Source organism: Vibrio sp. OPT41, from assembly GCF_015163595.1.
GTDB classification, from domain to species: Bacteria; Pseudomonadota; Gammaproteobacteria; order Enterobacterales; family Vibrionaceae; genus Vibrio; species Vibrio alginolyticus.
On sequence record NZ_JADDYH010000072.1, the window covers coordinates 15153 to 56951 of the forward strand.

General features: G+C 43.2%; 34 protein-coding genes. 7 read left to right on the top strand and 27 right to left on the bottom strand.

What is annotated here, in order from left to right; all coding sequences use genetic code 11:
• The 12 genes from IQP38_RS22810 to IQP38_RS22910 all read right to left on the bottom strand — a co-directional run.
• The coding region (locus IQP38_RS22810) for a hypothetical protein (RefSeq protein ID WP_228010170.1) at positions 1-326 on the bottom strand (326 nt) is incomplete at its 3' end.
• 144 nt (positions 327-470) lie between these two features.
• Complete coding sequence (locus tag IQP38_RS22820) at positions 471-986, bottom strand: hypothetical protein (RefSeq protein WP_193838060.1); 516 nt, start codon at positions 984-986, stop codon at positions 471-473.
• A gap of 136 nt (positions 987-1122) precedes the next feature.
• Complete coding sequence (locus IQP38_RS22830) at positions 1123-1401, bottom strand: hypothetical protein (protein ID WP_020840791.1); 279 nt, start codon at positions 1399-1401, stop codon at positions 1123-1125.
• Positions 1402-1916: 515 nt separating this feature from the next.
• A complete protein-coding gene (locus tag IQP38_RS22835) occupies positions 1917-2459 on the bottom strand; it encodes a hypothetical protein (RefSeq protein ID WP_193838061.1) in 543 nt (180 codons plus the stop codon).
• Positions 2460-2644: 185 nt separating this feature from the next.
• Positions 2645-2947 (bottom strand): hypothetical protein, encoded by a 303-nt coding sequence (locus tag IQP38_RS22840; RefSeq protein ID WP_193838062.1) that lies wholly within the window; start codon positions 2945-2947, stop codon positions 2645-2647.
• Positions 2948-3105: 158 nt separating this feature from the next.
• The gene (locus IQP38_RS22850) at positions 3106-3681 is read right to left on the bottom strand and encodes an MltR family transcriptional regulator (RefSeq protein ID WP_025818885.1); all 576 of its coding nucleotides are present in this window, start codon (positions 3679-3681) and stop codon (positions 3106-3108) included.
• Between the two features lie 145 nt (positions 3682-3826).
• Positions 3827-4177 carry a hypothetical protein gene (locus IQP38_RS22860; protein ID WP_017821402.1) on the bottom strand — a complete coding sequence of 117 codons (351 nt, stop codon included), beginning with the start codon at positions 4175-4177 and terminating at the stop codon, positions 3827-3829.
• Positions 4178-4332: 155 nt separating this feature from the next.
• Positions 4333-5433, bottom strand: coding sequence for a hypothetical protein (locus IQP38_RS22870; protein ID WP_193838063.1), 1101 nt, complete (start codon positions 5431-5433; stop codon positions 4333-4335).
• Positions 5434-5631: 198 nt separating this feature from the next.
• Complete coding sequence (locus IQP38_RS22880; RefSeq protein WP_140150236.1) at positions 5632-5931, bottom strand: hypothetical protein; 300 nt, start codon at positions 5929-5931, stop codon at positions 5632-5634.
• A gap of 143 nt (positions 5932-6074) precedes the next feature.
• Complete coding sequence (locus IQP38_RS22885; RefSeq protein ID WP_115386123.1) at positions 6075-6410, bottom strand: energy transducer TonB; 336 nt, start codon at positions 6408-6410, stop codon at positions 6075-6077.
• Positions 6411-7013: 603 nt separating this feature from the next.
• Positions 7014-7421 carry an OsmC family protein gene (locus tag IQP38_RS22895; protein WP_193838064.1) on the bottom strand — a complete coding sequence of 136 codons (408 nt, stop codon included), beginning with the start codon at positions 7419-7421 and terminating at the stop codon, positions 7014-7016.
• A 716-nt stretch (positions 7422-8137) separates the two neighbouring features.
• Complete coding sequence (locus tag IQP38_RS22910) at positions 8138-8518, bottom strand: nuclear transport factor 2 family protein (RefSeq protein ID WP_193838066.1); 381 nt, start codon at positions 8516-8518, stop codon at positions 8138-8140.
• 234 nt (positions 8519-8752) lie between these two features.
• On the opposite strand from IQP38_RS22910, the gene IQP38_RS22915 reads away from it, so the two are divergent.
• Positions 8753-9715: an integron integrase gene (locus tag IQP38_RS22915; RefSeq protein ID WP_017636093.1), complete on the top strand. Its 963-nt coding sequence runs from the start codon at positions 8753-8755 to the stop codon at positions 9713-9715.
• Between the two features lie 43 nt (positions 9716-9758).
• On the opposite strand, the gene IQP38_RS22920 is transcribed toward IQP38_RS22915, so the two are convergent.
• The 8 genes from IQP38_RS22920 to IQP38_RS22955 form a co-directional block, all read right to left on the bottom strand.
• On the bottom strand, positions 9759-10232 hold the full coding sequence (locus IQP38_RS22920; RefSeq protein ID WP_017636094.1) for a DUF2947 domain-containing protein: 474 nt from the start codon (positions 10230-10232) through the stop codon (positions 9759-9761).
• A gap of 13 nt (positions 10233-10245) precedes the next feature.
• Positions 10246-10833 (bottom strand): HD domain-containing protein, encoded by a 588-nt coding sequence (locus tag IQP38_RS22925; RefSeq protein ID WP_005376917.1) that lies wholly within the window; start codon positions 10831-10833, stop codon positions 10246-10248.
• A gap of 1 nt (position 10834) precedes the next feature.
• Complete coding sequence (rimJ, locus tag IQP38_RS22930) at positions 10835-11419, bottom strand: ribosomal protein S5-alanine N-acetyltransferase (protein WP_005376916.1); 585 nt, start codon at positions 11417-11419, stop codon at positions 10835-10837.
• Positions 11420-11455: 36 nt separating this feature from the next.
• A complete protein-coding gene (gene tyrR, locus IQP38_RS22935) occupies positions 11456-13000 on the bottom strand; it encodes a transcriptional regulator TyrR (protein ID WP_017636095.1) in 1545 nt (514 codons plus the stop codon).
• A 100-nt stretch (positions 13001-13100) separates the two neighbouring features.
• Positions 13101-14141 (bottom strand): YcjF family protein, encoded by a 1041-nt coding sequence (locus IQP38_RS22940; RefSeq protein WP_193838067.1) that lies wholly within the window; start codon positions 14139-14141, stop codon positions 13101-13103.
• Positions 14138-15514 carry a YcjX family protein gene (locus IQP38_RS22945; RefSeq protein WP_017636097.1) on the bottom strand — a complete coding sequence of 459 codons (1377 nt, stop codon included), beginning with the start codon at positions 15512-15514 and terminating at the stop codon, positions 14138-14140. Before IQP38_RS22945 ends, IQP38_RS22940 begins: the two co-directional genes overlap by 4 nt.
• A gap of 256 nt (positions 15515-15770) precedes the next feature.
• Positions 15771-15956: a hypothetical protein gene (locus IQP38_RS22950; protein ID WP_005376906.1), complete on the bottom strand. Its 186-nt coding sequence runs from the start codon at positions 15954-15956 to the stop codon at positions 15771-15773.
• Between the two features lie 174 nt (positions 15957-16130).
• Entirely contained in the window at positions 16131-17648 is a 1518-nt protein-coding gene (locus IQP38_RS22955) for a fumarate hydratase (protein ID WP_005376905.1), read from the bottom strand.
• A 270-nt stretch (positions 17649-17918) separates the two neighbouring features.
• Between IQP38_RS22955 and pabB the strand changes: the two genes are divergently transcribed.
• Positions 17919-19283, top strand: coding sequence for an aminodeoxychorismate synthase component I (pabB, locus tag IQP38_RS22960; RefSeq protein WP_193838068.1), 1365 nt, complete (start codon positions 17919-17921; stop codon positions 19281-19283).
• Positions 19284-19648: 365 nt separating this feature from the next.
• Here pabB and IQP38_RS22965 read toward each other — a convergent pair whose 3' ends face one another.
• Positions 19649-21349 (bottom strand): ATP-binding protein, encoded by a 1701-nt coding sequence (locus tag IQP38_RS22965; RefSeq protein WP_005376903.1) that lies wholly within the window; start codon positions 21347-21349, stop codon positions 19649-19651.
• Between the two features lie 7 nt (positions 21350-21356).
• Positions 21357-21896 carry a heme NO-binding domain-containing protein gene (locus IQP38_RS22970; protein ID WP_005388282.1) on the bottom strand — a complete coding sequence of 180 codons (540 nt, stop codon included), beginning with the start codon at positions 21894-21896 and terminating at the stop codon, positions 21357-21359.
• A 231-nt stretch (positions 21897-22127) separates the two neighbouring features.
• Between IQP38_RS22970 and IQP38_RS22975 the strand changes: the two genes are divergently transcribed.
• The 5 genes from IQP38_RS22975 (at position 22128) to IQP38_RS22995 (ending at position 28274) form a co-directional block, all read left to right on the top strand.
• Positions 22128-22727, top strand: coding sequence for a CoA pyrophosphatase (locus IQP38_RS22975; RefSeq protein WP_005376901.1), 600 nt, complete (start codon positions 22128-22130; stop codon positions 22725-22727).
• Between the two features lie 345 nt (positions 22728-23072).
• Positions 23073-24326 (top strand): aromatic amino acid transport family protein, encoded by a 1254-nt coding sequence (locus IQP38_RS22980; RefSeq protein WP_005388284.1) that lies wholly within the window; start codon positions 23073-23075, stop codon positions 24324-24326.
• A 97-nt stretch (positions 24327-24423) separates the two neighbouring features.
• On the top strand, positions 24424-25785 hold the full coding sequence (locus IQP38_RS22985; protein WP_005376899.1) for an L-serine ammonia-lyase: 1362 nt from the start codon (positions 24424-24426) through the stop codon (positions 25783-25785).
• A 211-nt stretch (positions 25786-25996) separates the two neighbouring features.
• Complete coding sequence (locus IQP38_RS22990) at positions 25997-27712, top strand: EAL domain-containing protein (protein ID WP_193838069.1); 1716 nt, start codon at positions 25997-25999, stop codon at positions 27710-27712.
• 94 nt (positions 27713-27806) lie between these two features.
• Positions 27807-28274: a GNAT family N-acetyltransferase gene (locus IQP38_RS22995; protein WP_017636099.1), complete on the top strand. Its 468-nt coding sequence runs from the start codon at positions 27807-27809 to the stop codon at positions 28272-28274.
• Between the two features lie 89 nt (positions 28275-28363).
• Here the strand turns inward: IQP38_RS22995 and queD are convergent, their stop codons facing one another.
• The 5 genes from queD to IQP38_RS23020 form a co-directional block, all read right to left on the bottom strand.
• Positions 28364-28798, bottom strand: coding sequence for a 6-carboxytetrahydropterin synthase QueD (gene queD / locus IQP38_RS23000; RefSeq protein ID WP_228010172.1), 435 nt, complete (start codon positions 28796-28798; stop codon positions 28364-28366).
• Positions 28799-29074: 276 nt separating this feature from the next.
• Entirely contained in the window at positions 29075-29236 is a 162-nt protein-coding gene (locus tag IQP38_RS23005) for a hypothetical protein (protein ID WP_153993878.1), read from the bottom strand.
• Positions 29237-29513: 277 nt separating this feature from the next.
• Positions 29514-30065: a hypothetical protein gene (locus IQP38_RS23010; protein WP_115386134.1), complete on the bottom strand. Its 552-nt coding sequence runs from the start codon at positions 30063-30065 to the stop codon at positions 29514-29516.
• 42 nt (positions 30066-30107) lie between these two features.
• Positions 30108-40565 (bottom strand): PLxRFG domain-containing protein, encoded by a 10458-nt coding sequence (locus IQP38_RS23015; protein WP_193838070.1) that lies wholly within the window; start codon positions 40563-40565, stop codon positions 30108-30110.
• 91 nt (positions 40566-40656) lie between these two features.
• Positions 40657-41799, bottom strand: a 1143-nt coding sequence (locus IQP38_RS23020; protein WP_193838071.1) for a hypothetical protein, incomplete at its 5' end; no start/stop codon positions are given.

Below are 41799 nucleotides of genomic sequence, written 5' to 3' on the forward strand. Positions count from 1 at the left end.
CATAACGAAAATAAGCCTCTCACAGCTTTATCTAACTTTGCATCTTCATCGTGCTGTAAAAAATATGCTAGTTCTGCTGTAGGTATTGATCCAGCAAAACTCTTAAATTTGAGCTTTATCATCATCAGGCCCATTGAGACTGGAAGACTCAATACTAATAAAATGATTCCCACCGAAATCCAGACATTCTCAGGGGATTCATTACCTAAAACTACTGCTGCTCCGATCAACACTAAAAGCATTCCCAGAAAGCCCTTAAAAGATGACAACAATGAGTCTCTTGTTTTTATATACAGCCAGAATAGCGGCTTATCGAATTTTCTCATTTTTTCCTCAAACAGCTAACGCCCTGTTAAGGTGTGAGCAACGCAATACCGAAGCTCCCGCATACCACCTTAAACACTAAAACCAACGCATAATAAAAATGCCACGCGTTGCGAATCACTCTTAAACAGTTTGTTAGAGCACACTTACACGATATTGTCCGTATAGTTCTTTACGTAATCGACTACATTCAACGTTGCTTTCCAACGCTTTTTTCCCAAAGAACCATAATAATATATGTATGGATTGAAATACCGTTGAGTCATGCCCTGCACTTCAACTTCGACATCATATCTAATGGTATCAGCATGAATGATTTTATTGCAGGCTTCTCTCAAGTTAGGATCAACAGTGTTTTCTGGCTCATTGAGGTTCGGAATTAAGATTCCGCTTTTCGTATTATATTGATGAAGGTCTTTGTGCTTATCATCTATCACACGCGCTATTACAGCAGAACTTAATAGTATTCTAGTTGCTTCAACTTCAAAAAATGGATCGAGTGTGTACATAGCATGGTTCAGCTCACCATCTGCGTTACATAGTTTCGATAATGTTTTGCTAGCTAAAAACTGATTGAGCAACCTGTAGAGGTCTAGTTTTGTCACCTCTAAATCAGGACTATAACTATTGTCAAAATATCTTGGATTTTCCCATTCAGCCATTTATTGCCTCCGTGTGTTCTAACGCCCTGTTAAGGGGTGAGCAACGCAATACCAAATCCGCCGCATAACACCTTAAACACTAAAACCAACGCATAGTAAAAATGCCACGCGTTGCGAATCCCTCTTGAACAGTTTGTTAGGCGACATTTCTACGTTTAACTTCTTTCTCATACGAAGATTCGTTGTATAGCCAAATAGCCCAAAATGCGAAAAACATCCCGATCGTGTAAATTGAGTAATTAAGAGCATTATCCGATAAGAAAATCGTAATGCTTGCCGCATCAGAAGATGGATAAAGGAAAATAACATTAAAAATCATGTACAAAATGGCTGTGACGAAAGTTGTTCTGAAAAGCCAATTTAAACATCCTTTCTTTCGAGATTTTTGCCAATTATCAAATGCTTTACCATTCATTAATCCACTCCTTTTCTATTAACTGAAGCTAGATTCACGCCAAGATACTATCACTACTCTACCGTTTATCTCATGTCGCCTAACGCCGCATTAAGGTGTGAGCAACGCTACCACTGAACCTAACCATAACACCTTAAACACAAAACCCAACGATAGAATGAAAAATGCCAAGCGTTGGGAATCACTCTTAAATGCTTTGTTATGTAACCATTATCACATGACTATGACAAGATCATTGATCGCTTACCCTGATTCATGCAAACTTCGTTTTGAAGTTAAAACTTCACTCATAAAGGAGACATTCTATGAAGGCTCTAATGAGTTATGCGTCGTTGGGTGACCGGTGCAACTAAAACACTAGCTTGTGGAGCAGGCAAGGATTCTGCGGAAGCAGGTACTTCTCTTTTGAAGACACCACAATTTCAACAACAGAATGGATGCTGCATAAAACCCAAGAGTTGAAATTTGGAGATCTATCTCCAGTCCCCTCCTCGAGAGGGGACACCCTTACTATTTTAAATTTTATTCAACTGTTTAAACGCTCTCCAAGCTACAGAAATAATGCTTAATGACATTGCCGTTCTAAAACAAAATACGAACGTTGATGGAAGAAAGTTGCTATTATGCTCGATTTTTGACAAGTCTAGTCCATATATTTCAGCAAAATCAAAAAAAGCAGCACGTACAAAGTTATCAACTCCATAGGCTAACCAAATTAAAGGATTACTGTTATTTGCAGTCATGAAGCCTTCCCCATAACTACACCAACCTAAATAAGAAGTTAGAGAAAAGGAAAAGAATAAAAGCAGAGGAAGCGAAATGACATGAAACTCCCCCGCTTCACCTTTTTTCAGTTCTTCATCGAAGTCTTCATGCAAAAAGCTAGGAATAAAAGCGTAACTGAGCAATAGAACAGTCAAGACAACTGTTATACCAAGTAATGTATAGAAGGCATAAATTGCCACTCCAGTTATTGAACCTAGCAGGTAAACCAACAGGTAAATAAGAAACAAGCCTACAATTATATAAGCTGATTCTTTGAAAAACACTTTATTCATATTTAACAATCATAGAACTTAAAGCTCTAATTTATCAGAATTTTTCGTCAAACTCTCGCTGGTTACATAACGCCGCGTTAAGTAGTGAGCAACGCAGACCACCGACCTAAAACATTGTGCCGTAAACACTAAAGCCGATTAAAACCAAAAATGCCACGCGTTGCGAATCTGCCTTAAACGCTTTGTTATACGTTTATATTTCTGATGATCTTATTGCAAGCACTAACAACATCGGAACGATAAAACTTCATCGTTTCAACTAGCTCTTTATCAGCTTTTACGAGAAACTCCTCTGAGCAATTCAAACGAACATGATTAAGTGGTAAATGGTCCGTCTCCGATGCTATGAGACCAAATACGTGGTAATCAGTGTTCCAGCATTGCCCATACATTTCGTTTCCAATACGCGATAATGCAATTATGTTTTCTATATAATTATCATCTGTTTCGAGTAGGTTCTTTACTAGTTTAATCGCTTCTTCAGACATTTTCTTGCCTCCGATCTTCCCAAAACGTATAACGCCCTGTTAAGGGGTGAGCAACGCAATACCAAAGCCACCGCATACCACCTTAACCACTAAAACCAACGCATAGTGAAAATGCCATGCGTTGCGAATCCCTCTTGAACAGTTTGTTATGGCGCAACTCACAGCGACTTGCTGACTAACCCAACAAAACCTGCATTCTCTGGTGGCGGAGTGTCATTGGTGTTGTACCAAGTTGAGTCTGGAACCCATTGCTTTGGCACTCTTTGTTCTTTAGCAACCCACTCAGGACGATAAAACAACCTTAGAACGATGCATACAATCGCGTTAATAAGCCGAAACCTTGCTGTTTGCCGCTCCTTCGGCATACCATCAGGTAAAGGAGATTTGAGGCTAGTACACAAACCTTTTATTTTCTCATCGTCAAAGGTGAGTCCATGTCGAAGATGGGCAAACTGATTACGTATTTTGCGAATAATTTGAATCTCTTGATACTCAAATTGGTCTATTAATCCAAGCGAAAGGCATAATTCAACGCGAGAAGATAAGTCCCCAATGGGTGCATTAGCACCAAAGAGCAGATTTTTGGTCGACTTACCCCCAACGAAAAATGACTCCAGTGTTTTTGACAGCTTTTCATCAATGAGAGCAGCACCAACCAAAGGTAACCCTCGATCAGTCTCACTTTGGAGTTCGGTTACAAACTCACCCAAATCTACAGCATGTTCTACTAACATATTTCTCCTTGAGCCATAACGCCTTGTTAAGGTGTGAGGCACGCAATACCGAAGGTTCCGCATAACACCTTAACCACTAAAACCAACGCATGGTAAAAATGCCACGCGTGCCGAATCACTCTTGAACAATTTGTTATGCTCGTACTCAAAGAAATTGGAGAATTAAGCAAGTGATAAACGCTGGAAGCCCTGCAATAAAGAAAACCAAACCTGTCTGGAAGTTCATTCTATGCTGCTCTCGTTGGTCTTCTTCGAAATCATGACCTTCTACCATTTTGTAAACTTTATCTGTTCTAGAATCATCCATATGCGCTGTTTTACTATATACGCCACCTTCCCACATAAGCTTTGCTAAAACCCAGTTCACGATAACAACGAAGAACAGAAAGTCGACTGGCTGAGTAGTAGCAAAGAAGGGGACAAACTGAGCTAAGAGAATAACAATCAATGCTGCAACAAGATTGATTAGCACCACTTTCTTCAGTAAATTGAGCAAAATTCCCTCCTAGAGCATAACGCCCTGTTAAGGTGTGAGCAACGCAATACAAGAGCTGCCGCAAACCACCTTAAACACCAAACGCAACGCATAGTAAAAATGCCACGCGTTGCGAATCACTCTTAAACAGATTGTTAACTAGCGCTTTTTTATGCTCATTTTTTGCCAGTTGCTTCTTCGACCTGTAGTAGAAATGATAAACCTTGTGCTTTGGTATAAGAAAAATCATCAATAGTATCAAGAATTGAGTTCGTATCTTCTCCCATTTTTTGAGCTATCGATAAAATATTTTCAGGAGTTGGCATAGCCCACGCTTTTGCTATGTATGGCACCCAATGTAAAAACTTTCCAAATACATTATTCATCAGTTTAGAGTTACTTCTTTCAATTGCTTGCTTTAACTCATAAAGTTGAGGTTCTATTTGACTTTCAACTATAAACTTTGCCTCTCCTTTGAGATCGTCAATTTTCGCGTCTGACTCAAGAGCTCCTCTTAAATCACCAGTAAGTTTTTGCAATGACATACGGAAAGGCAACAAGTTATCTTTCAGTTTACTTCTTATCTCTAAAATTTCATCAGGGGTCGCTTGGCGGCAGTCTGGTATCATGATTTTTACACATTCTTCAGCCAAGACACTTGTTAACAACTTAACATTTTTATGATTTTCAGATAAAAACGGAACTGATATATCAGCTTTGTCGCTAACTAGTATGAAGTCCTTATCCTGAGCTAAGTTTAATGCCGTAGGGACTGTTCTCCATAGGGTTTCACTTTTAACTTCTGGATATTCTTGCTGAAATTTTTCATATTCCAGCAATGTTGGATTATTGCCTGATAAAAGACTTACAAGATCCTGTATAGGAAGTCCACCATTCCACAGTTGCTCGGTCATACTTGACCATAAGTTAGCTATCATATTGGGGTGAAAATAAATAGACTCACCAATTAGACTTTTATATTTATGTATAAATTGATAAAACTGAATTACTTGCCTCGCATCAGCATTAACATCGCCTGCAGCATTTGAAGTTACTTCATCCCCGTGAATGTAAAACTCCCTTTGACTACCATCCTGTGTCATAGAAGTAACAGTCGTATAATCTGGTATATTTTTAAAATATTCGGTGGGATTTTTCGAGTCATCAGCAAAGGTTACAAGATGTAATTCATCATAGATAAATAAGTATGTCATCAACGACTTTTGGCTGAAAATATAGCTATCTGGATAGTATATAGCTGAGTACTTTTTTGTCATAAAACTTCCCAAAATTAAGCTTGCCGTCCAAAATTTATCAAAACATTATACGGTAGTCATTGTGCTAGTTAACGCCCTGTTAAGGGGTGAGCAACGCAATACAAAAGCCGCCGCATACCACCTTAAACACTAAAACCAACGCATAGTAAAAATGCCACGCGTTGCGAATCCCTCTTGAACAGTTTGTTAGAGCGCAACTCACAGGTTGAACAGAACTTTCAAAAGAGAATTAACCAAGGAAGAAATTCCTAGAAATAGCACTACTGGCAAGCCTATCGCTATTATCAGTTTAAACTCGACAAATTGACCTACAACGGCATCACCATACCTACCACCCAGAAACTTTCTCGATTCGTTACCTACTGTCGATTTGACTTCATCTGTAACTGTCTTGCGATCTTCACCAATGAATTCTTTAAACAGCATAAAGCCGAAAGGAGCGATAATAATGCCGGCGATAAGATATGAAATGTATTCAACTATATCGGTCATGTTCATACTTTTTTCTCCTGCGCTCTAACGCCCTGCTAAGGGGTGAGCAACGCAATACCGATGTTGCAGCACACCACCTTAATCACTTAAACCAACGCATAGCAAAAATGCCACGCGTTGCGAATCCCTCTTAAGCAGTTTGTTATGTGTCAAATTTTAAACTCGAACTTAGCTTTTTTAGGGCCAGTTTCCCCTTTTTCGGAAGGCGCATACTTCCGTTTTGATAATATTCGCACAGCTTCAGCATCGAATACTCCTTTAGGTACAGAATCAGTAACCATTATGTCAATCACATCACCCTGACTATTAATATTAAACGTGAGTACAACAGTACCGACTAATTTGTTTTTCCTTGAACCTTTATGATTACTAGGCGATACACTGTCCCGAGCTTTGTGTTCTCGATAATTTGGGGAACTAGCACTTTCAATTAAACCAGCGCAGCCAGACAATAATGCCGCTATAAATAATATTAAAATCTTCATACTTAATCTTTGACAACATAACGCTCTGTTAAGGGGTGAGCAACGCGATACAAAAGCCGCCGCATACCACCTTAAACATTAAACTCAACGCATAGTAAAAATGCCACGCGTTGCGAATCCCTCTTGAACAGTTTGTTAACTGAGCGCCTTTCAGTTTTCGCCGATCTTACAGCCACTTTACCCAAAGCTGGTTTTCCTAACTAATGATTAGTAAAGCTAACTCAAATATGTATTTAACCAAAAGATTACCGTTTATCTTTAGTTTGAAATGCGTCTCACAACACCATACTTCGGCGATGTAAGTTCGCCGAACTAATCGCGAATGCCTTATATTATTAGAAGGCTTTGTGCCGCCTTTCACATCAGTAAACTTAAGTACCAAATTGAAATTAGTCGCATTAGCTCAATTAAGGAAACCGACCGAACACGCTAAACCTCTGAACCTAGAAACCGTATCAATGTGCTTTCGTATTTTCTGCGCCAGTTAACGCCGCGTTAAGGGGTGCCGGCACGCAATACAAAAGCTTCTGCAAAGCACCTTAAACACTAAACTCAACGCATGTTAAAAATGCCACGCGTGCCAAATCCCTCTTAAACGCTTTGTTAAGTGCAATTTTTACCCACTTCGGCTAAACAAGTGATATCGATCGTAGGGCTCAACATAAGACAGACATGACAATGCTTTTCCACCGCTTCTTTAGCTGCTCGCAAAATGTCAGATTCCTTAAAACCACTGCCATTTACTGTAAAGTGTAAGTTTGCCGATTTATATAAACGAGGTTCTGATTCCGTTAGGGCAAAAGTAACCGTATTTTCTAGACCTTGAACTTCAAAACCTTGATCTTGTAGTAACAAGACGACATCCGTAGCACTACATGAACCTAAAGCCGACAATAGAACTTCCGTTGGACAAGGGGCTTTCTCTCTTGTAGCGTCAACATTAAACGTAAAACCGCCTTCAGTTGACACTTTAAAGCGACAATCACCATCCCATTTTATATTAATGCTCATACTTCCCTACTTTTTTGATGTGACTCTCGCTGATTGCACTTAACGCCTTGCTAAGGTGTGAGTAACGCAATACAAAAGCTACCGCACAGCGCCTTAATCACATAAGCCACCGCAAAGTAAAAATGCCACGCGTTACGAATCACTCTTAAGCAATTTGTTAGTACATGCGCTACTTCTATTTATGCGCTCCAAGATATTGAAAACTAGCATGATATGAAAGGCTTTGAACACTGAAGTGAGACGCGCAGCTACAAAACTTTACCGCCATTAAGAGACGAAATTGAGCTAGAAGAAAAACGCACTGAACTCCCCTACTTTTACTTGCTTCAAATTAGAAAAGGATTCGATCCTCGCACTTTGATGGCAACACCCAACGAACGACAAGATTAACCAGGAAGTACAACGAAAACGAAGAAGCGCCAAAGAAATAGGCTAAGAGTTAGAGACCGTAAACGGTGAAATCAAAGCAAACACTCCGCATATAGTGCCACCGGAAAGAACGTGAAAGACACAAACTGAAAGGTGTAAAGACAAGCACCAAAACAGATAAACACCAAAACTTATGACCTTTGATGTCAAACCCGTACTAACGCCCAATTAAGGTGTGAGGCACGCAATACGGTGCTTCCGCATACCACCTTAACCATTAAAACCAACGCATAGTAAAAATGCCACGCGTGCCGAATCACTCTTAAATTGTTTGTTAGGTGCGTAGCTTAATCTTGCACTAATCTGACCCATTTTGCCCGCCATGCCTGTGCTTCCATTGGGTCTGGACAGAACTCTTTTTGCTTACTTATCAAGCCATTTTCAACGGTATGAAAAGTTATAGCTCGTGCTTTTTGGACGCTATCTGTAATTGATACATCAGTGACAACTGTTTCACCATCGCAAACTACAGAGTGAATTGTAAACTCCCAAATACCATTCGCTGGGTAATAAAAATTGATAGCCGTAAAGTTGTCTCGGCCAATAATGAGTTCACCAGACTGCGGCCAGAAACCCTCAAAACCAGGGCTAAGCCACTCGCTTGCTTTAGCAAAGTCGTTTGTTTTCATCGCATCCCGAAAAGCTAGGACGACTTCCTTTGAGTTCATGATTTTCTCCAAGCACCTAACGCTTTCTATACGGCGATTTGCCGTTTTTCTGGCAGGCTACCGCCTTCTTTCTTATCAAAAGCGCTATCAATCGTAGCACTTATATGCATGAAACAAATAGAAAAACAGTATGAATATGTGTGGTGGCGCGCGCAATTAGGCGGCGCACAGCACGCTAATTTCAAAAATGGTGATACATTAACGGAGCTGTATAAATAAACAGGTTAATTTATCATGAAAAGTCAGTTTTTACTTAGTGTAAAAGAGCACATGCTTACTCGTCATTATGCGAATAAAACTATCGAAAGTTATCTATTTTGGATAAAACGTTTTATCACTTTTCACCAGCTCGCCCACCCATCAACACTAGCAGAAGATGATGTCATTCAATTTCTGAGTTACTTAGCGGTAGAAGAAAAAGTTGCGGTAAAAACGCAAGCTTTGGCGCTGAACTCAATATCATTTTTATATCGTGATTATTTTAAAACCCCACTATCACTTGATATGAGATTTCAGAAATCCTTGACCGAAAAGAAACTTCCCGTTGTGTTAACCAGGGAGGAGATCCGAAGATTCGTTCAGCATATCGACCCGAGGTATAGACTCCATATTCAGCTACTTTACGGCTCCGGGCTTCGAGTTATGGAATGTTTACGCTTAAGAGTTCAAGACATCGATTATGATTATGGTGCAGTTCGCGTTTGGCAAGGAAAAGGAGGTAAAAATCGTACAGTCACATTAGCCAAAGAACTACATGAACCACTCAAAGCTCAAGTTAATTTAGCAAGAAACTACTACTTTAAAGATAGGCACATGCCTGGTTATGCGGGCGTATATATCTCTGAAGGTTTACGACGTAAATACCCAAAAGCGGAGCTAGATTTTAACTGGCACTTTTTGTTTCCATCAACAAAGTTAAGCGCAGATCGAGACACTGGTGAACTCCGGAGGCATCATATCAATGAAAGCGCAATACAAAGAGCGGTAAAGCGCGCGGCAAGCGACGCAAGCATTGAGAAAACTGTAACTTGCCACACACTAAGACACAGTTTTGCCACGCATTTATTGGAATCTGGCGCAGACATTAGAACTGTTCAGGAACAATTAGGGCATACTGATGTAAAAACCACGCAAATCTATACTCACGTTATCGAGCGCGGGGCTGGTGGTGTGTTGAGTCCATTATCCAGCCTTTAGAAAAACAAAGCCACCTCGAAAGGTGGCTTTGTTTTATAACTCTTTATTGACGAACACCGAGTTTCACATTGCCTTTTGAATCAAACCAAAGTGCTTGCGAACGGCGACGTCCTATTAGTATCGGACCATCGTCATAAAAGAGAAAGTTCTTCCAGTGCTTTTTAAAAATAGACCATTTCGTTTCGATGACATTGTACTTCTCGTAGCAAAAGTAAACGGTTACATCGTCTTGCCAATCGATATGTGCCTCAGCTTCCGCTGGCATGTCAGGATCATCCGACTCCCACGCAGCCATCCAATCCACAGTTTCAGACCAATTCGCCTCATTCATTGGCCAGTCTTGGGAACTAAGTCTATCCATATCAGGGCTTTGAGCACTGATATTTTCTTTCCAAAATTGTGCTGAGCGGGCTTGGCTCATCGGCTTAATAAAAGCCAAATCTTCTTCTGGCACAGGCATCGACTGATGCGTAAAAATCCATTTTCTTTGGTATTCGTCCAAAGGCAAATAAGACATTCAGTCTCCTTTATTACGATTTCAGCCAACCTTTCTCTGTGGCTTCTTCAATCAACTCTTTCGCTTTGTCCCATAAGGTAACAGAGCCAAATTCAATTCGTTTATTAATGGTAAGTGCTTGTTCGCGTGAGACACCATGTTCCTTCCAACTCTGACCATTATTATGGTAGTTCAAGAGCATTGGAATTAACCGATCGAGTGCTTTTGCATACTTAGCATCATCGGTCTGCGCGGCTTCAAATTCATGCCAAAGCGCCAATAGCTCTTGCTCCTGATCGCTGGGTAACATACCAAACAAGCGCTCTGCGGCTCTGATTTCTTTTTCTGCTTGCTCTTGAGACGCAGCAGTATCATAAACAAAGGTATCGCCCGCGTCGATCTCTACTACGTCATGTATCAATAACATTTTCATCACTCGGCAAATATCAACAGGTGCATTCGCATGCTCTTCCATCAATATTGCCATCAGTGCGACATGCCAACTATGCTCACCACTATTTTCGAGGCGCCCTTCAGCACTTTTAACTCGAGTTCGGCGCAAAATGCTTTTGAGTTTATCGAGCTCGATTACAAGTGCTAACTGCTTTTCCAATCGTTCCATACTATCGTCCTTCTGGCTGCCAATTCGGATTAATAAGCGACGTTAGGACGTGGTCTTGCCACTCACCATTAATCAAAAGGTAATCTTTTGCATACCCTTCTCGGTTGAACCCTACATGCTCTAGCACAGCTTCACTACGTTTATTGTGAGGCATGTAGCCAGCTTGAATACGATGCAGTTTCTGAACGTTAAACATGTAGTCGCAAGCCATGGTTAATCCACGACGCATATAACCATGCCCTTGCGCTTTTTCAGCGAGAGAATATCCGACGTTACAAGAATAAAAAGGAAAACGACTCAAACTACTAAAGGATATCGTACCTAGCATTTCACCCGAAGAGGCTCTGACTAAAAGGCAATAATACCCCAATCCCATTCGATGCAGCTCATTGAGCTTGATAAGCTTTTGCAACCAACCGTTCACTGAGAAAAAAGCCTCTTCACGTTTCGGTTCAAACGGTTTCAGGTATTCTCGGTTGGCTTGAAAATATTCGGCAATCATATCTGCGTCACCGATTTCAGCGGTACGAAGAAGCAAGTCACCGTCCAACTTATGAACGGCGATAGATGAGCTGTTATCTTCCATTACAAATGATTAATTCCGTCTTTTCGTTCAATTCGATTAATTCTTACGGATACCGTAATCACGCAGTTTATTAGCGATTGAGGTATGCGATACATTCAAGCGCTTAGCAAGCTTGCGGCTTGATGGGAATGACTGATACAAACGTTCCAGAACTTGAGATTCATAATCACGCATGATCTCATCCAAAGAACCGTCGATGTTAAGCGTTGCACTACCAGCGCCGACTGACTGAGGCTGAGGTAAATTGAAGTGATCCGCGTTTAGTATATCACCATCCATTTCCGTGAGCGCTCGAAGAACCATGTTATCCAGCTGGCGCATGTTTCCTGGCCACTGATAATTTGCAAGGGCATCAACTAGACCATCATCAAACTCTGGCTTATCAATCCCAAGCTGTTGAGCATGTTTCGCCACAAACAACTCAAGCAATGGTACAACGTCGTTTGAGCGCTTACGTAACGGAGGAATGCTGAGCGTAAGTACGTTGAGACGATAATACAAATCTTCACGGAACATTCCTGCTTCAGAAAGCTCGGCAAGGTTATGTTTTGTTGAAGCGATGATACGAACATCGACATGCATCTCATCTTCTGCACCGACACGACGGAAATTACCATCCTGTAGAAAACGTAACAGCTTGATTTGAAGGTGCGAACTCATTTCACCGATTTCATCAAGAAATACCGTGCCGCCATTTGCTTGCTCAAAGATGCCTTTGTGGCCTTGTTCATGATTGAATGAACCCGGCGCATGACCAAAAAGTTCGGTTTCTGCTACATCGTCAGGCATAGAAGCACAACTCAAAACTAGGAATGGTTTGCTCGCACGGCTAGAACGGCTGTGGCAAGCTTTAGCAAGCATTTCTTTACCAGTCCCCGTTTCGCCCTCAATCAACAATGGTTGGTCAAGCACAGACAGCTTCTTAGCTTGGTTCATTAGTGCTTTATGACGGTTCGATATACCAACAAAGTGCTCAAAACCCAGAGGATTATGCAGCGGTAGTGCTTCTTCAATTCTGGCAACTTGCTGACTAGAGCGAATCGTCATTAGAGTACTCGCTAGAGTCGAGTTTTGCGCTTCGTCTCGGATATAAACGGGCATCAACTCTAGAACATAGTCCAAGCCATCAATCACAAGGTTTTCCCGCGTTCGACCATTAACACCTTCAGACCAACGAGAGAAACGAACACTTGGTAACAAAGCACCGATTTGAGTACCAATCACTTCTTGCTTGTGAAGGCCAAGCAATGAAAGTGCAGACATGTTTGCCATGTCTACGGCACCTTTAAGATCAATGGCAAAAACCGGATCGGGCAAGTTATCAACTAACGAGAGCAGCTCCGTATTGTGGCGCTCCATCGGCATAAACTGGATTTTACGTACGTCTTTCACCCCCGGAATACGGCGGATTTCAGCCATCAGCTCACTAAACGTATCAAAATCAATATCCGGGCAATTCAAATAGATAATACCGCTAATATCGATTTCGATACCACGCAAGTCGATGCTTTTAGACGCTAAAATATCGAGCAGTTCTCGGGTCAAGCCGAGTCGATCTTCACATAAGACTTCAAGACGCACTTAAAATATCCCAATTCACAACTGTCAGGAAAAGTTGACAGTAGTTTCTATCATGCTTGGAATGGCGTCAAGCAATCCTATCCATCAAAGTTGATATTCGTTACGGTTTCATCGTAATTGATGCAACTTTCGCCGCCACTGCCTTGCGTATGGTGCCCAACTTAACCTGACGGTCAGGATACCAGGGTAGTGGACGCAATAAGGTCATCGCTTTCAAGCCCAAACGTGCCGTTAGAATACCAACACCTAGTCCCTGCCCTGCACGAGCAGAAACTTTGCCAGCAAGATCCATCGACATCAAATCCATACTGGCATCAATAGCGAGCTCACTGGCTCCAGCCGCCGCCATATTGACAAATACCGCTCTTAGTAACTTGATGCGAGAGGCATAACCTAGCTCTACCCCATATACTTTGGAGAGGTTGTCGATCATTTTGAAATTTCGCCACGCCACCAGCAACATATCAGCGGCAGCCAGAGGGCTCACGGCGACTAGGGCCGCACACTCGGTTGCGTGCTGTGATACGATTTTCGTTGCCAACTTGTCTTGTTGGATCACCACCATCGAGTCATACATATCAAGAATTTCAGCGTCACTATGAGCAGGGTTAATACTGTTCTGCCAACGATCAAAGCCCGGATTCTCTGCCATCACACCACTTTGTTCTGCTACGGTTTCGCAAAAGGCTTTCCCTTTCCCAACGCTCTCACTATTAACAAGTGCTTCTGCTTCTTCTTGAACACTAAAATGATTTCGTAGTTTTCGCAGTTTCCAAAGCTCTTTACCCATAGCTCCTAAACCAAGCGAAGCGATCGCAGCAATAAACCCCGTCCAGCTTAAGGCCAGCCAATCAGAAGCCTGAATTGCGGTTATAACCGAGTCCACCGCTTGCCAGCCAACCAAACCAGCAAAAGTTGCAAATGCGCCAGTCGCGAGCCATTTTCTGCCCGATTTTGGACGAATGACATGCTCGAGTTGCAATTCCTGTTCGGTCTCTTGGTGCGCTTCTTTAACTTCAACAGGTACAAATGTTTCTTTTTCGCCGAATGTTTGCTGCGCCGTCAACTCCGGTTGATTCGATTGCTGATCTTTTTCCATTACTTTTTCAGAGAAAACTTGTTTTTGCTTCAACTCACTCATTTCAATTTATCTCCAATCAGGTAATCCAGTGCTTTGTCTAAGCGTATGTGCTTCACTGGCTCATCATTCGGTGAGGAAATCGGACGAAACGACGTAAAATCAAACCCGTTGTTTTGCCAATAAGCTGCATTTGGTAGCTTTTTCGGCACCTCTCCGGGAAACATAGTCATCGGCTCACCACCCAATGTTGTTCCTTGTAACGCCGGGATGGTCTTATCTCCAGAGGAAATAAACCCCGTCGTGGTTGCTTGGATGGAAGCGATACTCATGCAGCTCATCTCAATATTCTCGTAGGCTGCCGTTTGCCATGCTGGATGCACCATTTGTTGGAGCAGAGACACCAAATTTGGGTGCTGATCGGGCGTGATATGATCCGCTTTTGTAGCAGCAAACAACACTTTGTCGATTTTTGGTGAGAACAAACGACGCAAAAAGCTACTACGACCATAGCGGAAGCTATGCATGATCTGTTCTAGCGCTTGGCGCATGTCGTAAAACGCTTCATCACCGGCATTGAGAGGCTGCAAACAATCCACCAGTACAATCTGGCGATCGAAGGTCGCAAAATGATGCTTATAAAACGCTTTCACTACTTTCTGTTGGTATTCCTGAAAACGGGCTTCTAGCATCGCTAAGTTACTGCCCTTGGGCGCTTTGCTTTCCGAATCAGCACGACACGGAAAAAACTGTAGCACCGGCGCGCCTGCTAGCTCACCAGGTAATACAAAGCGGCCAGGCTGAACCCAATGAAGGCCAGAGTCTTTACAAGAATGAAGGTACTCTGTGTATGTGTGTGCAACTTTCTCAAGTAGTTTCTCATTCACTTCTGCAAAGAGATCCACTTTCTCCAGTTCAGAAAGCCAAGCTTTGGCTAAATCGCCACGCTGGCCTTTAAGTGCATCAAACTGAGTTTGCGACCACGTTGCAAAGTCCATGTCCAATAAAGGCAGGTCGAGCAACCACTCTCCTGGATAGTCGATAATATCAACATTTAAAATTGCGGTTTTACTCAACAGCTTTTTCGTAGTTTTATTTGGTTTGTACTTGAGCGCTAAGCGAATCTCACTCACATCACGTGTCGGAACTGGCCACTGAGGTGGAGTGGCATGAATTTGGCTCATCGCCTCATCGTAAGCAAAGCGTGGCACCATCATATTCGATTGAGGCTCACGCTTCGCCCCAATAAGGCGCTTATCTCTAGCCGCAGTCAAAAGAGGCAAATTGTCATGGGTTGCAGTATGAAGAAGCTGATTCACTAATGACGTGATGAATGCCGTCTTACCGGCACGAGAAAGTCCGGTGACAGCAATTCGAACATTAGAGTCCATACCTCTGTTGATAAAGTCATTAACTTCTTTCTTTATTCTCTTCATTACGCTTCTTTATCTTACTCCACTTTAAAACAACGTTGTCAGCGACTTCGAATTTCGATCTATGAATACTGTTCTATCCCGAATTCTATGAGTTTAACTTTATATACCTTAATAAAAGATGAACAAAACATCCGGCTTGATGCTGTATTAAAAAAAGAAAAGCCCCTGAGTGGTTCAGAGGCTTACTTAATCTACAGCATTAGTAACTCTATATGCGCTGATTACTATGTTAAACAGGAACCCGCTTTCTTTAAGCCTAGTCGTCTTCGATCAACTTATAGATAACAAATAGAGCGATTTCCAAAATCAACCACAACACACATGTGATGGTTACGTACTTTTCATCAAAGATGCTGATACCGTGAAGAATCAAGTCATAGCCAACAAAGCCACCTATCACTACAGCAAGAATAATTTGTAGAATCTGAATAAAACGAGGCATGCCGTCTCCTAATTATTGTTCGCATAACGTTTGATTGCTATGCCTAAAGGTTTATATCCTTAATTATATAGACAAAAAGTGCAGGTTTCGCTGCACTTTTGTCAATTGTTTGCTAGGTAAATCAGCACCTTGTCACATTCTCTCTACTGAGACGCAGCAAGATTGCCCTTTGCCTTATGCTTCCATCTCTTGAATTTTCACTTTCCAAGTGTCTGGACCAATTTGGTGCGCGTTAACACCATTTGAGTCGACGGCCACTGTTACTGGCATATCTTCAACTTCAAATTCGTAAATCGCTTCCATACCTAAATCTTCAAATGCGACAACGCGAGCTTTCTTGATCGCTTTCGCCACCAAGTACGCAGCGCCACCGACAGCCATTAGGTAAACCGCTTTGTGATTCTTGATAGATTCAACCGTTGCAGGGCCACGCTCAGCTTTACCGATCATGCCCATGATGCCGGTCTTTTCTAGCATCATGTCGGTGAATTTATCCATACGCGTAGATGTTGTTGGGCCAGCAGGACCAACGACTTCATCACCAACTGCATCGACAGGGCCTACGTAGTAAATGAACTTACCGTTTAGATCTACGCCTTCAGGTAGACCTTCGCCGTTATCTAGCATGCCTTGAATACGTTTATGCGCAGCATCACGACCAGTCAGAATTTTACCTGATAGAAGAACCGTTTCGCCTGTCTTCCACTCTTGTACTTCTTCTTTAGTAATTGTGTCTAAGTTTACGCGACGCGTATTTTCGCCCGCTTCCCAAGTGATATCTGGCCAATCTTCTAGTTTAGGTGGTGTTAGCTCTGCTGGGCCGCTACCATCAAGCGTGAAGTGTACGTGACGAGTCGCCGCACAGTTCGGGATCAAACAAACAGGCTTAGAAGCCGCGTGCGTTGGCGCAGTTTTGATTTTAACGTCGACAACAGTCGTCAAACCGCCAAGACCTTGCGCACCGATACCAAGTTTGTTCACGCGATTGAAGATATCCAAACGAAGCTCTTCTTCTGCGTTTTGTGGGCCACGGTCAATAAGCTCTTGAATATCGATGTGTTCCATTAGAGATTCTTTTGCCAATACCGCTGCTTTTTCAGCCGTACCGCCGATACCAATGCCAAGCATGCCAGGAGGACACCAGCCCGCCCCCATTGTTGGTAGCGTTTTTTCTACCCACTCAGCAATATCGTCAGATGGGTTTAGCATCACCATCTTAGTTTTGTTTTCGCTACCGCCGCCCTTCGCAGCGATCTGAATTTCAACTTTATCGCCCGGAACCATGTTGATATGTACGACGGCAGGCGTGTTGTCTTTGGTATTAATACGTTTACCAGCAGGGTCCATAAGTACTGACGCACGCAACGGGTTATCAGGGTTCGTGTACGCTTGTCGAACACCTTCATCTACCATCTGCTGAACCGTCATGTCGGTCGAATCCCATTGCACGCCCATACCGATGTTGACGAAACACGTCACAATACCAGTATCCTGACAAATTGGACGGTGACCTTCTGCGGACATTCGGGAGTTAATTAAGATCTGAGCAATCGCGTCTTTAGCGGCTTGGCTCTCTTCGCGGTGATAGGCTTTTTCAAGAGCTTGAACAAAGTCTAGCGGGTGGTAGTAAGAAATATACTGTAGCGCATCAGCGACACTGCTGATCACATCCTGCTTGCGTATTACCGTCATTACATGCCTCGTTATAGTTATGCTTCCATTATTGGCTTAGCTTCAATCGTGTTTGTTGAGCTTATTGCTCTTTTGAGCTTCGTTTTTTATAAACAATTGTCGAACGGCTGATATCGACACACGAAATGCTGAAGTTGCCTACTTGTAAACCATCTCAAAACCCTATGAATAGAGGGAGTTTGGCTATACAGAGGAATATGATACTCTTGCTGCCCATGACATGCCATGCAGTGAACGATCTCTTTGTCACAATTTACACAAATGAACAACATGGACAATCAATTCATTGATTTTAAAGCGTTGGAATACGCACCAGAGTTTGCTCTTCACCTTTTTTCTCGCATTCAACACCAGCCTTGGGCGATGTTGCTGCGTTCTGCATCAGAAACGCATATCGATAGCCGCTTCGATGTGTTGGTCTCCAACCCAATTGCAACGTTAGAAACCACTGCCGACAACACACAAGTTGAAACGCCATCGAATGCCTATTCAACTCAAGATGACCCATTTGCGCTGCTTCATCAGTTGCAAGAACAGTGGCTTCCTCACGTAGAGTTAAATAAAGAATTGGATCTGCCTTTTGTCGGCGGTGCGCTCGGTTACTTCAGTTACGATTTAGGTCGCCGCGTAGAAACGATGCCAGAAGTGGCAGAAAAGGACCTCAACACGCCGGATATGGCGGTAGGTCTGTATGAATGGGCCGTTGTTGTTGACCACCACCTAAAAAAAGCATGCTTAGTCGGTCAGAACATCGAGCAAGCTTGGCAATGGTTAAACGAGCAAAAAGCAGAACAAACCGTTGACTTCGCTTTGTCTGGTGATTGGCAGTCAAACATGACGAAAGAGAGCTACGCCACTCGCTTTGACAAGGTGCAAGAATACTTGTTGAGCGGTGACTGTTATCAGATCAATTTGGCGCAGCGCTTTAACGCACCGTATCAAGGCAGCGAGTGGCAAGCGTATCTGAAATTGGAGTCCGCCAACCAAGCGCCATTCTCAGCGTTTATCCGTATGCCTGAGTCTTCGATTTTGAGTATCTCTCCAGAGCGCTTTTTAGAGCTCAAAGATCGCGTCATTGAAACGAAACCAATCAAAGGTACTCGACCACGCAGCGAAGATCCAAAGCAAGATAACGCTAATGCCCATGACTTGCTGACAGCGGAAAAAGATCAGGCAGAAAACCTGATGATTGTCGATTTGCTGCGTAATGATATTGGTCGAGTTGCATCACCGGGTAGCGTTCACGTTCCAAAGCTGTTCGATATTGAAAGCTTCCCTGCTGTGCATCATTTGGTGAGCACCATTCGTGCAAATTTGGATGAACAATACGCTCCTGCGGATTTGCTGCGAGCGTGTTTTCCAGGCGGTTCAATTACGGGAGCACCTAAAGTTCGCGCAATGCAGATCATTGAAGAACTTGAGCCGCATCGACGCAGCGCGTATTGCGGCAGTATTGGCTACATTTCACGCCATGGTCGTATGGACACCAGCATTACTATCCGAACTCTTGTAGCGAAAAAAAACAAACTTTACGCTTGGGCTGGCGGCGGCGTCGTGGCAGATAGCGATTGCGCCTCTGAGTATCAAGAAACGTTGGATAAGCTTTCAAAGATTTTGCCAGCGCTGCAATCGTAGATTTCAACCGCGGACAACGTCGCTTAATGCTAGTGACGAAAACAATCTAAAACGCCTCTAGAACGGATAATGCCGCTCGTTTAACAGCGAGTGGCATATTTCTGTATCTCATCACCCTGCACAGCGACGAAGGAGCGTGATACAGGTTCTTCTATTCAAGCACTTTGTGGTCAAATTTGTTTCATTACCCGCTCATCGTGCTGCTACTAGATTCTTAGTCTCGCCAAGGCTCGCTAGAATGACCCAAAAAACATCGTTAAATGATCGGCATTATCCAGTGTGGTGCGTTTTTCTGTGTATTTTATTTGCATGTACTTTAGCTTTTAGCCGTTGGCCAACAAAAATTCTTTTTTAAAAGGAAGCGTCTACTGCTCAAGCCACTTACACATAATCTGTTCAATATCGGTTGCGGTGTACGGCTTAGTGAGGATGTCGTCCATGCCTGAATCAATACACTTTTGACGCTCTTCGATGGTAGTGCCAGCGGTTAATGCAATAATAGGATGAGTAAAGCCACGCTCTCTCAGATACATCGTCGCCTCATAACCATCCATTTCAGGCATTCGGCAGTCCATGAATATCAGTTCGTAGTCTTTACTTTTCACCGCTTCTAATGCTTCTTTGCCGTTGGCTTTTAAATCAGGTGTAATGTCGAGTTTTTTCAGCATTTGAGTAACAATGACTTGATTCATTCTGATGTCATCAACCACTAATATTGAGCGTCCTGCTAAATCGCTTCGCTCTATGGTGACCAATTCCCCCTCTGCTGTGCCTTGTGCTTGCCCTTCCTCAAGAGGAATAGCAACTTTAAAAGTTGTCCCTTTGCGCTCTTCACTCTCAAAGCTAATTTGACCTTGCATCAAATCCACGAGATTTTTACAAATCGCGAGACCTAAACCTGAACCTTCAAAGCTGCGTTTCGCCGAGCGATCAACTTGGACAAATGGATCAAATAGTGACGGCTGTGCTTTTATTGGGATGCCAATACCAGTGTCTTCAACCTCAAAATAAGCCGTGCCGTTAAGCCATTCCACACGTAACACGACACCACCCAAGTGAGTAAACTTAATCGCGTTTCCCACCAAGTTAACCAAAATTTGTGTAATGCGCTCTAAGTCACCGACTAAAAATTCCGGGATCCCCAGCTTTTTGTCGATAGAGAAATGGATACGTTTTTCCGCAGCCTTAGCGGCAAATACACCCATGATGGCTTTTTCAAGCTCCTCCCAGGCAAAAACTTTATGTATGATTTCCATCATACCGGCATTCATCTTACTGAAATCAAGAAGATCATTAATGATAACTCTCAATAAGTCCCCTGATTGAGTCAAATTGCTCAAGTATTGACGCTGCTCTTCTTCTAATTGGGTTCGACTCAATAACTCCGCACTACCCAATACGCCATTGAGAGGAGTTCGCAGCTCATGGTTAATCATGGCGACAAACTCCTTCGTCGCTTTTTCTGATTCCTCAGCCCGCTTTCTCAGCTCGACCTCTCGCTCTAAACTTAAGTGTCGACCAATAACACCATGAACTAAGTCAGACACGAGCTCCATCTGTTTGGAAATAAAAGACTGATCGATTTGATCTTGCAACACAGAGAAAATCAACTCCCCAACCGTTTCCCCATCAATGATAACTGGCAAATGCAAATTCTCTCCCTGCCAATTAGGAGTGGTGAAAATCTCGTTGTTATGACGAAGCTGTAAGTGACCAAAGTGATGACGACGTAATGAGCTCAGCTTTGTAGCGTCAAGAAACAAGTAAGCCGCAGAAATGATCGAGTTAGAAGTGAGCTGCTCAATAAAGCTCGCTATCATTGCTTCATCGAACGTGCTCGATAAAAAAGTACGACCGAACTTAATCAACGTGGCATCAATTTGCTCTTCAAACTCAAACTTACGCAGATCCTTTTTAGATTTCAGCTCCAGCTTTTTCAATGCAACACTGAGTTGCTGGTTGGATTCATATAACTCTAAGCTTTTCTGTTCCAACAGCTGCTCAGCTGCTTTTCTTGATGCAACTTCTCGTTTGAGTTTCCTTTCTAATGAGGAACTTCCCGTCATATCGTTCTTATTGAGCCTCTAACCAAAAACGTACTTTGCTGCCATCTTCTGACTGGTTTTGATGTTTGATATGAACTACCTCACCAAAATGTGCAGCACAACCTTTTATCAATCCTAAGCATACGTGAGACATACATCTTGCGCTGTGGTAGTCAAATACCAATTGGGATTGGTTTTCACTAATGAAATCAAATTGCGGAGGGTTAGCATCAGGATAGAGCTTCTTAACTTCGACATGAATAAAGTCTTCAACATGGCGAACAAATTGAAACGTCGTTTCACACTGTTGCAAACTGGCGTGACTAGGAATGGAGCGAAGTAAATTCAAAAAGACGCACTCTCCAAACACTTCTTGCAGTTGCTCGGGGGGAACACCAGATACTTTACTGAGATTCACGATCAACTTAACCAAGTCTTTGTGATCGTAACTACCAACAGCGGTGTAAACACCTTCATCGTTAGAAAGATCGAGAACTTGGTCTAACACATCAAGACCGAATTTCTCTTCTACTAACTCCATGAACTCGGTGAAAATAATCCCTTTCATTGGCCAATACTTGTCCTATAGTGACGTCCTAAAATAAAGAATGGTGTATAACCTTATAAGTTTCAAATTAATATGTTCAAGCAGAGTGAGACACACAACACAAAGAGGGAAAGTGCTGGCGAGTGCTTTAATGCGAATGTTTTATTTGGTAACCAGTAACGATAACGCCATACGCTTTGCCGTCTTTGAGTATAATAAATAATGGTTAGGCACGATAAATAAGGACTCAGTTTGGTTATCGACAAAACTCATTTACTACAGAACTTTCAATTTCGGCTTCCAACGGGCTACCACAAAGAGTCCCTTGCACGACTGAAATGGATGAAAGAAAAGTCCCTGAGAGATGCGGCAGTCTTAATCGGTTTTGTGGAACGCGATGACGGGTTACAAGTCATTCTGACTAAGCGTGCAGCCCACTTACGCCATCATCCGGGACAAATCAGCTTTCCCGGTGGCAAATATGAGCAGGAAGATATTCAGCTCGTGAATACAGCTTTAAGGGAAACCAAAGAAGAAGTTGGGATAGAAGATGAGCATATTCATGTGTTTGGTCAACTGCCTACACTACCAACGATTAGTCAATTTAATGTGACACCTTTTTTGGCTTTTGTTTCTCCGGAATATAAAACGCATATTGACCCAAATGAAGTAGAGTCAGTTTTTGAGGTTCCTGCCAACCATATTCTGAACCCCAAAAAATTGTATAGCACCAAATTTGACCTAAAAAGAAGCAGTCATCGTGTATTTGCTATCCCATATAGACAGCATTTCATCTGGGGCATGACGGCACAAATTATCGAATCAATGCAAAAACATATTATTTCACATTAAACAGTTGTTGATATCGGTGCTTTTATAGGCGCGATCATTATGCGCATCAATATTAATAAAACGTTGCTTCATAAACATTCATTCACATTAGATTAATTTTCCATTTTCACCGCAAACGCTTGCGGTGAAATAAATTTATACAAACAGCCCTATTGATAAGTTTTTCTAATTTTACTCATTAGCAGAAATCACGAGTAGCACATCATTTTCGTGATAAAAAGCAGGTTTTTGACATATCATTCAATAAGCGTAAGCAATAAATGATTTAGATCTAATTTTCCTAGTGTAAAATCTTGCAAAATTACTCCCGACTTATTTCCTGTTCCCAAAATGAGTAACTAAAAAATGAATACAACTACTTCTGCGGTTTCTACCGCACAATCGTCTAGTAAGTTTTCTTACAAAGACTTTACCTGGTGTCTGTCCCTTTTTGGTACGGCAGTAGGTGCAGGTGTACTGTTCCTTCCTATTAAAGCAGGTGCAGGTGGCTTTTGGCCATTAGTAATCCTAGCCCTAATCGCAGCACCAATGACTTGGTTCGCACACAAATCTTTAGCTCGTTTCGTTCTTTCTGCGAAAAACCCTGAAGCGGACATCACCGACACAGTAGAAGAGCACTTTGGTAAGACTGGCGCAAACCTTATTACGTTCGCTTACTTCTTCGCTATCTACCCAATCGTACTTATCTACGGTGTTGGTATCACAAACACAGTTGACTCTTTCCTAGTTAACCAAATGGGCATGGAATCTATTCCTCGCTGGCTACTTTCTGGTGCACTTATTGCTGCAATGACAGCAGGCGTAGTATTCGGTAAAGAGCTTATGCTGAAAGCAACTTCAGCAATGGTTTACCCTCTCGTGTTCATCCTACTAGCACTGTCTGTATACCTGATTCCTGGTTGGAACACTTCAATGATGGAAGTGTCGCCTGACTGGGGTGCAATGCCAGCTATCGTTTGGCTAGCAATCCCTGTTATTGTGTTCTCTTTCAATCACAGCCCAATCATTTCTCAGTTCTCTAAAGAGCAACGTCGTGTATACGGTGATGACGCAGTTAAGAAAACTGACGCTATCACCGGTGGCGCAGCAATGATGCTGATGGGCTTTGTTATGTTCTTCGTTTTCTCTGTTGTACTTTCTCTGTCTCCAGAGCAACTAGCAACGGCGCAAGAGCAAAACATCTCTGTTCTCTCTTACCTAGCAAACGTGCATGAATCTCCACTGATCTCTTACATGGGTCCATTGGTTGCTTTCGCAGCGATCACCTCTAGCTACTTTGGCCACTTCTTGGGTGCGCACGAAGGTCTAGTTGGTCTAGTGAAATCTCGTTCAAAATCACCAGTAAGTAAGATCGAGAAGATGTCTCTAATCTTCATTGTAATCACAACTTGGATCGTTGCTATCGTTAACCCAAGCATCCTAGGTATGATTGAAACAATGGGTGCACCGATGATTGCGGCAATCCTATTCTTGATGCCAATCTTCGCAATGCAAAAAGTTCCTGCGATGGCTAAGTACAAAACTTCAGCACCTGTGCAAATTTTCACAGCAATCTGTGGTCTTGCTGCAATTAGTTCTGTAATCTACGGCGCTCTTTAATCATCTCTGCCCAGTGCAGTATGATTAATCCAAAAATATAACGATAAAATTAAGCCTCCCAACTCCCCTTGGGAGGCTTTCTTCTGAGGTAATCGATATGATTAGTGTTTTTGATATCTATAAAATCGGTGTTGGACCTTCAAGCTCACACACTGTAGGCCCAATGAAAGCGGGTAAAGAGTTTATTGATGATCTTCGTGCAATGGGAAAACTGCGCGACATCACTAAAATCACCGTTGACGTTTATGGATCACTATCACTGACAGGGAAAGGTCACCACACAGATATTGCTATCATCATGGGTCTTGCAGGCAACACTCCTGAGAAAGTTGATATCGATTCTATCCCGGGCTTTATCGCTCGTGTAGAAGAAACTGAACGCCTTCCCGTTGGCATGCACTGTCACACAGTATCGTTCCCACGTGAAGGTGGAATGAACTTCCACAAAACAAACCTAGAGCTACACGAAAACGGCATGCAGATCCACGCTTGGATTGATGACGAAAAAGCGTACTCAAAAACTTACTACTCTATCGGCGGTGGTTTCATCGTTGATGAAGAAAATTTCGGTAAAGAAGCTGAAAACCCAGTAAAAGTACCTTACCCGTTTACAACGGCAGAGGAACTGGTTAACCAATGCCACGAAAGTGGATTGTCCATCAGCGCACTAACCATGAAGAATGAGCATGCGCTTCATTCAGATGAAGAAACTCGTACTTATTTCGCGAACATCTGGCGCACAATGCGCGAGTGTATGGATCGCGGTATGAATGAAGAAGGTATTTTGCCTGGTCCACTGCGTGTGCCTCGCCGTGCAGCAGCACTTCGCCAGCAGCTACTTACTTCAGAAAAGACAACAAATGATCCAATGTCTGTTGTTGATTGGGTAAACATGTTCGCTTTCGCAGTAAACGAAGAGAACGCAGCAGGTGGCCGCGTTGTTACAGCACCAACTAACGGTGCGTGTGGCATCATTCCTGCGGTACTGGCTTACTACGATAAGTTCATCCAAACTGTGACTGAAAAAGATTACATCCGTTACTTTGCAGCTTCTGGCGCAATCGGAGGTCTTTACAAGCGTAACGCGTCTATCTCTGGTGCAGAGGTTGGCTGTCAGGGTGAAGTTGGCGTGGCATGTTCTATGGCAGCAGCAGGCCTTGCTGAGCTTATGGGTGGTAGCCCAGAGCAAGTATGTATGGCAGCAGAAATCGCGATGGAGCACAACTTAGGTCTAACGTGTGACCCAGTTGCAGGTCAGGTTCAGGTTCCATGTATTGAGCGTAACGGTATTGCGGCAGTAAAAGCAATCAACTCTACTCGCATGGCACTACGTCGCTCTTCAGCTCCAACTGTTTCTCTAGATAAGGTTATCGAAACCATGCTAGAAACAGGTAAAGACATGAACGCGAAATACCGCGAAACATCTCAAGGTGGTCTAGCAATCAAAGTGATTTGCTAACACGCCTTTCTGAATACCAATCAAAACCCGAGTCTGTGCTCGGGTTTTTTTATACCTAAAAAACCCAGGAAAATGCGTTATCAGGACAAGTAAAAAAAACCTAAAACGTTGAATATATCCAAATATTATGGATATCTCAGTAAAAAATCACATCTCTTCCCTAGCTTTATTGATAACGTAGCCAAAAATTAAACTTGGAGCACATCAACACATGATTAGGTTTGAAATTGGAAACCAAATCTGCGTTTGCTTGTCCGAAAACGAAATATCTCTAGAGCTCAATCAGTCACTCCACCACTCCATTCCTGTCAACCCAAATGAGTACGCCATTCTGTCAACTATCGCCACATACGGCAGTTTAAATACGCCGATTAGTCAGCGGTTAATAGAAAGCAAAATCACTCAACAATACAAAATGACACTGCCTGAAAATGGCTTTAAAAACGCGGTGGCCGCTCTAAGAAAGAAATTTCGCAAGCTCACGGAAGAACATTTAACCACTAACAAAAACATTATCGAAAACATTCACCGGACCGGATACTTCATCCCTTTTACTATGCAAAACAACCATCAGAATGGCATCGAACATCAACAGAAGATCAATCAATACACAACCAATAGTCTTCGCAAAGCGCTTCGTATTTGCCTGCGTAATAAAAAGATCTATTCAGAAGCAATGTGGGTTGTGTTGATCACTGCGATCATTTTCTTTGCTATCTGTTACTACGCGATAAACAGCATCGTTAAACATAATTATCTGGATAACGCCTTCGAAATTGCAGAGAGCCTTTCCCGCAGGAGTTGCTTTGCTAATGAAGGCGAACTGAAGTCGCTATTTGATAATGTGAAGTTGGTGGAATCGAGCATGATGCTAGATCGTTTCAATATTCGATGCTTAGTCACTCCAGAAACCGTTGTCCCTGTCAGCAAAAAAGCCTTTGAAGAGTGGAGTAACAATAACAATTACACGACACAATCATTTGACTTAAATAACGCAACTGTTTTGGTTCGTGTTAAAAACATTAACTTATCCGACAATGTTGAAAATCATATTTCACGTTTTTTTCTTTCCGGTATGAAGCTATCAACGAATACCGGAACGTCGTTAGAGATTGGTAACACCAATGAACGCTTTTTCAATTATCACGTAAAGAATAGTGGCTATAAAGAGGTGTATTACATCTCTGGGCCGTTTCAAAGTATCATTCTACTGAGCTTACTTTTTCTCATTATACTGCGTCACCGCTCCCTACAAGCCTTTATGGCTTACTTGTGCGCAATTCGACAGTTCAAAATAAAACTGGAGCCGATTTATAACACTTCGGCACAAAAGATTGTGCACTACGAAGCCCTCTCCCGGTTTAAGGTAAAAAATACGCAACGGTTTATTGAAACACTGATCCGCAATGGATTGCTGCTAACTCATACCTTACTGGTGATTGATTCCATCTACACCAAACAAAAAGCGTTGCCCATCCCTATCAGCATTAACGTTTGTCCTTCTTTGCTGCGAGGGCGTAACTTTTCAATCCTATATAGAGAGCTATCTAATCGGGATTGCCGTTTGCTGACAATCGAAATCACAGAAAATGCATCGATGTACTATACCTCTGAGATTTATGACAATGTCGCGAAACTAAAAGCTCTGGATTGTAAAATCAGTATTGATGACTTTGGCACCGGCAATAATAATGTGGCGCTTATCAGCAAGCTGAATCCGGACTACCTCAAAATCGACCGAGAATTTGTTATTGGCCTAAAATCTGATGATAAAAAGATAGAAACCTTGCGTCAGTTAATTGCTATGGGCAATACGTATCGCTGCACGGTCATTGTTGAAGGCGTAGAAACGGCAGACAGTGCTCACTTACTCACAACATTGGGCGCCTATATTCACCAAGGTTATTATTACCCTCTTCATTGCTAGCTTTTCTTCACTCGGTTAGTTACTTAAAATAGATCTAATACTCTATAAAAACTCGTGGTGGCATAAAGGTATGCCGCCAATTTGTGATTGAGCGATGATTGCGATTAAACCCACCAAACTGAAAGATTTTTCAAGTTTGATGCAATTGGATGTGCAAGAAGAGCAAAAAGGATTTTTTACACCGTTTGAAATGGCTTATCAAAAACGTAGTAAGTCAGAGGCGTTCTTTACGATTTATTCTGATGATCTATTAGTAGGCTATCTTGTTATCGATAAAGGTTTCTCCCAACATGCGCCGTTTGCTAAACGATACGAACTGGAGCTTAAGTACTTGATGATTGATCAACGTTTCCAACGTCAAGGGGTTGGGAGTGAGGCATTGCGTAAACTGTTCCTTTATGCGTATACCATTAACCCTAAAAGCACCTCTCTTTGCGCCACTGTTCCACAAAGTCAGCAATACGCTATCAGTTTTTTTGATGCGTGCGGATTCATTAATACAGAGGAAACAACATTGGGTGATAATGAAAAAGAATGGATTCTACGACACCCATTAAGCTAACTGGTGAAGCATAATCAAAATTGGGCCATTCAGATACAACAAAGGCAAGCTTCTCGCTTGCCTTTGTTTAATGCTCAATAGAAAGTGACTTATTCGCCTTTGTAAATACAACCCGCTGTGCACGTTTCTTTGATTTCTACTTTACTTAGCAGTGGTAAGCTTGGCTTAAGCTGCTGCCAAATCCATTTTGCTAACACTTCGCTAGTCGGGTTCTCTAACCCTTCAATGTCGTTTAGGTAGTAATGGTCTAAGCGATTGTAAATTGGTTTAAACGCAGCTTTGATCTCTGCAAAATCCACTACCCAACCTGTATGTGGATCAACTTCACCTTCTACATAAAGACGAACAAGGAAAGAGTGTCCGTGCAAACGACCACACTTGTGACCTTCTGGTACGTGTGGCAAATGGTGTGCTGCTTCGAACATAAACTCTTTGTATATTTCTGACAAATGGGATGACAACTTGTTAAACCTCTGTTTTATATAGACTTTTACAGCTCTCAAATAGTGTGTATATGAACTCATATACACTCCTATATACACACTGTATTTTTTCGTGCTCCCCGATATACACACAAATCGGCGTGATTTAAGAAAAGGATCGGGCAAACACGAAACGATAATGTGGTCATTATCGTTGGCTGAGAGGCAATGCGCAAGTGAGTAAAACTTATATACACAATATCCGGCCACCAGCTACACGCAACAAAAAAGGGAACGCTGTCACGTTCCCTCAATCGTAGTAAACTAGATTCACATTCATCATTGATAGCGGCTGAATTGCCACAAAAAGCATACTTGTTAAGAATCTTCTTTTTGGTTGTTGTTAGTAAACTTGACTGCCTCTAGCAAACTGGCCGCTTTCATCACTGTACGCTGTATAAATTCCTTCGCAGCTTCGTCCAAAGCCTCACATTCCATAAGCGTAGCGACCACTCTAAGGTCATTTGATGTATATTTCATTTTATTGTCCTCCTAAGCCGAGTGGTTTACTGTCAAATAATTTACCAAAGAATTAGCAAGTGCTAAATAATGAAAACAATAGAATTGACTCCCAATATGAATGCTATTACTTAACGCAATATGTACATCATTTCGTATAAAAACAACAAATTGGAAACGCGCATAAACTACCAGACACCTGATCGCATATCCAGTAATTTATAACCATAAAGTGTGACTTTGTTATTACTATTTGATAGAAAGCAAAAAGCCGCAATTTAGCGGCTTTTTATGGCATTTAGATGTTTATTAGCGCTCTGGAACGGCATATTCTTCGAATTTCGGCTATTGCTGCGCTGGTGGAATCACCCTTGATTTTCTCGTAGATACAGTCATCAGTTTGGGCTGCAATTTTGGCTTGAGCCTCTTCTATCTGACGCTCAATTTTGTCGCGATCAAGGTTAGTAACCAAATCACCATGAACACCCAACTCAACCTCATAGAACTTGCAAACCTTATACTTTTCGATTTGCTCTTTTAGCTCCACCTCACGCATTGCACTATTAAAGTCAAGTTCCGACTTACCAAAGCCATGCATTTCAGCAACTTTGGCTCTGCCATATTCAAGCGCTTCTTCATCCGACAAACCATTATCAACACCTTGCGCAACATTGATTTTAAAGTCACGCGAGTACAGTTTGCTCTCCATCAAACGTGCATAATGATAATCATACGGGTTTCGTTGTTCCGTTACCGTCGGGCAACGTGGTAGTTGCGCTGCGGTGGCGCACGACGCGCCACCAGCTAAACCCAAAATCATTGCTGTTAAAATGCTTTTACTAGCGATCATTTTAGATCTCTCCATACTTCTTTTCTAAGCACTCCATTAATGCTACCAACTCTGTTGCTCTTGCAGCAACTTCATATATTTTTGATTATAGTGCGCACCATTCTGTGATTTACTCGCCATTTTGAAATGTTGCTTCACCGAACGGCTTAAAACTTCGTTGGTGATCGGGTTTTGTCGGCCCCATTCCGAGCGGTTGAACTCACGGATATTGTTAAGCACGCTTTTACGTCCATCATTGTCCTTAGTGCGTACCGCCAGCCAGTAAGCATTCATTAAGCTTTGACGACGGCGAGTAACTTGACGTTCGTAGCCTTTCAATGCGCTGTTTGAGTCGTACTGCTGAACAAGTCGAGCCGGAGTAAAACCAAGCGCTTGTTGAGCATGTTCAAACAATGTCACATCATCAATGATAATTTCACCATTTCGGTTTGTGACAGTGCCACCTTCTGAAGCGTATCGCGCAGTTCTAAACACGTCCCTAATCCATTTTGGAGTCATGTATTCTACGCCGCGCAAATACTGGCCTTCTGTCATGTAGTCCAAACCACGCGCCCAAGATACAGCAATACCAAATGATGCACCTGCCGCCTGTTGAAGAATGTTTTCAGCAACACCAACGCTATCTTGTGCGTCTGATTCTTGTACCCAAAGGCGAAGCAAATCAATGTTGATTCGGCTTGAAACGCTAGGCATTGAACCGTAGTACAAGCCTTTCGCAATATCTTCACCGAACGTCTTAGCAAGTAGCGATTTTAGCTCTGTCTCTGCATCCCAAGGCTCATTGTCATCACCTGCCACTGCATAGGCCATATTAGCAATTGCCGCGATTGTAGCGACTGGTAGAGCGTTTAGACCGCCGATGGCAAACGTAACGGCAAATGTGCCAAGCAACTGCTTACGCGCTTCCTTTCTCACCTCTGGCGTTTCGCCCTTAATTGAATCAAAGAAACGGCTAAACAAGTAGTAAGTCATGTTTTGGCTGTACTGCTTGAACTGCAATGCTACCGCCGCAACGTCACCTTGCATGAATCGAGCGCGGTTACGGCTCGAATAATCAAAGTGACTATCCCAAGTCGCTTTAGTTGCGTAATCAAGTGACTCTTGTTTGCTTAGTCCGTTCTTCTTCGCCATACGGTAAGCAGTGATAAAACAAACCTCACGGTTCATTACTTCGGCCCAATGGAAAGGCGCACCGATTAGTTGCTGTGCTTTCGCCCATTTACCCGTATAGTTTGACGACTCTTGCTCTGCCATACCTGTTAAGTCGGCCATTTGAGTTACGTCGATAGCACCAATTTTGATCGCGTGGCGTAACGCATCTCTCTCTTCTTGGTTAAGTACGTCGCCCAAAATGCCGTTGGTCATGTCCATATCACCACGCAAGCCAGCTTTTGATTTTTTAGCAACGAACGTCTTAGCAAATAGGCCCGATAGACTTGCCATTTCCGCCGCTGTTTCCTTAAAACCAAAACGTGAGCCAATGTAAGGCAAAGCAATCTGCCAGTTTTGGGATAAGTTGATCATCGCTGACGCTGGTGAAATACCGATTTGCCAGAAGAACCCAAAACCAGTTAGCGCTTGCGCCCATTGTGCGCGTTGTGGGTTCATCATCCATTCGTGACGCTTAACCATTTCGTTATATAAGCGTGACGCCGAAACGTTATTGCTCTTATCCGTAGCAATCTTCAACTCTTCCATTAGATCGGTGAAACGCTTCTCTGTTTCTAGTCGCGCTTGTTGGTTCGCTTGGCGAACACCCTGATCTGCTAGCACACGAGCCGCATCTTCTGAATAACCAGCCACACCTTTACGGTGAATGAATGATTTACGAATTGAACGATCAGGCATGGTTTGCAAATACATTTGGTAGATTTCATCAGTTAACTGATCTTTCACCTTGTCGTTAGTTTGCGCACCTGAGATCGCCTTAATAATATCGCTCACGAATGACGCGCTAGCACCATTTAGGCCGCGACTCTCTTGGATTTTTAGACCAAAGCGCACTTGTCCAACTTCTAAGTTCGCATTCTTATCATCCTGAACCTTGTAGCCAGCCGCCTGAAGCTTTTTAACGTCTTTCATCATGGCGTTTTCAGTCTCATACATTTGGAATACACGCTCACCGCTTGGGTCAACGGCATCGATCCAGTAGTTACCAAAACGCGCCAACGGAACATAGAAACCAAGGCGTGATTTTTCCATCATGTAACGATGGTAAGTGTTCTCACCTGCTCGTTTGTTACCAGCCATGGCAAGATCAGTAATGCGCTCTTCTAGCGCCTTATCCATTTCCTCGCGTTGGCTAATGTAGTGATCGCGCACATCGGTAAAGACTTTTTGAGCATCTGGCGAAAGCTGTAGGAACTTCTCGCGTAATGCCTTGTGTTTAAGTCTTAGTTTCGGCTCGTTCTTAATCTCACGCTCTAGCGCTTGGCGTTCTTGCCAAATTTCAGAACCGCGCTTAGTTTGCGAACCGCCGTACTCTTGGTAAAGCTTCGCTAGTGTTTTGAGTAGCACTTTCTTCTCATCAGTTTGGTCAACATACTCTTTTGACGGGTCAACATCGGCCAACGTCGCATCGTGCAACAAACTAAAGGTAGCTTCGGCGTCTTGTGGCTTATCCTTACGGAACTTATTCAAGGCATCAGCTTGTTTGTGAACTTTCTCAATCAAGTCTGTTTTGCGTGTAGTAAACAAATCTTTGTTGTTTACATACGACTCAAGAATGTTGCCAACCTCACGGCTTACTCGTTTTCTACCTACTTCAGCCATTTGGCGTAGGTTTAACAACGCCCAACCACCATTTTTAAGCGCATCAAACTGCTTGCTAATAAATGGAACGTTGATCTTGCCAAGCATTTGCTTGTAGAAACTCTCATTCTTCGCTGCCAACGCATCAGCAATGCTCACAATTGGATCGCCTTGCTGCGCCAAATCCTCATCCATGCTTGAGATTGTTTGGCTAAAGCGCACAACGTTAGAAAGCGTGGTCATTCCGTTAGGTTTTCGAAGGTCGCTATCCACGTTGTTGATCATGTTGCGCACTTCTGAAAGCGTGATTTTCTCTGCACTCAAAATGCCAGAACGACGCAATGCACCAAGCACCCAAGACAACACTTTGTCTAAGATTCGTTGAGAAACGCTAGACTCTGTTTCTGCAATCTTAGCGATCACCTCTTCCGCTTTTACGTCTTCCGGTGCGGTTCGATATGATTTATCAACCTCGGCAAAGATGCCTTTCAAAGAGTTAACGTTTCGTAGGCTGTTGACCTTCTTGGTTAACTGCGCTTGTTGAGCAACGTCTAGGTTTGCGTATAGGCCATTGTGAGCAATAAACTCATGGCGCAAAGTGCGGCGAACGTCAGCAACGTTTTCCAAGTTTTCTGCCACCAGCACAACACGGTTATCACCGGACAACCATGCGCCTTTAACAATCGCATTGGATTCAGTTTCAACCAGTTCATGCAGATCGGCCATAGTTGGCACAACCATTACATTCGCACCTTTCAAACCGTCGTATTGGTTAATCCAATCTTGAGCGGCTTGAGTAACCTTTTCAGGCGATAGGCTGGTGGAAGGCTTTTTGTTGACTTCGCTGGCCTTGCTGAAACGAATATCGTCGTACTGATCGTTCGCTGGTTTTTCAATGACAATAATCTTTGTTGCTACGTTCGTAGGGTTCAAGCTGTTCTTGAATGCGCCAGCGTCTAGGTTGATCTCTTCTGCACCAACTTCATCTAGGTAACGACGGAAGTTTTTATTTGTTGTGTTGCCACGATTACCAGCCATTGAGCTAGTGATAGCAACCAACTTACCGCCATCTTTTAGCATCGTTAGCGCATGGTTGATGTGGTGAATATCTGCATCGTTACTAAATGGAGGATTCATAACAATGCGGTCATAGATTTCACCAGCGTTATATTCCAAGAAATCACCAGCAACAACGTTGTGCCCCTTCTCTTCAAGTAATTCGCTTAGAGTGAAAGCAAGCTCACCAACATCAAGATCTACGCCATTTAGAGCTGCAATTTGATCGGCAATGTGACCCATACCAGCACTTGGCTCTAGCACTTTCATACCTGGTTTAATATCGGCTAAATCAATGAGCTTTTTCACTTCTGCTTCAGGAGTTGGGAAGAAGTCATTAAACGCATTACGGTTACCACGTACAGTTTCCTCAATCTTCTCTGTGAGTTTTTGTAAGCGTGTTTTTTCTTTCTGCGTTGACATTTTTCCGTTGTTCGCTTGCTCATATTCACGCAAGGCTTGGCGCAACGTGATATCGCCTTTAATACCCATGCGAATTAAGCGATCTTGCGACTTGAATAACTCGTTGATGTGCTCGACACGGTAAACAGTGTTTGATTTGCTACGCGCTAGCTGGCGCAATTTAGGAATAACTTTATCCCAACGCGCACCATTCAAGTTAACGCTCTCGTGCTCCTTCAAGCCTTTAATGTTTGCTCGAATAGATTTAGCCGTCATCTTGTAACCGTCTAGGTTTTCGATTTCTCGCGCAATGTATTCAAGTGACGCTGGCGTACTCTTCGGCGCTGGAAAACGAACGTAACGAGCAACCTGATTAAACTTAGTTTCTGGTTTTAAATGCCAGTTGCCTTGCTGATCTCGATACGCTAGTTTTTCTCGAACATCTTCAGGCATATCCCATTTAACACGGTTCATAACGCTTGTTAGTTCTTCAAGCTGGCTGATATCAGTCAAGTTGCCTAGCAGTAGGAACTCGCCAGATTCAACGCCATCGGCAATCTTACGCAAGATATTCGCTTGCGCCTCTTGCTTATCTGCTCGTGCCGCTGCGCTTGCTGCCATGGCTGCGCGACGAGAAGTATTAGTCAAACGCTGTGCGTTGTTTGACTCATCAGCTTTCGCCTGTAGTGATGCCGCTTTTTCGCGTAGAGCTTCAACTTGCTTCTCTTTTTTCGACTTCGTTTTCTCTTGATCGCGTTGTTTAACTCGTTCGCTTTGATCAACGTTCAAGCCGCCCATTACAGATAGGAAATCATCACGCGCTTGTTCAGATTTAAAGTCAAAACGAGCTGGCAAGTTTTTAGGTTTGTAAGCTCGTGCGTACCAACCGCCTAGCTGTTTCGCCTTGGCTCTCATATCGTTGAAAGTATCGCTATCAACTTCGCTAAACGCAGCGCCATAGCGTTGTTCACCTTTAGCTTCGTTGAGAACATCGACCTTGCTCAACTCGATAGTCCCGTCAGTTTCAACGGCCTTAACTTCAGCTTTTCGCTCTAGTTCGCGCTTTTCTTGCTCTGCTAGTTTGCTTAACTGATTTTCAGTGTATAGACGGTCAAACTCGGCTAGCTGCTGGTCATTGAAAGCATCAATAGTGCCGCCGTTAGCTCGTGCGTAGGCTTGGAAATCATCAAGTGTTTGAGGATTATCAAGAGCCTTTTTCTTGCGCTCGGCTTCCTGCTCACGCTCGATTGCTTGTTGTTTTCGTTTCTCAGCAAGCTTGTTGTAGTCAGCATCACTCATTTCAGAAAGAATGTTGCGCATAGCTGAAGGTGATTTAACTACAAACATTCCACCATCAGACTGAATAGCAGCAAACTGGTTGCCGATATCTTTAACCGCTCGCTTAACTAGATCGTCTTTACGCAAGCTTGTATCAATCCATTGGCCCATTTGAGCAAAGAAATTGCCGATAGCTGGCTTCGTGAATTGGCTAAATTCTTCCTCTAAAGCCGGAACATCATCAATGTAGTTATCGATCAGCTCAATTGCCTCTTCCTTGGTGTACTCGCCACTTTGAAGCGCGTTGATAGCTTTTAGATATTCACGCGCTCCACTTGGGCGAGAACGGCCTTTTTTAGCTTTAGACGCATCAGTTTCGTTGCTGGTGGCCTTGCTAGATTTTAGTTTGCTTCCTTTTGGTGGCGTTGGCTCTGGCTTGTCGTCACTCAGATAGCTTTTTGCCAAGTCGATTGCTTTTTGGCGATCTGATTGATATTGGCTAGTGATCCAATTGCTGAATGAATACAAGTCGTGCGTATCCGCGCCAGCTTCTTCCATTGCTTTAGATACTGCTTTCCAAGCTGGTTCTAACTCGTAGCTCTTGACGCGATAAGTTGGGTTTTCTGCGTACTTATCTGATACAGCTTGAAGAGTATCAATGAGCGAAGGCTCTTGCTTATCTGCTTTTGTATTGGTTTTGCGCTCTTCTAATTTGGCAATATCACCTTCTAGTCTATTGATTAGTAGGCGCATGGCTTCGCCGTTCTCACCATTAGCAATACGAGCTTTGTAGTGAGCGATCTCAGCTTGTTTGTAGTTGATTAGCGCATCCAGCTCTTCAACGGTTGGATTAGACAAATCTTTAAATGGAGGAACCTTGGCCGGAATCTCTGGAATTTCCACATCGGAATCCGCATCTTCACCAAAATCTAGGTTCAAATCTTCCCAAGAGTTGGCGTCTAGGTGGCCTTGGTTTTCGTTGATAAACTTATCCCAAACCGCTTCGTTACCGCCTTTCGCTCGGTACTCTTTCCAGACTTCACCAAGCTCGTTGTAAGCATCTTGTTCGGCTTTTTCTGCTGTTCTTAGTCGGCTTTGTGCTGCTTTAACTCGTGGATGAGCCATATCAACACCACTACGATCCGTAGAATGTTGCATTTCAACTTCATCTAAGTTCTCTTGAGCTGCTTCAACTTTCTTTTGAGCTGTCGAGATTTTAGAGAGTTTGCCCTTAGCTTTACGGCTGATTGTGGCCGGAATCGCTTTTAATTGTGTAGGTTTGTTCTCAGCTTTTTTCGCCGTAGAGTCGCGCTCTGACTTCACTCGTTCAGATAAGTGGCGATCAGCATAATCACGCAGATACTTATCAAACTCTTTATGCTGTGAAGAAGTTAGATCGGCACCCTTTTTAATTCCGTTTTCGTCTCGGAACTCCGCAATACGATGAGTGATCCAAGACATATAGCCAGCATTGCTATTGATAGCTTCAAGCTCTTCCGCTTCCAAAGTATCTAAGTACGCTTGATAACGTGGGTTATCTGCCTTACCTGTTTTTGCTTTAGCAAAGCGTTCTTTTGCAATTGTCTGATTTACGTCTTTAGCTTTCTCTGGAGTGGTAATGCCTCGACGCTCAGACTCAAGCTCTGAACGTAACCATTTAAGATCTTCAGTAGTGCCTTTGCCGTCTTTGATTTTGTTTAGACGACCTAAACGAGCGGTAGCGCGTTGGCGAGAAAGGTCACTGTCACTTGCTTGGTATGCCTTCTTAGCGTCGGAAATCTCGCGATCCAAACCTTCCAGCTCTTCATCACTAAGTAGTGCGTCATATTTTGATAAGCGAGTTTTCAGAACGTCACCAAAGCGGAGCAAATCACCTAGCTTGCCAGTAAAGTAAATCTTGCCTGCTGAATTGATATATTCCGCAGCATCTTGCAAAACATTCATTTGTTCAGGCGTAGGCATTTGACCGCGATCAAGGCGTTGCTCAACACTAGGCCAAATATCAACGGCTTTCGCTGTCTTTTCGCGTTCTTCGACTAAAAGTGATTGGTCAACAACACCTTTGCTTTGGGCTTTTTCTGCTTCGCTCTGAAGGTAAGATTCATTGCTTTTTACAATAAGGCTTACATATTTATCCGCTGCTTGATTAGCTTTTCCAATAGCATCCATCAAGCGCATATCGCTACCTTTGCCATAGTCAAAAGTAGTAACCGGTTCCTCTTGTTCCGCTAGTCGGATTTGTACCTGTTTAAGCTCTTTATCTTGAGTGACGTAAACCGATCTCTCGCCAATAGTTGCGTTCCACTTTTCGACTTTAGGCGTCAACGTTGTGGTATTACCGCTGCGCTTAACGTCCACTCCATCAATACCTTGACCTATTTTAAGGGTAGGTTTCTTGGCTTTTTTGCTATCAGCTTGAGCGTTTACTTCTTTGTCCAACCAGTTCAGATCGTCTTTTGTACCCTTGCCTTCCAAGATGTTCTTGATGCGTTGTTCACGGTTAACTTTCTGACGGCCTTTGATTGCGATTTCAGCTTGAGCTTTACCAAGTTGACGGCCAAGCTCTGAACGTTTTGCAGCTTCACCAGATTGGTAAACATACTCGTCGCCAGTCTGTGGCAACTCTTCACTGTATGACTCAACCTCTTGAGACTCGCGCTTATCAAATTTCTTTTGAATACGAGCATTGCGATTAGGTTGGCGCTGTTCGACCTCTTGGATTGATGCGGAAATAGGCTCTTGAGCAACTATATAAGGCGCACGATAACGCTCCTGCTCTGTTTCTACAGGATTTAGGTCATATTCATTCGCTAGCTTGGTGAATCGCTCATCACGATTAACGTCTTTAGGATTAACGTCAGACCATCGATCAAACTCAACTTGTGGTGCGTCATAAACTCGTTGATTCTCGATACCCGTTGCTAACGGAGTAACGTCACGCTCACCGTTTGGTTGATGTCCACCAGCAAACGAGTTGGTTTGAGCTTGTTGTCTCATACCTTGAAGAACACGCGCCTGATTGCGTTGAAACTCTGGCGTTTCCTCAACGTTTGGTTGATAGCCATTGGTTCGAATGCCGCGATTCTCTAGTTGCTGTTGAGCATTGCGCTCTTGAGCTTGCTGATCACGCAGAAAACTCTCTTCATCAGTTGGGCGTAACTGATCGACTTGTTTTAGCTCGTCGGAGTTAATGACACGCTGCAAAGCGCTGATCGCTTGCTCTTGGCTCATGCTTCCGTCACGACGCGCTTTTGCAATCTGAAGCACTGCTGCTGGCGAGATTTCCATGGCGCGTTGCAAGCCTTGTTTAAAGTTTTCGTCTTGCGCTGCAATTTCATCGACAAAACCAAGCTCACCACGTTGAATTGATTGGCTCAATTCAAACTTATCTCGTTGAGCATCTTGAGAATGGTATAGCTCTGAATCTGCCATTACTTCTCCAGTTTCAGGATCAAACATTTCTGCTTGAGCAACTTCATTATCAACTGGTGATTTTTGTTTCTGTCCAATAGCACTCAAGAACTCATTGTAAATTGAATTCATTGAACGCTGCGCCGCTTGACGTTCTTCAATGGATAGATCTGTATTAAGAGTTGCCAAGTAACGGCTCATGTCTTGACGCAATTGCTTCGCGTAATCATTGCCTCGGTCTTGTTTTTCCCAAGTTTTGATTGCGCTGACAGCTTGCTGGCCGTCACGGATTAGATCGGCATGATTGTCTGAAGAGAACAGATTAACAGGCGCTTGCTCTTGCTGTTTTGCAGCTTCAGAAATTGGTTGTTGTGGTTGCGCTTGCTGTGGCTGTACTGGTTCCGGCTGTTGTGGCTCAACACTTTGTTGTGCTTCCGCTTGATCTTCCGTTGCGTGACGCTCTGCTGCTGGTGGCACTTTACCCATTGCAGCACCTAACGCTTGATGTGCTAAAGCCGTAGATTCGTTAGCATCAAAGCCCATAGAAAGAGCGCGGTTCTCAATCTTCGGTCTTAGAAGAGCCTCAATCTCTTGATCTGTTTTACCAACCGAGCGCAATTGCGAAATCACTTCTGGATTGATCGCTTGTTCAATCTTGCTTTCAAAATTACGACGACGGTAACGACCAGCCACACCACTAGGCGCACCAAAACCACCACCGATCAAACCACCGACTAAACCAGACTCAAGCGCAGCCGCGCCAACGCCTTCGGAGTTGTCGCCTTCAACGTCCATCTTTTCGTTGGTATGAACGTTAGAGCGGTATTGTTCAACGCCACCTTGTACGGCCTCGGTGCCACCTTCAGCAAGTACACCTTTACCAATAGCACCTTTGATTGTTTTGCCTAAACTACCTTTTAGCAGTTTAACCATTGCCTGATCACCTACCGTTTCACCGATCAGGTTGACCATGCCTAGAGTAAGGTCGGTTTTAATCGAATCTCCAACCTCTTGGGCCAATCGAGTACGAGCGTTGTTTAGCGCCTCTTCATCAGAGATATTCTTATCCGCTTCTTCGGCCACATAACGCTTGAACTGTGGAGAATCCATTAATTCGTGATAAGGAATGTTCTCGATTTCTCGTTGAACATTTAAGGCTTGACCACCGTTACCAGCCGCCAAGTTTAGAAGTGCGTTAGTACCGACATTGGCACCTTGGGACACCGCAGCGCTTCGACCTGCCATTGACGCTGCTTTACCTGCTGCACCTGCTGGCAACATGGTTACAGCCATACCACCAAGCACATTAGATGCTGTGCCTAACCATGTACGCCAATCTTTAGCACCTTCGCCAAAGCTCATATCATCATTGATGATATCTTTCGCCATGGCTTCGCGCATTTCAGGCGATAAGGTTTCGTATTGCTCATTAGCCCAATTCTCTAATGAGCTTGCTGCCTTTTCTGCACCAACGAAATTCGCAGCACCAGCCAAAGTTTGCAAAGCGCCTTGTTGAGCCATATCAACAACGTCACCAAACGTTGATGTGTTTTGATTGCGTTCCCTTTCCTCAACTAGACGCATCGCCTCTCTGAAATCCATCGGTATCCCCTCTTATTCTGCATAGGAAATAGACAGGGGAAGTATAACCCCCAACCGCACCGATTGGGGATTTTTGTTTACGATCGATGAATTAACGATTAGCCAAACCTAATGCCATGTAGCGTGCGGCTGGTGGCGCATTTTTACGCTGCTCTTCTACTCGTTGAGCCTGAGTTTTTAAGTTATCTCTGGCGTTACTTGTTAGCTTATCGGCTGCGCTATAAAAGCCACTATAGTTAAGCCAATCCATTGCCTGTTGTTGTTCTTCAGGACTCAAGTCCGCTGCCTTAATTGCTGCAAGCTTTTCTTGATAAGTTCCATCAGAGTTTAGGATTTCCTCTCGTAAAGCCTCTAACTCGCCTTGATTTGACGGTTCACCCTCTGTCTGTCCGGCGGCCTTCTTCTCGCCATTGGTGAACTCTTGAGACTCGCTTATCAGCGTTTCATTAGATGGCTTTTTCTTGATGATATCTTTACTTTTAATCATCTCTTGAATAGCCTTATTTACCTGATCAGGCGTCGCGGCTGGGTTTTCCATTAGATAAGACTGAAGTTGCGCTTTGCTGCCCGCTTTGAACTCATAATCAGGATATGACTCAACAAACGCTTGCGCTCGTTTTCTTGCCATACTTTGCGCTTGTTCCTTGGTTAAGTATTGAGGATCATAACCTGTTAGTGGCAAATACATCATCGTATGACGCTCTAGTGCCTTCTCCCTTTCTCGATTCAAGCGATCAATTTCGGCCTGATAATCTTGTTCCTTATCGAACATATTGCGGTCAAGTTTGGCAATCTGTTCATCATACTTGCTATTAATTCCGTTTTGTTCAGATAGCTGTTGCTTCGCCAATTGAGCCATTGAAGAAGAAGAACCACTAGAGCCTGAGCGACTAGAACGGCCTGAACGACCACCATATACAACATTGCCATTTTCATCGAAATTCAGAGATCGACCTGTTTGAAGTTGACGCCAGTTGTTCAACTCTTCACGGTTCAAATGCTGACGAGTATCAATCATGGTTTTCATTCGGTTACTAAACTCCGACAATGGCACAACTAAGATATTGTCATCTGGCTTGCTTGTTCGGTTTTGAGTAACCGGAACTGTGACAGTTTTGCCATTATCAAGAGTTAGATCTTGCTCAATAACTGCGCCACCGCCTTGAGTGATTCGAACTGCCGAAACTTTTCTCTCAACTATTTGATGTTGCTTACCATCCTTATCCGTGTAGAT

Excerpts from the sequence above, each read along its gene's own strand:
- IQP38_RS22820 (WP_193838060.1), bottom strand. The coding sequence starts at position 986 with ATGGCTGAATGGGAAAATCCAAGATATTTTGACAATAGTTATAGTCCT.
- IQP38_RS22830 (WP_020840791.1), bottom strand. The coding sequence starts at position 1,401 with ATGAATGGTAAAGCATTTGATAATTGGCAAAAATCTCGAAAGAAAGGA.
- IQP38_RS22835 (WP_193838061.1), bottom strand. The coding sequence starts at position 2,459 with ATGAATAAAGTGTTTTTCAAAGAATCAGCTTATATAATTGTAGGCTTG.
- IQP38_RS22840 (WP_193838062.1), bottom strand. The coding sequence starts at position 2,947 with ATGTCTGAAGAAGCGATTAAACTAGTAAAGAACCTACTCGAAACAGAT.
- IQP38_RS22850 (WP_025818885.1), bottom strand. The coding sequence starts at position 3,681 with ATGTTAGTAGAACATGCTGTAGATTTGGGTGAGTTTGTAACCGAACTC.
- IQP38_RS22870 (WP_193838063.1), bottom strand. The coding sequence starts at position 5,433 with ATGACAAAAAAGTACTCAGCTATATACTATCCAGATAGCTATATTTTC.
- IQP38_RS22880 (WP_140150236.1), bottom strand. The coding sequence starts at position 5,931 with ATGAACATGACCGATATAGTTGAATACATTTCATATCTTATCGCCGGC.
- IQP38_RS22885 (WP_115386123.1), bottom strand. The coding sequence starts at position 6,410 with ATGAAGATTTTAATATTATTTATAGCGGCATTATTGTCTGGCTGCGCT.
- IQP38_RS22895 (WP_193838064.1), bottom strand. The coding sequence starts at position 7,421 with ATGAGCATTAATATAAAATGGGATGGTGATTGTCGCTTTAAAGTGTCA.
- IQP38_RS22910 (WP_193838066.1), bottom strand. The coding sequence starts at position 8,518 with ATGAACTCAAAGGAAGTCGTCCTAGCTTTTCGGGATGCGATGAAAACA.
- IQP38_RS22915 (WP_017636093.1), top strand. The coding sequence starts at position 8,753 with ATGAAAAGTCAGTTTTTACTTAGTGTAAAAGAGCACATGCTTACTCGT.
- IQP38_RS22920 (WP_017636094.1), bottom strand. The coding sequence starts at position 10,232 with ATGTCTTATTTGCCTTTGGACGAATACCAAAGAAAATGGATTTTTACG.
- IQP38_RS22925 (WP_005376917.1), bottom strand. The coding sequence starts at position 10,833 with ATGGAACGATTGGAAAAGCAGTTAGCACTTGTAATCGAGCTCGATAAA.
- rimJ (WP_005376916.1), bottom strand. The coding sequence starts at position 11,419 with ATGGAAGATAACAGCTCATCTATCGCCGTTCATAAGTTGGACGGTGAC.
- IQP38_RS22940 (WP_193838067.1), bottom strand. The coding sequence starts at position 14,141 with ATGAGTGAGTTGAAGCAAAAACAAGTTTTCTCTGAAAAAGTAATGGAA.
- IQP38_RS22945 (WP_017636097.1), bottom strand. The coding sequence starts at position 15,514 with ATGAAGAGAATAAAGAAAGAAGTTAATGACTTTATCAACAGAGGTATG.
- IQP38_RS22950 (WP_005376906.1), bottom strand. The coding sequence starts at position 15,956 with ATGCCTCGTTTTATTCAGATTCTACAAATTATTCTTGCTGTAGTGATA.
- IQP38_RS22955 (WP_005376905.1), bottom strand. The coding sequence starts at position 17,648 with ATGACGGTAATACGCAAGCAGGATGTGATCAGCAGTGTCGCTGATGCG.
- pabB (WP_193838068.1), top strand. The coding sequence starts at position 17,919 with ATGGACAATCAATTCATTGATTTTAAAGCGTTGGAATACGCACCAGAG.
- IQP38_RS22965 (WP_005376903.1), bottom strand. The coding sequence starts at position 21,349 with ATGACGGGAAGTTCCTCATTAGAAAGGAAACTCAAACGAGAAGTTGCA.
- IQP38_RS22970 (WP_005388282.1), bottom strand. The coding sequence starts at position 21,896 with ATGAAAGGGATTATTTTCACCGAGTTCATGGAGTTAGTAGAAGAGAAA.
- IQP38_RS22980 (WP_005388284.1), top strand. The coding sequence starts at position 23,073 with ATGAATACAACTACTTCTGCGGTTTCTACCGCACAATCGTCTAGTAAG.
- IQP38_RS22985 (WP_005376899.1), top strand. The coding sequence starts at position 24,424 with ATGATTAGTGTTTTTGATATCTATAAAATCGGTGTTGGACCTTCAAGC.
- IQP38_RS22990 (WP_193838069.1), top strand. The coding sequence starts at position 25,997 with ATGATTAGGTTTGAAATTGGAAACCAAATCTGCGTTTGCTTGTCCGAA.
- IQP38_RS22995 (WP_017636099.1), top strand. The coding sequence starts at position 27,807 with ATGATTGCGATTAAACCCACCAAACTGAAAGATTTTTCAAGTTTGATG.
- queD (WP_228010172.1), bottom strand. The coding sequence starts at position 28,798 with ATGAGTTCATATACACACTATTTGAGAGCTGTAAAAGTCTATATAAAA.
- IQP38_RS23005 (WP_153993878.1), bottom strand. The coding sequence starts at position 29,236 with ATGAAATATACATCAAATGACCTTAGAGTGGTCGCTACGCTTATGGAA.
- IQP38_RS23010 (WP_115386134.1), bottom strand. The coding sequence starts at position 30,065 with ATGATCGCTAGTAAAAGCATTTTAACAGCAATGATTTTGGGTTTAGCT.
- IQP38_RS23015 (WP_193838070.1), bottom strand. The coding sequence starts at position 40,565 with ATGGATTTCAGAGAGGCGATGCGTCTAGTTGAGGAAAGGGAACGCAAT.